General features: G+C 66.0%; 47 protein-coding genes and 1 pseudogene. 27 read left to right on the top strand and 21 right to left on the bottom strand.

The annotated features are described in order from the left end of the window. Positions 1 to 452: 452 nt before the first annotated feature. The gene (locus F1735_RS17675; protein WP_167238156.1) at positions 453 to 1,538 is read right to left on the bottom strand and encodes an aldo/keto reductase; all 1,086 of its coding nucleotides are present in this window, start codon (positions 1,536 to 1,538) and stop codon (positions 453 to 455) included. Positions 1,539 to 1,617: 79 nt separating this feature from the next. On the opposite strand from F1735_RS17675, the gene F1735_RS17670 reads away from it, so the two are divergent. After that, a complete protein-coding gene (locus F1735_RS17670) occupies positions 1,618 to 2,232 on the top strand; it encodes a TetR/AcrR family transcriptional regulator (RefSeq protein ID WP_167238155.1) in 615 nt (204 codons plus the stop codon). Between the two features lie 100 nt (positions 2,233 to 2,332). Here F1735_RS17670 and F1735_RS17665 read toward each other — a convergent pair whose 3' ends face one another. The 4 genes from F1735_RS17665 to F1735_RS17650 form a co-directional block, all read right to left on the bottom strand. Then, entirely contained in the window at positions 2,333 to 2,764 is a 432-nt protein-coding gene (locus F1735_RS17665) for an STY0301 family protein (protein WP_167238154.1), read from the bottom strand. Then, positions 2,761 to 3,216, bottom strand: a complete 456-nt coding sequence (locus tag F1735_RS17660; protein ID WP_167238153.1) for a BPSL0067 family protein — start codon at positions 3,214 to 3,216, stop codon at positions 2,761 to 2,763. The genes F1735_RS17665 and F1735_RS17660 overlap by 4 nt, the downstream gene beginning before the upstream one ends. Positions 3,217 to 3,228: 12 nt before the next feature. Then, on the bottom strand, positions 3,229 to 3,720 hold the full coding sequence (locus F1735_RS17655) for an Hcp family type VI secretion system effector (RefSeq protein ID WP_167238152.1): 492 nt from the start codon (positions 3,718 to 3,720) through the stop codon (positions 3,229 to 3,231). A gap of 157 nt (positions 3,721 to 3,877) precedes the next feature. Beyond that, complete coding sequence (locus F1735_RS17650; protein WP_167238151.1) at positions 3,878 to 4,345, bottom strand: STY0301 family protein; 468 nt, start codon at positions 4,343 to 4,345, stop codon at positions 3,878 to 3,880. A 150-nt stretch (positions 4,346 to 4,495) separates the two neighbouring features. On the opposite strand from F1735_RS17650, the gene F1735_RS17645 reads away from it, so the two are divergent. Continuing rightward, positions 4,496 to 4,903, top strand: coding sequence for an iron chaperone (locus tag F1735_RS17645; protein WP_167238150.1), 408 nt, complete (start codon positions 4,496 to 4,498; stop codon positions 4,901 to 4,903). Here the strand turns inward: F1735_RS17645 and F1735_RS17640 are convergent. Then, the gene (locus F1735_RS17640; RefSeq protein ID WP_167238149.1) at positions 4,900 to 5,817 is read right to left on the bottom strand and encodes a LysR family transcriptional regulator; all 918 of its coding nucleotides are present in this window, start codon (positions 5,815 to 5,817) and stop codon (positions 4,900 to 4,902) included. The genes F1735_RS17645 and F1735_RS17640 overlap by 4 nt on opposite strands. A 187-nt stretch (positions 5,818 to 6,004) precedes the next feature. Here F1735_RS17640 and F1735_RS17635 point away from each other — a divergent pair, with 187 nt between their 5' ends. Together F1735_RS17635 and F1735_RS17630 are read left to right on the top strand one after the other, a co-directional pair. Further along, on the top strand, positions 6,005 to 6,640 hold the full coding sequence (locus F1735_RS17635; RefSeq protein WP_167238148.1) for an ankyrin repeat domain-containing protein: 636 nt from the start codon (positions 6,005 to 6,007) through the stop codon (positions 6,638 to 6,640). A 231-nt stretch (positions 6,641 to 6,871) separates the two neighbouring features. Further along, entirely contained in the window at positions 6,872 to 9,382 is a 2,511-nt protein-coding gene (locus tag F1735_RS17630; protein ID WP_167238147.1) for a TonB-dependent receptor plug domain-containing protein, read from the top strand. A gap of 229 nt (positions 9,383 to 9,611) precedes the next feature. Here the strand turns inward: F1735_RS17630 and F1735_RS17625 are convergent, their stop codons facing one another. Beyond that, complete coding sequence (locus F1735_RS17625; RefSeq protein ID WP_167238146.1) at positions 9,612 to 10,055, bottom strand: hypothetical protein; 444 nt, start codon at positions 10,053 to 10,055, stop codon at positions 9,612 to 9,614. A gap of 26 nt (positions 10,056 to 10,081) precedes the next feature. After that, a complete protein-coding gene (locus F1735_RS17620; protein WP_167238145.1) occupies positions 10,082 to 10,738 on the bottom strand; it encodes a TetR/AcrR family transcriptional regulator in 657 nt (218 codons plus the stop codon). A 163-nt stretch (positions 10,739 to 10,901) separates the two neighbouring features. Between F1735_RS17620 and F1735_RS17615 the strand changes: the two genes are divergently transcribed. Then, positions 10,902 to 12,110, top strand: coding sequence for an epoxide hydrolase family protein (locus F1735_RS17615; protein ID WP_167238144.1), 1,209 nt, complete (start codon positions 10,902 to 10,904; stop codon positions 12,108 to 12,110). A gap of 125 nt (positions 12,111 to 12,235) precedes the next feature. Here the strand turns inward: F1735_RS17615 and F1735_RS35725 are convergent, their stop codons facing one another. The 3 genes from F1735_RS35725 to F1735_RS17600 all read right to left on the bottom strand — a co-directional run bounded on the left by F1735_RS35725 (position 12,236) and on the right by F1735_RS17600 (position 16,308). After that, positions 12,236 to 12,799 (bottom strand): cohesin domain-containing protein, encoded by a 564-nt coding sequence (locus F1735_RS35725; RefSeq protein ID WP_222853009.1) that lies wholly within the window; start codon positions 12,797 to 12,799, stop codon positions 12,236 to 12,238. An 83-nt stretch (positions 12,800 to 12,882) separates the two neighbouring features. Continuing rightward, complete coding sequence (locus F1735_RS17605) at positions 12,883 to 15,891, bottom strand: M12 family metallo-peptidase (protein ID WP_229505832.1); 3,009 nt, start codon at positions 15,889 to 15,891, stop codon at positions 12,883 to 12,885. Positions 15,892 to 16,062: 171 nt separating this feature from the next. After that, positions 16,063 to 16,308 (bottom strand): hypothetical protein, encoded by a 246-nt coding sequence (locus F1735_RS17600; protein WP_167238143.1) that lies wholly within the window; start codon positions 16,306 to 16,308, stop codon positions 16,063 to 16,065. Positions 16,309 to 16,443: 135 nt separating this feature from the next. Here F1735_RS17600 and F1735_RS17595 point away from each other — a divergent pair, with 135 nt between their 5' ends. Next, the gene (locus tag F1735_RS17595; RefSeq protein ID WP_167238142.1) at positions 16,444 to 16,716 is read left to right on the top strand and encodes a hypothetical protein; all 273 of its coding nucleotides are present in this window, start codon (positions 16,444 to 16,446) and stop codon (positions 16,714 to 16,716) included. 54 nt (positions 16,717 to 16,770) lie between these two features. Here F1735_RS17595 and F1735_RS17590 read toward each other — a convergent pair whose 3' ends face one another. Genes F1735_RS17590 through F1735_RS17580 form a run of 3 tightly spaced genes read right to left on the bottom strand, consistent with a single transcriptional unit; the run spans position 16,771 to position 24,365 of the window. Then, on the bottom strand, positions 16,771 to 19,746 hold the full coding sequence (locus F1735_RS17590) for an ATP-binding protein (protein WP_167238141.1): 2,976 nt from the start codon (positions 19,744 to 19,746) through the stop codon (positions 16,771 to 16,773). Beyond that, on the bottom strand, positions 19,743 to 21,542 hold the full coding sequence (locus F1735_RS17585; RefSeq protein WP_167238140.1) for a serine protease: 1,800 nt from the start codon (positions 21,540 to 21,542) through the stop codon (positions 19,743 to 19,745). The genes F1735_RS17590 and F1735_RS17585 overlap by 4 nt, the downstream gene beginning before the upstream one ends. A gap of 9 nt (positions 21,543 to 21,551) precedes the next feature. Beyond that, positions 21,552 to 24,365, bottom strand: coding sequence for a S8 family serine peptidase (locus F1735_RS17580; RefSeq protein ID WP_167238139.1), 2,814 nt, complete (start codon positions 24,363 to 24,365; stop codon positions 21,552 to 21,554). 919 nt (positions 24,366 to 25,284) lie between these two features. Here F1735_RS17580 and F1735_RS17575 point away from each other — a divergent pair. From F1735_RS17575 to F1735_RS17525, 11 genes are all read left to right on the top strand, one after another. Further along, entirely contained in the window at positions 25,285 to 25,617 is a 333-nt protein-coding gene (locus tag F1735_RS17575) for a hypothetical protein (RefSeq protein WP_167238138.1), read from the top strand. 204 nt (positions 25,618 to 25,821) lie between these two features. After that, the gene (locus F1735_RS17570; RefSeq protein WP_167238137.1) at positions 25,822 to 26,649 is read left to right on the top strand and encodes a hypothetical protein; all 828 of its coding nucleotides are present in this window, start codon (positions 25,822 to 25,824) and stop codon (positions 26,647 to 26,649) included. Between the two features lie 62 nt (positions 26,650 to 26,711). Continuing rightward, entirely contained in the window at positions 26,712 to 27,746 is a 1,035-nt protein-coding gene (locus F1735_RS17565; protein WP_167238136.1) for a DUF4214 domain-containing protein, read from the top strand. Between the two features lie 2 nt (positions 27,747 to 27,748). Next, positions 27,749 to 29,719 (top strand): glycosyltransferase, encoded by a 1,971-nt coding sequence (locus F1735_RS17560; protein ID WP_167238135.1) that lies wholly within the window; start codon positions 27,749 to 27,751, stop codon positions 29,717 to 29,719. After that, entirely contained in the window at positions 29,716 to 30,366 is a 651-nt protein-coding gene (locus tag F1735_RS17555; RefSeq protein ID WP_167238134.1) for a class I SAM-dependent methyltransferase, read from the top strand. The genes F1735_RS17560 and F1735_RS17555 overlap by 4 nt, the downstream gene beginning before the upstream one ends. Continuing rightward, positions 30,363 to 31,613, top strand: a complete 1,251-nt coding sequence (locus F1735_RS17550) for a glycosyltransferase (protein ID WP_167238133.1) — start codon at positions 30,363 to 30,365, stop codon at positions 31,611 to 31,613. Before F1735_RS17555 ends, F1735_RS17550 begins: the two co-directional genes overlap by 4 nt. Before the next feature lie 44 nt (positions 31,614 to 31,657). Further along, positions 31,658 to 36,037: a glycosyltransferase family protein gene (locus F1735_RS17545; RefSeq protein ID WP_167238132.1), complete on the top strand. Its 4,380-nt coding sequence runs from the start codon at positions 31,658 to 31,660 to the stop codon at positions 36,035 to 36,037. Beyond that, positions 36,034 to 37,548 carry a class I SAM-dependent methyltransferase gene (locus tag F1735_RS17540; RefSeq protein WP_167238131.1) on the top strand — a complete coding sequence of 505 codons (1,515 nt, stop codon included), beginning with the start codon at positions 36,034 to 36,036 and terminating at the stop codon, positions 37,546 to 37,548. Before F1735_RS17545 ends, F1735_RS17540 begins: the two co-directional genes overlap by 4 nt. Then, positions 37,548 to 38,858, top strand: coding sequence for a hypothetical protein (locus F1735_RS17535; protein ID WP_167238130.1), 1,311 nt, complete (start codon positions 37,548 to 37,550; stop codon positions 38,856 to 38,858). Before F1735_RS17540 ends, F1735_RS17535 begins: the two co-directional genes overlap by 1 nt. Further along, positions 38,846 to 40,858 (top strand): hypothetical protein, encoded by a 2,013-nt coding sequence (locus tag F1735_RS17530; protein ID WP_167238129.1) that lies wholly within the window; start codon positions 38,846 to 38,848, stop codon positions 40,856 to 40,858. Before F1735_RS17535 ends, F1735_RS17530 begins: the two co-directional genes overlap by 13 nt. Beyond that, positions 40,851 to 41,780, top strand: a complete 930-nt coding sequence (locus tag F1735_RS17525) for a class I SAM-dependent methyltransferase (protein ID WP_167238128.1) — start codon at positions 40,851 to 40,853, stop codon at positions 41,778 to 41,780. The genes F1735_RS17530 and F1735_RS17525 overlap by 8 nt, the downstream gene beginning before the upstream one ends. On the opposite strand, the gene cysC is transcribed toward F1735_RS17525, so the two are convergent. Continuing rightward, on the bottom strand, positions 41,771 to 42,370 hold the full coding sequence (gene cysC, locus F1735_RS17520) for an adenylyl-sulfate kinase (protein ID WP_167238127.1): 600 nt from the start codon (positions 42,368 to 42,370) through the stop codon (positions 41,771 to 41,773). The two genes, F1735_RS17525 and cysC, sit on opposite strands and share 10 nt — an antisense overlap. Positions 42,371 to 42,485: 115 nt before the next feature. Between cysC and F1735_RS17515 the strand changes: the two genes are divergently transcribed. From F1735_RS17515 to F1735_RS17480, 8 genes are all read left to right on the top strand, one after another. Then, positions 42,486 to 43,121, top strand: a complete 636-nt coding sequence (locus tag F1735_RS17515) for a class I SAM-dependent methyltransferase (RefSeq protein ID WP_167238126.1) — start codon at positions 42,486 to 42,488, stop codon at positions 43,119 to 43,121. Between the two features lie 13 nt (positions 43,122 to 43,134). Continuing rightward, positions 43,135 to 43,875 (top strand): methyltransferase domain-containing protein, encoded by a 741-nt coding sequence (locus F1735_RS17510; RefSeq protein WP_167238125.1) that lies wholly within the window; start codon positions 43,135 to 43,137, stop codon positions 43,873 to 43,875. Between the two features lie 89 nt (positions 43,876 to 43,964). Beyond that, positions 43,965 to 45,020, top strand: a complete 1,056-nt coding sequence (gene rfbB / locus F1735_RS17505; protein WP_167238124.1) for a dTDP-glucose 4,6-dehydratase — start codon at positions 43,965 to 43,967, stop codon at positions 45,018 to 45,020. After that, the gene (rfbA, locus tag F1735_RS17500; RefSeq protein ID WP_167238123.1) at positions 45,017 to 45,904 is read left to right on the top strand and encodes a glucose-1-phosphate thymidylyltransferase RfbA; all 888 of its coding nucleotides are present in this window, start codon (positions 45,017 to 45,019) and stop codon (positions 45,902 to 45,904) included. The genes rfbB and rfbA overlap by 4 nt, the downstream gene beginning before the upstream one ends. A gap of 141 nt (positions 45,905 to 46,045) precedes the next feature. Next, on the top strand, positions 46,046 to 47,245 hold the full coding sequence (locus F1735_RS17495) for a response regulator (protein WP_167238122.1): 1,200 nt from the start codon (positions 46,046 to 46,048) through the stop codon (positions 47,243 to 47,245). Between the two features lie 58 nt (positions 47,246 to 47,303). After that, a complete protein-coding gene (locus F1735_RS17490) occupies positions 47,304 to 47,678 on the top strand; it encodes a DUF2946 domain-containing protein (RefSeq protein ID WP_167238121.1) in 375 nt (124 codons plus the stop codon). Between the two features lie 85 nt (positions 47,679 to 47,763). Then, a complete protein-coding gene (locus F1735_RS17485) occupies positions 47,764 to 47,976 on the top strand; it encodes a hypothetical protein (RefSeq protein ID WP_167238120.1) in 213 nt (70 codons plus the stop codon). Continuing rightward, complete coding sequence (locus tag F1735_RS17480; RefSeq protein ID WP_167238119.1) at positions 47,973 to 50,066, top strand: TonB-dependent receptor; 2,094 nt, start codon at positions 47,973 to 47,975, stop codon at positions 50,064 to 50,066. Before F1735_RS17485 ends, F1735_RS17480 begins: the two co-directional genes overlap by 4 nt. Before the next feature lie 29 nt (positions 50,067 to 50,095). Here the strand turns inward: F1735_RS17480 and F1735_RS17475 are convergent, their stop codons facing one another. The 3 genes from F1735_RS17475 to F1735_RS17465 all read right to left on the bottom strand — a co-directional run bounded on the left by F1735_RS17475 (position 50,096) and on the right by F1735_RS17465 (position 51,304). Further along, entirely contained in the window at positions 50,096 to 50,422 is a 327-nt protein-coding gene (locus F1735_RS17475) for a hypothetical protein (protein ID WP_167238118.1), read from the bottom strand. Positions 50,423 to 50,430: 8 nt separating this feature from the next. Beyond that, on the bottom strand, positions 50,431 to 50,871 hold the full coding sequence (locus F1735_RS17470; protein ID WP_167238117.1) for an acyl-CoA thioesterase: 441 nt from the start codon (positions 50,869 to 50,871) through the stop codon (positions 50,431 to 50,433). A 121-nt stretch (positions 50,872 to 50,992) separates the two neighbouring features. Continuing rightward, the gene (locus tag F1735_RS17465) at positions 50,993 to 51,304 is read right to left on the bottom strand and encodes a helix-turn-helix domain-containing protein (protein WP_373888540.1); all 312 of its coding nucleotides are present in this window, start codon (positions 51,302 to 51,304) and stop codon (positions 50,993 to 50,995) included. Between the two features lie 59 nt (positions 51,305 to 51,363). Here F1735_RS17465 and F1735_RS17460 point away from each other — a divergent pair, with 59 nt between their 5' ends. Both F1735_RS17460 and F1735_RS17455 read left to right on the top strand, forming a co-directional pair. Next, positions 51,364 to 51,834, top strand: coding sequence for a DJ-1/PfpI family protein (locus F1735_RS17460; RefSeq protein WP_373888539.1), 471 nt, complete (start codon positions 51,364 to 51,366; stop codon positions 51,832 to 51,834). Positions 51,835 to 51,844: 10 nt separating this feature from the next. After that, positions 51,845 to 52,156: a cupin gene (locus tag F1735_RS17455; protein ID WP_167238115.1), complete on the top strand. Its 312-nt coding sequence runs from the start codon at positions 51,845 to 51,847 to the stop codon at positions 52,154 to 52,156. Positions 52,157 to 52,188: 32 nt separating this feature from the next. On the opposite strand, the gene F1735_RS17450 is transcribed toward F1735_RS17455, so the two are convergent. From F1735_RS17450 to F1735_RS35720, 3 genes and pseudogenes are all read right to left on the bottom strand, one after another. Continuing rightward, positions 52,189 to 52,866: a type 1 glutamine amidotransferase domain-containing protein gene (locus F1735_RS17450; RefSeq protein WP_167238114.1), complete on the bottom strand. Its 678-nt coding sequence runs from the start codon at positions 52,864 to 52,866 to the stop codon at positions 52,189 to 52,191. Between the two features lie 101 nt (positions 52,867 to 52,967). After that, a complete protein-coding gene (locus tag F1735_RS17445; protein ID WP_167238113.1) occupies positions 52,968 to 53,576 on the bottom strand; it encodes a TetR/AcrR family transcriptional regulator in 609 nt (202 codons plus the stop codon). A gap of 122 nt (positions 53,577 to 53,698) precedes the next feature. Continuing rightward, positions 53,699 to 54,309, bottom strand: a pseudogene (locus tag F1735_RS35720) (hypothetical protein); the annotation flags it as partial.

The raw sequence follows: 54,309 nt of genomic DNA, 5'->3' as shown, positions 1-54,309 counted from the left end.
ACATCGGTCCGTGTGTCATTCTCGCGTCCAAATATCAAGAGTAAACGCCTTTCTCGGCGAGTTTACAAGCAATATTTACAATCTTTGCTCACCGCGACGTCCCAGCCTTCATGCAATCGCCCTACATGCTGATGCAGGCGGCCGCCGGCCTCGTCGCGGCAGGCCAGCCCGGCGCAAGCAGCACCGCCGCAACGCCAGCGGCGGCAAGCCGGGCGACGTCAATTTTTTGTCGGGCGAGTGGAAAATCAGGCACAGGCAGTTCAAGGACAAACAATGGTGGAAGACGGACAGGCGCTCATCGTGCGCGGGGTCTGGGACCGAATCGGCGCCGCTTCGTGCCGCTGGCGCAAGGCCGTGTGGCGCGATGGCGGCCACAGCTGGGCGGAAAACTGGATCATGGACTGCGCGCCAGCTGATTGGCGCGCAATAAACCGCACTCCAGCCAGGGGCGGCTAAGACGCTCGCTCGCCCCAGCCGCGCACGTCGTGGCCGCCAAACACCATGCGCCGGATGGCCGGGCTGGCCAGACTGTCGGTAAACCCGGGCGCCATGGCGCTGACCGCGTCGAGGCGCGCGCGCTGGCCGGGCGTGAGCGTGCAGCCGAGCGCGGCCAGGTTATCGTGTAATTGCGCCGGCGTGCTGGCCCCGACCAGCACCGTGGCCACACCCGGGCGGCCCAGCACCCACGCCAGCGCCACCTGGGCCGGCGCGCGTTCCTGTTCGGCCGCCACCTCGGTCAGCACGTCCAGGATCGCCCAGTTCTTTTCGGTGAACTTGCTGTCGCCAAATGGATTGGCGCCACCCAGGCGCCCCGCGCCGGCGCCCTGGCCACGCTGGTATTTCCCTGACAAAAACCCACCCGCCAGCGGGCTCCACGGCATGACCGCCATGCCGGCCTCGAGCGCGGCCGGTACATGCTCGCGCTCGATATCGCGCGCCACCAGCGAGTATTCCAGCTGCATCGCCACCGGTCCCGGCACGCGCCGCTCGGCGGCGATGGTGGCCGCCTTCATCGCCAGCCAGGCGGGCATGTCGGAAAAGCCGACATAGCGGATTTTGCCGACCCGTACCAGGTCGCCGAGCGTTTGCATGATTTCCTCGACCGGGGTGACGCCGTCCCAGATGTGCATCCAGTACAGGTCGATGTAATCGGTGCCCAAGCGCTTGAGCGAGGCGTCCAGCGCGCGGTGGATGTTCTTGGCGCCCGCGCCGCCGGCGTTCGGATTGCCCGCTTGCACCGCGTGCGCCGCCAACGGGCTGGCCGAAGCGTTAAAGCCGAACTTGGTCGACAGCACCACCCGCTCGCGCACCCCGGCGTCGGCGATGAAGCGGCCGACCATCTCTTCGCTGGCGCCGCCCGAATAGATGTCGGCGGTGTCGATGAGATTGCCGCCCTGGCCGAGGTAGGTATCGAACAGCGTCCGCGCCCCGGCTTCATCGACGCCCCAGCGCGGCGTGCCGAACGTCATGGTGCCCAGCGCCAGCGGACTGACAACCAGGCCGGAGCGGCCGACGGTGCGATAAGCGGTAAGGTCCATGTCTTTATCTTTCATAGTGATCGTTATTAAAGTCTGGCATGCTTGCGCAGCATGGTCAATCTTTTTTATAATGATCGCTATGAAACAACCTCGAGCGAAGAAAACCGGTCGTCCCCTGTCGTTCGAACGCGACGTGGCGCTGGAACGCGCCATGCATGCATTCTGGCGGCACGGCTACGAAACCACCTCGGTGGCGGAGCTGACGGTGGCGATGGGCGTGACCGCCCCCAGCCTGTACGCGGCGTTCGGCGACAAAAAGAGCTTGTTCCTGGAGGCGGTGCGGCTGTATGCGGGCGACCCGGCGGCGATCGGCGCCGCCCTCGATGCCGCGCCAAGCGCGCGCGCTGCAGTGCTGGGCATGCTGGAGGGGGCCGCCGCAGGATTTACCGGCGAATCGACGCCGCCCGGCTGCCTGCTGGCCAGCGCCACGGCCAGCGGGTCGGCGGCCAGCGCGGATGTGCAGGCGACGGTGGCCGGCGTGCGGCGCGAGATTGCGGCGCTGGTGCGGCGCAGGATCGAACGCGACGTCGCGCTGGGCCTGCTGGCTGCGGACACGGATGCGCCGGCCCTGGCGCATCTGGCGATCGGCGTGATCCAGGGCATGTCGGTGCTGGCGCGCGACGGGCTCGGGCGCGATGTCTTGCTGGGCGTAGCGGCGCAGGCGATGCATGCGTTTCGTGCAGGGCCTGCTTGATTACCTGCAGGTGGCGTACACGGTGTACCCGCTTGGGTACATCCGCGACGTGACCTCTCCGACATGCAATCTGCAGGACTTGATCGGCGGGCTCAACTTCTCACTTGCAAACGGCCCAGGCGGTCCAGATGTAAGGGTTCTGCCGCACCTTGGTCTGCTTGACGTGCAATATACACGTCGTGAGTGTGCGGTCGATCCGTTGCCAACGCTCCAGACGTCCAACGCCCCACGTTTCGCCGCCATACACGCACACCAGCCAGTTGTCCATCTCCGTAGCAAGGCCGAACTCGGTTTTCCATCCCCCTTTTACCTTCACGGGGGCAGGTGGAACCAGGGTCTGCTCGCTGTACAGCTCGCCCTCTTGCATGTACGTATAGCTCAGATGCGCCCGCTTCATCAGGCCGTGGCCTTCCGGATCGGACGAATCCGGCGCCAATGTCAGCGTCTTGGGCGGATAGACATCCGGGCATTTCACCTCGACGGCGTGGGCCGCCGAGGACAGGATCATCGCTGTCAGCAACAGCGTTTTCATTGCACGACCACTACGTAAAATTCCGTGGCGTCGTTTGATGCCTCTCGCAGTTTGATATTGCTTTTCTTTTCCGCAGCTGTCCAGGTCTTTACTCCGCGCTTCCCCGGAGCTTTGCTTACCCACTGATCAACCATAAAAAAAGCAGTAGGCTTCCCTTTAGCATCTCTCTCGATGTCGGCGAAACTATGAAATAGTGCGGCATGCCACCCTTTTTCGTTTGGAAACCGCCATTTGTTATTCACGAGTTTGAAGTTGGCGATGACCGTGCCAGGCGCCAGGGTAGTCAAATCGAGCACCCTGGCCCCGCGTTGCCATCTGCTTGTATGGCCAACACTGGTGTATTCTTGAGGCAAGCGCACGCACTGCCCATTATCGATCTTTTTCGTGTCAGTGCGCTTCCACTCCGCCATCAAGTCATCCAGGTCGCCACGATAAACAACGGGGTGAGGCATTGCGACCTCCCCTTACGCGCAGCGGTTCGATGCGCAATCCCAGCCGCCGGCGGAGTTGCCTTCTGGTCCGCCCTTGATGCCCTGGCGGGTGTATTTCCATTTCATTTTCGAATACGCCAGATGCACGTATTCAATCACGATACCACTGTCGCCGCTGTCTGGCGTGACGCTCGAGACGATCACGTTTTCAAGATCCACGGTGTAGTAATTGACCGGCTTGCCATCGCCATCGGCGCGCATGAACTGGAACGACGCTTTGGGAATGGTTTTGCCCATTGCGCAGTGCTGCTGCAGGATCGGAGACGCCATGTCAGCAAATTTTTTGAAAGACAGGTCCGACAGTTCCGCCCTGCCGGTGGTCATCCCGCCGGCCGTCGACGCTGTCGATGCGCCCGGCTGGAACACGCTCCAGGTCACGCGCGATACTTCAATCCAGTCCTTGTGGCCCGCATCCGTGGATTCGCCCTTGATACCGTCGAGTTGCATGTAGACATCTGTTGCCATGTTGACTCCAAAAATATTAACTAATCAGTATTATCGCTGCAACGCGGCAGTATTGCCAATAAATTAATGTTAAATCGCAGACTTCGGATTGATACAATTCGGACAATCATGAGACTTGTGTCGGGAAGCTGATTTGATCCGGACCGCATCAGGATGATTACTTGCAGCTCGCCCGGGCCTTCCAAACCGTTTGGCTGCGCGGCTCCTTGGTCTGCGTGACGCGCAATACACACGAGCTCAGCTTGCTGTCGAGCCGTTGCCAACGCTCCAGACTCCCATCGCCCCACGTCTGGCCGCCATATCCGCAGACCAGCCAGTTGTCCGTCTCCGGAACGACGCTGAACTCGGTTTGCCACCCCCCCTTCACCTTCGTGGAAGCGGGAGGAACCAGGGTCTGCTCGCTGTACAGATCACCGTCGTGAATATACGTATAGCTCAGATGCGCCGGTTTCAGCAGTCCATGCCCTTCCGGATCGGACGAATCCGGCGCCAGCGTCAGCGTCTTGCTCCGATAGAAGTCAGGACACGTCACCTCGACGGCCTGCGCTGCCGAGGACAGGAAAATCGCTGCCAGCAAAAGCGCTTCCACGGCGCCGCGACCTGAAGATAGAGATTGTCTGATCATGTTAATTCCCAAAAAGTTCGACTGGATAATATTATCGCGGCAACATCATGCGATTGCCAATGAATGTCGACACTACGGGCCCGGCATGTCGTCAATGCTGAGGTAACATCGTAGGCCTGCGCAAAATCAACGTCATTCCTGAGGTACACCATGAACGTTTTTTCGGACTACCTGGCACAGATGGACGAGCCGTCCCAGCGCGCGCGAACGAGCGAGGTACTCGATTGGGTCAGCCAGGCATTCCCCGCGCTCGAACGCAGGATTGCCTGGAACCAGCCCATGTTCACCGATCACGGCACCTTTATCGTTGCTTTCAGCACGGCCCGCCATCATCTCGCGCTCGCCCCCGAAGCGGCCGCCATCGCGCACTTCTCCAGCCAGATCGAGCAGGCCGGCTACGAGCACACCAAACTGTTGATCCGCATTCCCTGGCGCGCCGAGCTCGCTTTTTCCCTGCTCGGGAACATCATCGGCTTCAATATTGCCGACAAAGCCGGTTGTGCGACCTTCTGGCGCAAGCAGGCCAAGCCCGCCGCAAGCGCCAAAAGTGAAGGCTAGCGCGCCAGCGCCATGCGGATATGCGCGATCTTGTCCAGCACCGCCGGGCGCGTTTCGTGCGCGCGCGCGACCACCTGCACGTCGATCGACAACAAGCGGGCCACCGCCGGCGGCAGCGCGCGGTAAGCCACGCCCAGGCGCGAGGTCGCCCGCATCGATTGCGGGCACAGCGCCACGCCCTCGCCCGCCGCCACCGCGGCCAGCAGCAGCGTGAAGTCTTTCGGTTCGGGCCGGCGCGGGGCTGCATAGCCGAGGCGCCTGAAAGCGCGCTCGCACTTGTCGTAAAAAGCCGGATTGTCGGCGCGCGCAAACCAGAACAGCGGCAAGTCGACGACGTCGGCCAGGTCGGCCTGCGCGTTCGCCGCCGCCGGATGCGACTCGGGCAAGACCAGGATCATCGGCTCGCAAGCGAGCAGCTCGACCGTCAGGTCCGCCCCCGACGCGGCGATATCGCCGACGATCGCCAGATCGAGCGCGCCGCTGCTCACGCGCTCGGCCAACTGGCGCGACCATGCCCGTTCCAAGGCCCGCCCGCCGGTAAAGGCCGCATCGGTCACGAGCGCATGCAAGGCCGGCATCAGCGCGTGATTGATCACGCTGGTCAGGCCCATGCGTACCGCACCGGCGTCCTCCACGCTCGCCCGCACGGCGCCAACGGCGGCGTCCAGCGCCAGCAGCAGCTTGTGCGCCTCTACCCTGAACGCGACGCCGGCCGGGGTCAGGCTCACGCGCTGCGTGTCGCGCTCGATCAGGCGCACCCGCAGCATCTCTTCCAGGCCCTGGATCTGGCGCGACAGCGGCGGCTGCGACATGTTCATCAGCTCGGCGGCGCGGCGAAAATTGAGCTCTTGCGCCACCGCCAGGAAGCACTGCAAGGCCCTGGTGCTGGGTAAATGTTTCGACAGCATCAGCATAAGTAGGCTCCAGAACCGGTTTTCGCGAGGATGCGGCGCAACAGGGACAGGCGCATGGCCGATTATCCCATCCTTGCGCCTCGCCTGGCGGGCCGGTTTAGAATGCGCACACCGAGCATATTGCTGTTATCGAGGACGCGGCATGGTCTAGCCTAGAAGGAAACGACTGCCCAAGGATTTCGAGGCGATGCTCGACAAGGGCGATCTCGATGAACTGAAAGCCGTGTTCGACACGCGCCTGATCGACGCCCGCGGCGGCGACGACAAGCGCAGCGCGCTGGCCTTCGACCTGTGCCCGGACCCGCTGGCGCGCTGGCTGCTTGCGCAAGGGGCCGATCTGTACGCGACCAACACCGCCGGCGACACGCCCCTGCACCTGCGCGCATGCAGCTGGCGCGGCCGCATCGAGGTGTTGCTGGAACTGGGCGCGGACGTCAACCGCCCCAGCGCGTCCGGCGCCACGCCGCTGCACGACGCCGTGCGCTGCCACCGCGCCGGCAGCACCGGCGTGCTGCTCGCGCATGGGGCGCGGGTCGACGCCGTCGACGCACAGGGCCTGACGCCGCTGGAACTGGCGCTCAAGACCTGCCGCAACGCGCAGCTGACCGAGATGATCGTCATCGCCGGCAAGCTGCTGGCGGCCGGCGCCCGGATCAGCGCGCCGATGAAGGAGCATGTGAGGATGATCGGCACGCGGTTCGAGCAATCCCGCGCCGTCTTCAGCGCGGAGCATGTCGCCGCCGCCAGCGCAGCGCTCGACGCGCTGTTCGCGCTGTTCGAGGTGACGCCGGTGGCGATGAAGGCACCGCTCCACCGGCGTTAGCATGCGGCCATGGACCAGCGACGTGGTCACCGACCGGGAATTGATCACCGGCCAGAATCCGCCTCCCCCTGCAAGTCGGGCAAGCGCTGCTCGATCGCCTGAAAAAAACAGCACCCGGCCGGCCCTTCTAAGCTTATGTGAAATGCGTCGTTCTGTTAACACCGAACAGACTTTATAGTGGCAGCCCGTTCGGCCGCAGTGCCGGCGCCCCATCACTGAGGAGTCTACAGAATGAAGCAACACGGTTATCAAAGCGCGCCCCCAGGTCTGCGTCTCAGCATCCTGGCCATGTCGATGGCGTCGCTGTGGGTTCCGGCCCTGGCCCAGACCGGCGACGCCGGCGCCGGCGCCGAGACGCCGCCGCCGGCCGTGGTGGTGACCGGCACCCGCGTGTCGAACCGCTCCGTGCTCGATACGGCCTCGCCGGTCGATGTGGTGTCGGCCGACCTGATCAACAACAATGGCGTGACCGAAGTCAGCCAGGCATTGTCGGCCGCCCTGCCGGCGCTGAACTTCCCGCGTCCGGGCCTGACCGACGGCACCGACACCGTGCGCCCGGTCACCCTGCGCGGGCTGGCGCCGGACCAGGCGCTGGTGCTGGTCAACTCCAAGCGCCGCCATGCGTCGGCGCTGGTCAACGTCAACGGCACCGTGGGGCGCGGTTCGGCCTCGGCCGACCTGAACACCATCCCGGCGGGCATCATCCAGACAGTCGAAGTGCTGCGTGACGGCGCCGCCGCCCAGTACGGCTCGGACGCGATTGCCGGCGTGATCAACTTGCGCCTGCGCGAAAACCGCAGCGGCGGGGAAGTTGGCGTGAGCACCGGCGCACGCATGTCGGAATACGATTACAACACCGGCGCCGTGCCGGCCGGGCTGGCGCTCGACGTGCCGAACAAGCGCAAGCGCACCGACGGCCAGACCACCACCGTCAGCGGCTGGAAAGGCTTTACCCTGGGCGAGGACGGTTTCCTGACCGTGGCGGCCGAATACAAGAAGCAATCGCATACCGAGCGCAGCGCGTACGACGTGCGCCAGCAGTATCCCCTTATCAACGGCAAGTTCGACCCGCGCGAGCAAACCATCAACCGTTACAACACCTGGGGCGGCGAGCCGGAACTGACCCAATCGACCATCTTCGCCAACGCCGGCATGCCCTTATCGGGCGAGGCCAAACTGTACGGCTCGACCAGCTACCAGAAGCGCGATTCGCGCGCCGCCGGCTTCTTCCGCCGTCCGCTGCAAGATGAAAACATCGTCGCGGTCTATGCGGATGGCTACCTGCCCGTCATCGCGCCGACGGTGGACGACTTCAGCGCCACCGGCGGGCTGGCCTGGAGCGCGCAGGGCTGGGACTTCGACGCCTCGCTCGGTTTCGGCCGCAACAAAATGGCGTTCACGGTCGAAAACTCGCTCAACCGCTCGCTCGGCGCGACCAGCAAGACCGCCTTCGACGCCGGCGGTTTTGCCTACGACCAGCTGACCCTGAATTTTTCGGCCGTCAAACCGGTCAGCGTGGCCATCTTGCCGGCGCCGCTGAACGTGGCCGTGGGCGCCGAAGCGCGCCGCGAAAACTATGAACTGTGGGCCGGCGAGCCCGATTCTTACCGTTACGGCGGCGTGACCCTGGCCGACGGACGTCCGAGCGCGGCCGGCTCGCAAGTGTTCCCCGGCTACACCCCGGCCAACGCCATCGACAGCGGGCGTCACTCGATCGGCGCCTTCCTCGATCTGGAAACCAAGCTGACGCCGGAGTTGCTGACCTCGCTGGCGGTGCGGGCCGAGCGCTATTCGGACTTCGGCAGCAACGTCACCGGCAAGCTGGCCGCGCGCTACGACTTCACGCCGGCGTTCGGCCTGCGCGGCTCCCTGCAAAACGGCTTCCGCGCACCTTCTCCGCAGCAGCAGTTCTACACATCGACGGCGATGACCTTCATCGACGGCGCGGCGTTCAATATCGCCACCTTCCGTCCCGACGACCCGGTGGCCGTCGCGCTCGGCGCCAAGCCGCTGGAAGCGGAAAAATCGGTCAACCTGGCGCTTGGCGCGGTGGCCCGCATCGGCCCGGTGAGCCTGACGGTCGACGCCTACCGCATCAAGATCCGCGACCGCATCGTGCTCAGTGAAAACCTGACGCAAGCGAATGTGCGCCAATTCCTCAGCGCCAACGGCTACAGCGGCGTGGGCGGCAGCCGTTTCTTCATCAACGGCGTGAACTCGACCACGACGGGTGTCGACGTGGTGGCGAACTGGCCGCTGCGCAGCACTGCGGGCCTGATCGACCTGACCCTGGCCGGCAACTTCAACAGCACCGAGGTGACGCGCGTACCGGTCACGGAGCAGCTCGCGGCGCTGAGCCCGGCGCCTTCCCTGTTCGGGCGCGCAAACGTGCTCGGTATCGAAGAAGGCCAGCCGAAGAACAAGATCAGCGCCAGCGCGCGCTGGAAGCTGGCCCAATGGGGCGCGACCTTCAACGCCACGCGTTACGGCAAGGTGCTGTCGGCGGGCAGCACGCAAGCGAGCGATTTCTGGCTGACGCCGAAGACCGTGGTCAACCTGGAAGCGCGCTACACGCTGGCGGGCGGCGCAACGCTGGCGCTGGGTGCGGACAACCTGTTCGACGTGTATTCGGACCCAGTGCCGGCCTCGCTCAACACCACGGCGGCGGTGCCGTACGCCAACCGCGCGCCGTTCGGCCGCTCGGGACGCTTCGTGTACGCGCGGGCCAGCTACAAGTTCTGACGTTCATCTGGCGCCGTAGCGCGCGACGATCTCGTCGTAGCCATGCAACCGGGTGTCGCAACCGGGTGTCAGGTCTGACAAACGGACACGAGCTCGAGCGTAAAGCAAACGGCTGGCCGCCTTATGCTGAGTTCGTGTCCGAATGTCAGACCTGACACCGGATTTGAAAAGCAAACGGCTGGCCGCCTTATGCTGAGTTCGTGTCCGAATGTCAGACCTGACACCGGATTTAGGCAGGATACGTCTCATCGAAGTGTTTTATGGATGCCTCAATTGCGCTTAACTCCTTCGTGGTCCGGCTTGCGAGCGCGCGGCGCAGTAGCGGAACCGCCTTCGCCACAAGGGCCTGATGTTCGATATAGCCCGAATCGACGGCAATCTCGGTAAGCATCCTACCCAGGATATAGGGATCGACGGTCGTGGCGCCTGCCTCCATATACCGAACCGCATCTGGCGCAGAAATACCATAAAGAACATCAAACGCGGAGGCCTGATAATACACGTCGCCGATCTCCTCGCGCAGGATCCTCAATGCCACCTCCCGCGCACGCGCTTTATCCAACTTCGCCAGCGCTTGCAGGGCGTCACCACCTTCATCAAAATCCTCGACGACAATTGCCTGCTCCTCCAGCCGGGATAGTTCATTCAATACGGACGCGTCAGTTTTTGTCATTTGTAGAAAATATTCGGGGAGGCAGCTTAATCCCAGCTGTCCAAGGCTCCGCCCGCAGCCAGGAAGTCGATGGCCGCGCCGATGCACTGTTTCGCGCTCTGCATGAGCCCACCCCCATCCTCACCCAGCAGCGCGCGCAGCAATGCCGGCGCGAGCACGATGTCGATCAACTGCGTAGCGGGCACGGTCGCCCTGGCGATCGCGCCGGGTTCGGACGAGCGCGCGGCGATGGCGCCGGCAACCCGCCCCACGCCCATGCGCCAGCGCAGCTGGTCGGCGCTCAGTGCCATGTCGCGCAAGCGCGGCGCTTCCGCGACGAGCAGGCGCAGCAACGCGACCGCATCCGGCTGCAAGGCCTGCTCCACCACGCTCATGGTGGCCGCTGTGATGCGCTCGCGCAAGGGGCTGTCGTCAACGTCGAGCGCGTCGGGCGCCGCAAACAGGCGCGCAAGATTGCTTTCGATGACTGCGGCAAACAGCGCCCCCTTGTTGGCATAGCGCGCATAGATGCTGGCCTTGCCGGCGCGCGCATCCAAGGCCACCTGGTCGCAACTGGTGGCGTCGAATCCCAAGGCCAGGAACAGCCGCGTCGCCGCGTCGAGCAGCCGGGCATCGACCTCGCCCTTGCGCCCCGCCGCCGGCCGCCCTCCGGCGCCGCGCTTGTCGTGTTCTACCGCGTCCATACTGTCCTTCCCCACGCCGTCGTTCCTCATCTCGAATTGAATCTGTGTTAATCTAGACTGAACCGTTCAGTTCAGTTTAAATCCAGCAAACCCGCTGATTGTACCCGCGTCCCACCTGCCCTGCCGCCGCCGGCCAGGCGATGCACACCGTGAGGGAAACACCATGTCCGACGCAGTCCATCCATTCCATCTGTCCATTCCCCAGGCCGAGCTGGACGACCTGCTGCGGCGCCTCGCGCAAACCCGCTGGCCCGATGCCGAGACCGTGCCCGACACCAGCCAGGGACCGCAACTGGCCAAGCTGCGCGCGCTGGTGGCCCGCTGGCAGGACGGCTACGACTGGCGCCGCTGCGAAACCATGCTTAACGGGCTCGGCCAGTACCGCACCGAGATCGACGGGCTCGACATGCATTTCCTGCACGTGCGCTCGCCCGAGCCGGACGCGGTCCCGCTGCTGCTCACGCATGGCTGGCCGGGATCGGTGCTGGAGTTTCGCAAGGTGATCGGCGCGCTGACCGACCCGGTCGCGCATGGCGGCCAGGCCAGCGACGCCTTTCACCTGATCATTCCTTCGCTGCCGGGCTTCGGCTTTTCGGGCAAGCCGACCACCGGCGGTTGGAACATCGGCCGCATCGCGCAGGCCTGGACGAGCTTGATGGCGCGCCTCGGCTATGCGACCTGGGCGGCGCAGGGAGGCGACTGGGGCGCGGCCGTCACCACCACGCTGGGCTACATGGCGCCGCCGGGCTTGATCGGCATTCACCTGAACATGGTCATGTTCCAGCCGACCGAACAGGAGCGGGACGACGCCACGCCGGCCGAACAGGCGATGCTGGACGACGCCCGGCGCTACGATCAGGAGTTCTCCGGCTACTACAAGCTGCAAAGTTCGCGCCCGCAATCGGTCGGCTTCGGCCTGGCGGACTCGCCGGCGGGACTGGCCGCGTGGATCTATGCGCTGTTCCAGGACGTGTCCGACAGCGGCGGCAACGCCGACAACGCATTCGAACCGGACGACATGATCGACGACATCATGCTGTACTGGCTGCCCAACACCGGCGCCAGTTCGGCCCGCCTGTACTGGGAAGCCATGCAGGCGATGCGGGAAGGCGGCATGCCGTCCGGGCCGATGGCGACCCCGGCCGGCATCAGCATGTTTCCGCGCGAGCAGATCAGGCTGTCGAAGCGCTGGGCCGAACGCCGTTTTTCCAGGCTGGCCCACTTTAACGAGCTTGAACGCGGCGGCCACTTCGCGGCGCTGGAGCAGCCGGCGGACTTTATCGACGAGGTCCGGGCAACGTTCCGGTTCGCCCGACAGAGCGGCGTTCATATCGACGCCGGTCGATCACTGCAGGGCAGCGCCGCCCGGTAAGCACGACGGGGGTGGCTGCCAACCCATCGGACGCCATTGTTGTTCAGTCCATCTCTCTGCCTTGACACTGGCGCGACGGCGGCGCTTCCTTTGCAGGCTGCGCTGTCGCGCGCCAGTGCGATCAATCAGCCCTGGGCACTGCGTTGGCGTCGCCGCACCACGCCCGCCGCCGCCAGCCCGATCCCGATCAGCAAGAAGCTCCCCGGCTCGGGCACAACCCGCACCGAGCCGCCATCGGCCACGACGGCAATCTCGTTCAGCTTGGCGTCCAGGAACAGCACGTCGGAAAACGTCAGCGCCGCATTGCCGTTGCCGAAGGTATCGAAACTGAACAGCCCCAACTGGCCGCTGCCAGACGCGCCCGGCCCCGCGCCAACGAGCGTGTTGAACACGAACGAAATCGTGCCGCTCGCGTTGTCGATCGTGCCGCCGTCGCTGAAGGTCGTGCCTGCACCGCTCAAGAACGTCCCCTCCTTGACACCGCTCGCCTTGAGCAGCGCCGCGTCGAAGCTGAGCGTGAATTGGTAGCCGTACAGGTCGGTAATATCCGAAATGTTCACCGCCAGGTCGACCTTGCCGCCCGATACCACCGGGGCCGGCACGGCGTGTACCGACAGCGTCGGAATGGCAAACGCCTGCGTACACGCGGCCAGCATCATGGCGGCGAAGAGTTTCTTGAATGTCGTCATCTGATTCATCCTCATGCCCCGTAGGGCTCAATATGCGGTAACGGCCAGCCCGATGCGCATGCACCCGGCCGGCCGTGCTTCGGTCAGTTGCAGGCGGCGCCCTTGGCCAGGCGCTGCGCTACGTAAGTGAGGTCGCGTGCGTTGACGACACCATCGGCCAGCACATCGGCGCGCGCGTCAAAACCGTCCTGGCCCGTGCGCTTGCCGAAAGCGGCCTTGACCAGCGCCAGGTCGGCGCAGTCGACATTGCCGTCAACGTTCTGGTCGCCCGCCAGGTGGATGCCGAAGTCGGCGTTGGAAATGTCGAAGAACACATTGCCCACCGCTTCCACCTTGATCCGCGCCGCCGACGCCGGCGTTGCCGGCAGGGTGACCTGGGCGCTGCCGTTGTTGGGTACGCCTTCGGCCAGCAACACCGGCCAGGTCTTGCCGCCGTCGGTCGAGAGCGCGATGTTCACGCTGGCCGCGCCGACCGGGGCCACGTCGGTGTTGGCGACGTTCCAGGTGACGGTCTGCAGCGAGCCCGGATCGAGCGTTTGCGCCGTATTCGGTGACGTGACCAGGAACGGGCCGGCCTCGGGCGCGAGCACCAGCGCGGTGCTGGCGCTGTTGACGCCGCCCCGGCCGTCGCGCGCCGTCAGCTTGAAGTTGAGCGAGGCCGGCGCCGCGTTGGTGCCGGCCAGGCCGACGTAGGATGCGGTCGGAAGATATTCCGAGTAGCACTCGATGTCGGCCAGGCTCGGCGGCGTGGCCGCGACCGCGCACGCGCCCGTCACCGCGTTGGTGTTGTTCGACAGGATCTGCGCCAGGTCCGGGAACACCCGCGTCGGATCGCTTGTGGTGTGGTTTTCGCCCGGCGAGTTGTACTCGAGCGTGGCGGCGGCGCTCACGGTGGCGCGCGTGCCGAACTGGCGGAACAGCGGGCCATTGAGCTTGGCGTTGCTGGTCAGCCCGGTGCCGCCGGCGGCGCCCCGGTCGTTCTGCTCCCACATGTAGGTGATCGGGTCGCCATCGGCGTCGGTGGCGCTGCCGGTCAGGGCGAACGGCGTGCGCACCGGAATCGTGTAGCTGGCCGCCACCGTCACCACCGGCGCGTTGTTGCCCGTCGCGGCGACGCTGCCGCCACGCGTGGTCGGCCCGCCCACGGCGACTTCGCCGACGAAGCCACTCGATCCCGCCGTGAAGTCGACCAGTTGCAGCGGCGCGACATTGAGGCCGGCCAGCTTGCCGTTGAAGGTCACGGTAAACGCCGCGTCGCTCAGGGCGCTGACGGTCACCGTGCCGCCCGCCGGCCAGCCCGGACTGCCTTCCAGCGCGGCCTTGACCCCGGCCGTGGTGTAGTTGGTGCCGCGGACGATCGGCGCCGACAGATTGCCATTGACCTTGATGCGGAATTGCTGGCCGGCCGTATTGAAACCGCGCAGCGCGGCGACCTGCACTTCGTTGAGGATCGATTCGGCGCTCGAGGTATAGGCGACGACTTCGTCGAAGCTGCGCTGCGACCAGTACGGATCGCTGTGCGGCTGCAGGTTGTCGGCCCCGCAAATGCCGGCGTAGGCCATGATCGACGAGCCGCTGCCCACTTCGACCGAGGTGCCGGGATTGCGGTTGCCGCCGCTGCAATTGGAGATGACGCCGTTGAAGGTATGGTTGCCGGCGAACTGGTGCCCGAGTTCGTGCGCCACATAGTCGACCGCGAACGAGTCGCCGATCGGTTTCGGCAGGCCGGTGCAGCCCTGCGCCTTGCCGTTCGCGCCGACCACGCCCAGGCTGGCGACGCCGCCGCCGTTCAGGCCGAGCGCGATGTGGCCGACGTCGAAGTTGCCGGCGCCGGCCAGCAAGCCGGTCACGACGCGGTTGCGCGACAAGGTGCCGCTGCCGCAGCCTTCGGCCTGGGTCGGCGTAAAGCACGCCGCCGCACCGCACGGGCCGTTCGGCTCGGTCATCTGGGCGGCGCTGTCCAGGTTCAGGGCGTCGGTGGCGTCGATCAGCACCAGGCGGATCGAGGTCTCGTCTTCATACACGTGCGACACGCGATTGATCAGCGTGACCTTGGCGGCGGTGACGTTGGCCGCGCCGCCGAAAAAGGTGGCGTAGGTCGGGTCGGTGACCAGCGCCAGCCGGTAGGTGCGCAGCTGCTCGCTGACGGCCACGTTCGGCGCCATGGCGCCATCCATCACGCGGAACGGCACGGCGCTGGTGTTCTGGCCATCGGTGGCGCTCAGGTCGAACGCGCCGGCCCGGCCTGCCGGCAGGGTCACGCGGATCGTGCCCCGGGCATCGGCCGTGGCGGCGGCGCTGTGCAGGGTGGCCGTGTCGCCTTCGCCACGCACGCTCAGGTTGACAGTGGCGCCCGGCGCGAAGCCGGTGCCGAGCACCTCGACCGGGACCCCTTCTTTATAGAAGGAATGCGACAGCGCCAGTTGCGCTTCGGGCAGCGCGCCTTCGACCAGCGGGCCGTGCTGGTTGATCAGGTCGCTGCGCTTGTAGCTGGCGTACAGGCTGGTATCGAGATGGTAGTACGGGTCCACATACCAGCCGCCATTGGCCGAGCGTACCGAGGCGTGCAAGCCGAGCGGGGTGATATCCATGCGCAAGGTGGCGCTCGGGTCGTCGATGCCCCTGCCCTTGTAGGTCTTGATGCCGGGGTGTTTGGCGGCGAGCGCGGCTTCCATGATGGGCGACTCGACCAGGGTGAAGCGCTGGTAGCCGCCATCCGGGTGCGGCAACGACATGATCTGGATGCTGGCCATCATGCTGCTGTCGCGTTCCAGCGGGGCGCTGGCGGTGAGCGAAGCCATGCCGGCCGCGTCCAGGGTGGCGCCGCGGAAGCGCTTGAGCGACAGGGCCGGCGTCTTGGCGCTGGCGATGCCCATGCGCCCGCTCGAGACGGTCGCATCCTGCCAGTACGGGGCGGCGCGCTGGCTCGAGACCGGCGCGCCGGCCGGTGCGGCCACGGCAGCCTGCGCCAAGGGCGCGGCGGCGGCGAAGGCCAGGGCAATACACAGGGCAAGGGAGGATTTCTTGCATGCGGCGTTACGCGGATGTTGCAACCCGCCGTTGTACAGCGGATTCCAAGGCTTCATTGTCATGCGGTGCCCTTTCGCGGCTCGGTGAATATGTTGGTCGTGGTGAGATGTCTTCCTGCGCATTGTTCCGATTCAACGGGCATGTTTTTGGTCAAAAAAGCCGCCCTGGCCTGGCTGCAAATAAAGCAACTAAACCGAGCTCATAGTATTGCTGGATTGGCATTTGACACAAGATTAATTTTGAATATTTGCAACAACCGGCTTGGGACATGCCGGGTGGGTATCAAGGAGGGATTCCACGCTCAAGGCGTGGTCAGGAATCGCCAATGATCGACCCTGGAAATGCATGATTTCCTGCCCTTCATGGTCTGCAGCAACGTTCAACTTCAGCGAAGGCATGCCAACTGCGCTGGTGAAGTAGGCCCAGCAGCAATACATCGCCAGCGCACCCCGAACCCGTGTTGCTGGCTTACGTGTCAAATGCAAGCTCGCAGTGGCTGTCCCGCGCCGTACCAAGTGAGCGGAGCGTGTCGTTGGCCGCGATATGAAGCCAGTGCAGTTGGCCAGCCACACGCAGGCCTGATTCGTCGGCGTTGACCAGCGCGGCGACGGGGCATGGAAACACAGCGGCAATGGTCCGACCGTGCCATCGCATGCAGCACCCCAGTCATCCTCGCACTGTATTCGCTTGTGGCATTGGCAGCGAAGCAGTTACTGGAACATGACATACTGATGACACGGCATGCCGCCTGGCGTGCCAAGGACAGCCCGACCTTCTCCGACACCATCGCATTCGTGCGCCGCTCGCTGTGGAGTGAAGAGAATTACAAAGGGTCGGGGAGCCATTGCGATAGGGTGAAAATCCCGCGTGCCCTATTCGGGGCCTGACAGAAGCCGTCTGCTACGCAAGATAGTTGGACAAAGTCGGGCTTAGGACGTCCCCTATCGTTGAAGGCGCCGCTCTAACTGTATGACGATCGTTTGCAGTTGGCTGTTGCCTCGAAACATATCCCATAGTCTGAGCGAGTCGAGAACAATGCCTTCCAGCTTGCCGTATCGATCTGCAGTCTCGATTAAAACCATCGTCCACTTTTCGCGGTCATGTGCCAGGTTTGCAGCAAATTCCTTTTCTCCAAGCTCTACAGGCCACGATGGCCCCGTCAGCAACTGCGCCCTGGCAGCCATCTGCGCAAGGCGCCGGTCATCGGCCTGGTGGAGCGCGCCACGAATGGCAGGGTATAACTCAGGAATGATGCCTAGTGCAAGTTTGCGTCCGAGTGCTGTCGCCGGCTTGGAGGCAAGCCGCATCGACCCTGCGCCAGAAACTCCCTGCGCAATATCGCCCAGAGTCAGCGGAGCGTCAGGCGACTCCGGCAGTGCCCATGTGTCATGATCAAACGAGAATCCTGATGGGCCGTCGCCGCCACTGGCGAAGCGCCGGAACGATTTCTGCATGTAGCGGAGCAGATAAGTCGAGATCGCCACGCTTCCTGAGCCGCCTATTTCGTAACCTAGCAGTTGGTAGGCACGCAATTCATCGGTAGTCCGGATTAGACCAGGAATGTCCGCTGGGGGGCGTTCGGGTAACGCAATCGTTGCCGATAGCAGCCTGACCACTGTATCGAGCGCGCGCGAATAAGCGATCGAATGGCGCACGTCCCTGATCCAGGGCTCGCTATCGGCATGAAGGTAGAGGGGGTGGGCACAAATATAGCGCGCCAGTTTCTTCGCGTCGCCATTGCGAATAGCAGCGAGCGCGACGAACCACAGGGGGGAATCGACCAGATCGCGCTGTTCCCCGGACAGTCGATGGTCATTACGGGAGGCGAGTGCGGTCTCGACTACTTCTTCGGACACCGAGCCGATCAAATCGAAGTCGCCCTGTATGAAGGCCTGCAGCACTTGGAAGCGTCCAACTCGTGATCCCGTAACGTTCGATTGATGGGTCGAACTGCCAGCAATAGTATGCGTCTCGACGCCGGCGTCGTAGGCGCTGTGGAGCCGCTCGTCGTGATAGGAATGAGCAATATCCGCCGAGAGGGTACCCTGTTCCACTTCTGACAATTGAAGCGACGCAGCGTACTTCAGACCAGCGCGCGCCTCAGGCGGCGCGCAGCCGATGTCCGTGCCGACCCAATTGAGAAGTCTTGCAGCATGGTCAGACGGCAGTTGGGGCAGCTCTCCCAGAAAAAGCTGATGGTATAGCGCTTCCATGTGCTGCGACGCCCGATCGAGCACCGGATCCTTGCCTTCGCTGTAGTAAGCAGCGGCAGCACGGTGGATGGCGCGAGCTTTGTGGAGCATGTCGCCTTCCATCAGTTTTAGCATCAGGTTTCGCAAGTCCTTGCGATGGATCAGAACGCCCGAACTCTCCTTGTCGACCAGCCAGACTTGTTCGGCCAGCGCCACAAACAATTCGTCGGCCCGGGCCTGCGCGATCGGCCCTAGACCGCACGGATCGGCCAGTACTGCGGCGATCAACTGCGGCGTCACCCGTCGCAGCACGAGCCCGGGATGTGCTAATCTTTTCAGGTCAGGATCCTTCGAGCGCAGGCGCCCAAGAATACGTGTATAGAGCACACCTTGTGCAAGCGGATCGTTCGTTCCCGGCCGGTAGTCATCAGCGAGCAGATCTACCGCGGCTTGAAGCCCGGAAACGGACAGGTGCCGACCTATGATCTTAAGAACAAGCGGATTGCCGCCGAATTTCTCGACTAGGAGTTCGCCATTCATCCATGTGCCATCGACCCTGGCATGCTGCTTGAGCAGCTCGATCGCCCAAACCCGTGACAAGTCGCCCAACAACAACGACGGCGCAAAACGTAAGGAACTTCCGCGCGGCAGGTCAGCGATCTCGCGACCGCTAAAGACCACTCGGAGGCTGTGAAGTTGGAATTCGCTGCGCAGCGAGTCGAGCCATTTGGCGATCGTTTCTAGCACGTCTCGCCCTTGCATGACCATTTCTTCGTAGGTGTCGAGTACCAGGACGAGGTGGCGCCCCGCCGCCAGAGTGGGCTCGACATACTGCCGCCATAGCGACTGCGCATTGGTGGACTCATACGCGCGTGTGCGGAAGCTGCGCTTCTTTGCGGACGACGATGAGCTTTCCATTTTTCCTAGGGCAACTCGGAATGCGTGTACGCCTTCGCTGTCGCGCAAGGACAGCCCGATTTGCCGGGCCAATTCTGCCATCATGACTGTCTCATCAAAACGCGAGAACAATGCGCGGTCGAAGTCGATCCAAGCCACCATCGGGCCGCTCCAATCCGTGCCACGGACGCGGCGTACACATTCGGCCAGCAAAGCGGACTTGCCGCTGCCGCCGACGCCGCCGAGCATCAGGGCGTTTGACTGCATGCGCGATGGGCCGCGTGCGAGCATAAATTCGCGCAGCGCAGCAAGTTCAGTGTCGCGGCCGAGCAGGCGCGATGAGCGTACCAAGTCGAGCGCGTTGTCAGCTACCTTGCGTTCCAACACCATGTCGAGATCCGGCATGCGGTGTTCCAGGTAGTTACTGACCATTCCCTTAGCAATGCGAGCCTGGCTGATTTCATTGAGCGCCAGGCCCGGCAGATCGATCGGCTCATCCAGCACGAGCTTGACGATCCACTTTCCTAGTAGATCGTTCTCATCGACCTGGTGTTCTTTGGCCAGGGTCGCCGCCTCGTGAAGACGTTCCTCACTATACAGCCGCTCGAAGACCGCAGTGCGCGCATCGGGGGTGAGCGTCCACGCCAGGTTTCCCTCGTTGAGGACTTCGTCGCAGCACTCGGACAGCGAAACCAGCAAGTGCATGTTGGAATCTGCGGCTGGCGTTGACGCCATTGTCATGGGGTTGAAATGGCCGAGAAAGGCGGCACGTTCTTCCATGCGTGCCAGGTCCTGTCGATCAACGTCGGTAAGGGCAAACGTGTTCATCCACCCTCCGGCAAATCGTGATAGGCGTTGATCAAGGCGTCAATATAGCGTCCCGGGCCTCGCTGAGCGGCGCTTACAATGAGCGAGGCAAGGCGCTCGGAGTCAGACGTGTCGTGATCGTGCAGGGCGACTGAGCGCAGCCGGATGGTTGCGGCCACCTCTTGCACGCCAATCATGCCGGTATCGTCTGTGGCGAGATAACGCTGGGGACACAAAGCCGCATAGCGCGCGCCACCGATCAGGACAAACTTCAGCAAATCGTCGTCAGCCACGCCGTCCAGCAGGCGCTCGATGAAAAACAGCGTATCGGTCTCGGGCAAGGGACAGTCATCCAGGTTGTCAATGACAATCCAGATCTTGCGCTGGCCCGCGAATTGCGCCAGCAGGGACTTGAATTCCTTGATCAGGACGTCGCGCACCCACGCGTCCACCGCCGTATCGGCCTCATTGAGGGCCGGCAGCCGGTTGCCGATGGCAGGACCCAATCCTGCCTGGTCCAGGATCATTGCCGCCATGTCCCTGGCGCCGGCGGGCGCCACCTTCGCCGACACCTCGACGATCACGTGCTCAGCGGGAGGCAATTGCTCGCGCAGGATGGCTGTCGAAAACGACTTGCCGCTCTTGGGTTCACCGCGCACAATGACGACCCTCGCGTCCTCTATGGCGCTGCTGTGAGTCTTGCCGCTCAGTATGAAGCGCTGAAACGGCATGCGCCCGAATACCGGCCGGCCGTCGCGCCGCAGGCGCCAGATCGGATCGACGCCATCGACCGTATCGAAAGGAATCTCCGGACGCGCGATGCAGGCGATCGGAATGGCCGAGTTCAAGATCGTCCGGTCGGCCAGGGTAATGCCGGCCTGGTGCAGGGCCACCGGCTCGTAGAACTGGTCAAGTACCAGGCCGCCTGAGGTTCCACCCATGGTATTGGCATCATGGTGCAAGCGCGTCTCAACACCTGCCGGCCACAACGATTTTGACGCGCCCAGCGCGCTTTGCAGTGGGCTGCCGTTGGGATGCTGGTACACCGTCACCGGTTCGGGCACGACCGGCTTGGCCAGCTTGTCGAGCCGGTAATAGCCGCGTTCACGGCCCACCGCGTCGGCCAGGCGGATCACTGCGTAATCGAGGAATCCGGCGAAACCGGCAGGAATCTGGTCGATGTCGTAGTCCATTGCCTGAAAGCGTTCGCTTTCATGCGACGGGCTCGAGTCCACCAGCCAGTTCTTGGCCACGGCGACGGTGCATGCTGTCGCTCCGGTGCAGTGATCGAACTGGACGGAGAGCTTCTTGTGACTGTCCGCCGCAGCCTTGCCGGGATCAGTCTCATCGAGCAAACAGGCAATGACATGCCATGAGGTCAGTATCATCTGCGGACCGACCAGAAATCCTGATCCGTGCACCGACTTTCCCTGTCCGGCTACCGTGACCATGCACACCCTGCGCCGGGCTTTCGCGCCACCGGCGTTCTGCAAGCCGACATCCTGGAATCCCAAATCCGCGCGTGCGACGGCCTGCGGTTCAAAGCGCTGGCGAACCGGCTCGGGCAATGCCTTCATGGCGCCGCCGATGAGCAATTCCGCAATCAGCTCGTCAATCCATCCAGCTTCGTTGGCGCACTGTAGCGCGAGCAGAAACGGCGGCGATCCTTGCGGCGGCGCAGGATAGAGGTAGGGCAGCATCATGAGCTTCTGGCCGCCATGGTGTACCGACAAGGGATCATGGATCTCGGCGAAACGGCGACGCTCGGCCACTACCATGCCGGCTAAGTGTGCCAGGTCGTAGTCTTTCTTTGGCATCAACTGTCCTTATTTCCAGGTGACCCCCGCCGCGTCCAATCCCGGCCAAGACGATCGGACCGCAGCGAGGGCATGGGCAAAGTTGGCGCGCATCCACGAGCCGCCGAAATGCAGGCCGACCACACCTAGCCCCGGAGCCAGCGCCACGACGCACGATCCGGAGGAGCCGCCAAGCGTGGTGGCGTCATAGCGCATTGTCCACATGTGTTCATCGCCTGCAGTAAACGTGGGAGCGACCATGATCTCGCCGGGCGAAACATACTTGACGCTGTATTCATCAAACAACTCGGCGAGGCGATCGGCGACAGCGGTATCAACCTCACCGGCGGGCGTGCGCGGCAGGCTGCCGGGTCGCGCCGGGTACCCGATCGTGACGACTTCGGCATAGCGGCCGACCCGGTTCCGGTTATCTGACAGAACGAGCGGGGCGGGAAGCTCTGCGCCTGCCGCATTCACGCGCTCCACCTCCAGGATCGCGGCATCAAGCCGGGTGAGTTCCAGGCCGAGCTCTTCAATGTAGCGCTCGCCCCATGCGACAACCGACTTGATGCGGAAGCTAGACGCCTCCGTCGCCGCGCCCGGCGCGTCGGCAAAATTGATGGTGATGTCGTCTCCTTCCAGCAGCCAGCCGGTAGGGAAATTCCTGCTCGGTACCGATACGGCGATTTCCTGCAGCACGTGACGGTTCGTCAGAATCAGGCCCGGGGCAATCACAAAACCGGTGCCGACATGCCGTCCTCCATCGTCGATCCGCCCCACGGCGGCGATCGCCTTAGCCAGGGTCCGGTCTTTTAACGGCATGTACAGGCGGTCATGCCACTCGCTGGCGCGCGGGTCGTCCAGATTGATGGCGCCACCCACGGCGCGCAGCGCGGGCCGGCCGGTCAAGGCGACCAGCGCTTCAAGACCAAAGATCGCGCGCGCAGTCAGGTGCGTGCCCCCCAAGGTCGACTTGATCGCTTCGTCGGCGCCATCGAGCACCTTGCTGCGCAGCGCATGGCTCACCGTTCCCATCGTTGACAGGATGCCCTCTACGCGTGTCAGCTGCTCCTGGACGCCTCCGCCTTGCAGGTACGCGCCGGTGCGCACGCCATCGTAGGCGCCAGCGCTCGATTCCAGTCCCGCTCCCGGGACGGCGGCAATGGCGTGACGAAGCACCTCCGGCCAGGATGGCCGCACCAGGTTCACCAAGGGTCGCGACACGGCAGTCATGCCGCCCAGGCTCATGCCGAATTTGCGCAGCGAAGGCAGGCCGGCGTCATCGACCGCACGCGCCAGTTGCGCCGATGGCCGGGTGCGGGTGGTCTTCGATTCCCGGGTCAGCTCAGCCAGACTGGCGCCCGCTTTGGCTTGTGCCAGACTGATGGCGGCCAGTTCGCTGCCATAGCGGTTCCAGTCGAACCTGTCCGCTGCACCAGGAACACCGTATTCATCGGCCAGCATGGCGCGGGTGCTGCGTGCCGGATCGTATGCCAGCTCGTGCTGCAGCGGTACGGGAATATCGGCCAGCGCGAGGTTGACGACCGCTTCCGCATCGACAATGCCCGGCCCGAAATTGTCCGAGTCCCAGCCCTTGATGCGGCGCGCCGTCGTTTGCAGTACGATTTTGAACAGCTCCTGGACGGGAATGCCGCGACTTTTCGCTTCCTTGCGCACGGCTTCCGGCGTGTGTGTGCCAAGCCACAGTGCGGCGACACCCGCAATGGTCGCGACGGCATAGGAGGTGCCCTGGCCGGCCTTGACGCCCGTCGTATCTTCGTCAGGTTGCGAGCGTTTGGCACACCACACTTGTTCGCCTGGGGCGCAAATATCGACCGCGGCCCCGCGGCAGCTGCCGCGCCAGGGGATATCGTTGATGTTGCTGCCGGCAACAGCGATGACCTCGGAGTAGCGTGCCGGCCAGACTACCGTGCGCACGCAGTTTCCCGCTGCGGCCAGGACGATGACGCCATCGGAAATAGCGGCCGTTACTGCGGCATGCATGGCGCGGCTTGGCACTCCGCCCAGGCTCATCGAAATCACATGGCAGCCGACCTTGTGAGCATGGGCGATGGCGGCGGCGACAGGCGCCTGGTTAAACACCTTGACGTCTTCGATACAGCGAATCGGCACGATGGTTGCCAAGGGCGCGACACCGTCGATGTTTCCTTCATGCCGGCTGGCGATCACACTCGACGTCGCGGTTCCATGGCCCGGATTGGCCATGCCTGAACGCAGCGAATCCTCGGGAGGATTGCTGCCGTCAATGAGGTCAAGTCCGCGCGCCAGGTCAAACATGTCGCCTTCGAGTTCGCGGTGCTTGGCAATGCCTGTATCGGGGTGGCCGATCAAAATGCCAGCGCCTTGTGACTTCTTCCATGCCGCCTGGGCGAAAATGGTGCGCAGTGACCATAGACGGTCCTCCGGCGCGACGGTCGACACTTGGCACAAAGGTTCGACAAACGCGGTTTCCCTGAGGGCCCCGATAGGATCCTCCGGGTCGACATAGAAGTCGGTTCCGAGATCCGGTTCCACCGAAACCAGATGCAAGGCATCGCACAGTGCATACGACAGCTCGAACAGGTCGTGGTTGTTGAGCGTCCGTTCCAGGCCCGCAAAACGTAACACGGTAAAACGCTCCACCACGCATCCATCTGCGAGCGGCGCCAAGGTAAATGCCTGGGTGTGCAGCAGTGCAGCCACGGCAGCCGACTGCGCGTGCAAGTCCGGGAGCATGGTGGACTCCAGGACAAACCGCAATTCTTCCGGTGGGAAAAGGTCTGGATTTGCAGCCGACTCGGACGGTACCATGGCCAGCAAGGCGCGAAATTGATTCAGTTGCATAATCTTTTCCTTTCACAAAGAAAACACAAATTATGCGCCGTCTCCAAACCAACAAAATCACACTTTGTCACAATTGGAATTTGTTGTAAATTTGGTACTTGTGTTGGTGAACCAAGGCCATATGGATGGTGCCCGGAAGCGCAATGTGCCGCAAGCTCCGCCCGCTGCGCGCGCGGGCTGGGTATCACCTTGTCCACTCGCAGACAGGAACGGCTGGAATCAATACGAAGGCAGTACGCAATCCGCTTGCGGCACCGCTTGTCAGCAATGCCCATCCCTTCCAGACGATCGTCCGGGAGGCGTGGCATTGTTAAAATGCGTCAGTGCTGTGGGCAGCCTGGGGATAGAATCGCGCACGCCTGCAAGCCGCGCGAGCCAGCTCGGGTCGCAGGGGGCTGCATGCCACCGTCCTGCCCTCTCGTACACCTCGGACAGGACATGCGGGGCTAGCTTTAGCGGGCGAGTCAGGTCGAGCAGCAAACCGGTCGTCAACCGGTACCCAGCTACCCGACCCATCATTCGCATTATTGAAAAATTCCTCGAAAACAGTCTTGCGATGGTGTCGACACCTCGCAAAGCGAGCATGTACACATGGAACAGAGCTGAGGTGACGCTGACGATTTCGTACTGGACCCTGGCACTCGGCAGCGACTCCGGGCCGCACAAATAAAGGATCATCATTGTCGGGAAGGCGCGTGCGATTTTCAGCGGTATGACTCCTTCCGCGAGCGCTTCCTGGCTATGTGGCATACCGTGCCGTCGTATATCCCATCCACCATGGAAGAGTCGGCGCTGCAAGTCGAAGCGCTCATAGAAATCGGGTTTGACGGGCGCGATGTCCTCCCATGGCGATGCGCGTCGAGGTTCGCGCCGTACCTGCTTGACAAATGATGAACGCATGAATGATTTGGGGCATCCAGTGAGAAAGAAAGTGCGCCTGCTCGCCGACGACATCCTGATCAAGACCGGGAAGGATCGCGCCGCCCGGCCCTTCATCGTGGAAACCGCCGAAGGCGAACTGCAAGCGCTCGGCACCGACGCCAGCTACAGCTACACCGACGCCAGGGTCACGCGCGATACCAATCCCAAGCTGGTCGGGCGCAAGAACGGCCAGGTGCCGGCCCACAAGGCGGCGCTGTGGCTCAACGCGCGCAACCTGTTCGACAAGAAACATCTGGGCAATTGCAGCGATGGCGATTGCTATCCGGGCGACCGGCGCGACGTACACGCCACAGCCAACTATCGCTGGTAGTTCGCGGGCGGCGCGCTAGCTCAGCAGTACGCGCCGCATCCTCCCCCGTTTTACAACACCCGAAAAAAATAGCTAGCAGTCGGAACGTGCGCGCCCTTGCTTTGCGCTATAGTTTTTGCATAAGAAACTTAGCCAATCAACTAATTCTTCTGGGTGGCGTACCGTATGGAAATTACTGGTTCCACAGTTTTACTTCAGCCTGGCATGTATATCCTGCGCCATCCCAAGCAGGGCATGGCGCCGCTCTCCATCGCACGCGCTCCCGGCGCGCCTGGCGACGGCACGCTGGAAACGCTCGGCACGGCCGGCACCCACAACGCGGTGCTGCGCGACGGCAGCGACTGCATCGTCGTGCATGTCAGCGGCGGGCCGGTCAGCCTGCTCGTGACCGCATTTCTTGAACAAAAGGGCGATCCGATCCCCGCGCTGCGCGTCGACCAGATCGGCCTCGACCGTCCCGGCGCGAGCGCCGCGGTCCCGTCCGCGCGGGCGATCATGCACGCGCCGCCAGCGGCCGGCGGCATCCAGATCGGCGCCCAGGGCATCACCCTGATCGGCCATGTGGAGCGCGACGGCGACGTCATCGCCGCGCCCGGCGAGTTGCTCGGCGACCCGCGCAGCCTGCTGCGCCTGGAAGGCTTCCAGGTCGTGTGGCCGGACCGCCCCGACGGCGTCGACCTGGCCTACAACATCGTGGTCGAAGGCGGCGGCGCACTGCCGATGGTCAAGAGCGGAAAATTTTGCGGTACCCGCGGCGAAGCGCGCCGCATCATCGCTGTCACCTTCGCCCTGATCGGCCCGCGCGCCAGTCAATGGCGGCTCGATGGTACAGCGTACTTCAGCGGCGGCTATCAGGTGCCGCTGCAATCTGCCGTACCGCTGAGCGGGCCATCCGGGCTCGAACATCTGACGGCAGTCACCCTGAGCGCAACATTGGACGAGCAGGTCGGCGCCCAGCGCAATCCCTGGCAGGAATCGGCCAGCACCAAGGTGTTCAAGTCCAACGGTACCGCACAGCAACTCGCTTCCTGAGCGGCGTGCGGTCGCCAGGACCGGCTTGAGCAGGCGTCTCAACGACAAGAGGAGAATTACTTATGTATGAATTACCGAGCGCGAGTGCCACCACTACCCTGCGTGGCATCAATCCCCTCATCTTCACCCAGGGCACCATCGACCGCATCTTGCAGCTGACCGCCGCCGTCGACAACTCCGTGCGCTTCGACACCGTCGCGCCCGACACCAACGGCAAGATTACAGCCCCGTTCGGCGCCGAAGTGGTGCTGGTCAACTCGTCCGACAATTTCGTCGCGGCCATGACGCCACCGACCAATGCTCCGGTGATCGTGTTCCAGGGCAAGGGCGGCGTCAACGTCAGGTTCGAGGAGAGCACCGGTTCCGTGCCGGACAACAAGGTCGACCGCGTCATCGTCGGCACCAACGGCCCCGACAAGTTCGTGCTCGCCGATACGCGCGACACCCAGCTCAACCTGGGGAGCGGTAACAGCGTGGTGCAGACCGGCGGCGGCAACGACACCGTTGTGGCCGGACTGGGCAACAGCACCGTGGTCGGCGGGACCGGCAACGCCATCGTCCAGCTCAGCGGCAACGCCGCCGATTACAAGGTCACGGTCAAGGATGGCCACGCCATCGTCACCAACCTCAAGGACCTCAAGACCACCGACATCACCAACCTGCAGTTCGTCCAGCTCGACGGCACCCAGGCGCTGGTGTTCGCCGAGGATTTCAAGGAAGCCGGGGTGGCCACCATCTACGAAGCCGCGCTCGGTCGCACGCCGGACGCCGGCGGTCTCGATTTCTGGCTCGACGCCGCGCGCGCCGGGGTGTCGCTGGAAAGCATTGCCCAGAGCTTCCTCAACTCGGCCGAGTACAAGGCCCTGCCGGCTCAGGACAACCAGCAATTCCTCACTACCCTGTACCGCAACACCTTCGACCGCGCGCCCGATGCCGAAGGCCTTGCATGGTGGACCAAAGTGCTCGACAGCGGCGTCTCGCGCGCATCGGTGCTGGCCGGCTTCGTCTCCGACGCCGGGCAAAGCCTGGAAGGCACCGCCGCCCACGTCGAGCCGGTCGTGGTCGGATCGGTGACCGTCGTTCACAATATCGTCTGAGCGTGGTGGCGAGCGCGCCGGCGACGGCGCTGCCCTCGGCCTGGCGCTCGCCACGCCTGCGCGACGACTTTTTGCTGTCGCGCGCGGTCGGGGCCTTCCAGGCCGGCTTCCCGGCCGACGCCCTGCTCGGCGCGGAAGCGCTGTGCCGGCGCCATGCCGACCTGGTGGCGCCGGCATTGCTGCGCGCCGTCATCCTGCAATCGCTCGGCTCGAGCCTGAGCGCGGCGGCGTGGCTGCGCGCCTGGCGCCGCGATCCGCAAGACCCCAACATGCAAGACAAGCTGCTGGCTGCCTGGCTGGCCGCCGGCGAGCCGGCCCGGGTGGCGTCGCTGGCGCCGGCCCTGCTGCCGCGCCGCTGCCGGGCCGGCAACCACGCCAGCCTGCTGGCGCACGCGCAGTCGGCCGGCCTGGCCCCGGCCGGGGCCTGCTGGCGCAACGGCGCCGACATCGAAGGCATGCTGTTCGACGCCACGCCAGCGACCAGCCTGCTGTTGCACGACGAGCATAGCGGGCAGCACTACGAGGTACGCCTGGAGGGCGCGCGCTTCCGCTTCGCGCCGCCGCATCCGCACGGGGTCTGGTCGCTGGCCTTGCCCGGCGCTGGTGCCTGCCTGCCCGGCTCGCCCCTGGTGTTCGCCGCGCCGCGCCCGGCCAGCGCTGCACCGGCGCCGGCGCCGGCAGCGCCGCTGACCGTACTGGTGCCCCTGTATCGCGGCCTGGAACAGGCGCAGGCCTGCGTGGCCAGCGTGCTGGCCAGCCTGCCCGCCAACCGCATCGAGGCGCGCCTGCTGCTGATCGACGACGCCAGCGGCGAGAGCGCGCTGTCGGCCTGGCTCGACACCCTGGAAGCGCATCCGCGCGTGAGCGTGCTGCGCAACCGTTACAACCTCGGCTTCATCGAAAGCGTCAATCGCGGCCTGCGCCATTGCGCCGGGCACGACGTGCTGCTGCTCAACGCCGACACCCTGGTCCACGGCGACTGGCTCGAGCGCCTGCGCGCCGCGCTCTACCGCGCCCCCGACATCGGGTCGGTGACGCCCTGGTCGAACAATGGCGAAATCAGCAGTTTTCCCGACATCGCGCGCGCCGCGCCGGTGCCCGACCCGGCCCGCCTGCGCCAGCTCGACGAGGCCGCCGCCGCGCTGCAGCGCGAGGGCGCCACGGTCGATGTCGAGGTGCCGGCCTGCTGCGGCTTCGCCATGCTGATGCGCGCCGGCGCGCTGGCCGCCATCGGCACGCTCGACGGCGCCGCGCTCGAACGCGGCTACGGCGAGGAGGTCGACTGGTGCCTGCGCGCGCGCGCCGCCGGCTACCGCCATGTCGTGGCCACCGGCGTGTTCGTGGCGCACGCCGGCGGCGTCTCGTTCGGCGCCGAAAAACACTTGCGGGTGCAGCAGAACCGCGCCGTGCTGGTGGCGCGCTATCCCGACTACTACCCCCAGTACCAGCGCTTCCTGCGCACCGATCCGCTGGCTGCGGCGCGCGCCGCCCTGGCCGTGCGCGCGGGCGGCGCCGAGGCGCCCATGCCCGCCGCGCAGCCAGCGGCCCCCGCCTGCGCCCCAGGCACGAGCGCGGCCTCGTCCTGCACCCGCATCGCGCTCTGGCGCCATCGCATCGGCTCGCCGCAGGCGGCGCAGGTGCTGGCCCTGGCGCGCCTGGTCGCCGCGCGCAAGGACGACAGCGTGCGCCTGCTGGTCATCGGCGAGGTCAGCGAACTGCTGTGGGGCACCGGCGTGGTCGACGCCCTGCCGGCGGCGACCCGCCACGGCGAAGCGCTGCTGGGCGACACCGAGCTGCTGAGCATCGGCGCCTGCGCCGTGGTGCTCGTATGCGAAGGCGACGACGTCCCGGCCGGGATCGACACGGTGCGCCTCGGTCCCGCCTTCGACGCCCGGTACTGGTTCAGCGCCTGGCTCGGTGTGCCGCCGGCCGCCGCCGCGCCGTTCCGCTTCGCCCAGGCCGGCGCCCGATGAGCGACGGCGCGGCGGCCCGCCCGACTCCCCCGCCAAACCCGTGCGCCGGCGCGCGCGTGCGCCGCCTGCTGCACGTCGGCTGCGGTGCGCGCAACGGGCGCGCCTTGCCGGCCTGCTGGCTCGGCCCCGCATGGCACGAAATCCGCCTCGACATCGACCCCGGCGTCGCGCCCGACATCGTGGCCAGCATCTGCGACCTGTCGATGCTGGCCGACGCCAGCGTCGACGCGCTCTACTCGGCCCACAACCTGGAGCACCTCGACGCCTTCGAGGTGCCGCGCGCGCTGGCCGAGTTCCGGCGCGTGCTGCGCCCGGACGGCTACGCGCTCATCACCCTGCCCGACCTGCGCGCCATCGCCCTGCATATCGCCGCCGGCCAGCTCGACGCGCCGCTGTACCAGTCGGCCGCCGGCGCGATCAGCCCGCTCGACATGCTGTTCGGCCACCAGGCCGCGCTGGCCGCCGGCCACCGCCACATGGCGCACCGCACCGGTTTTACCGCCGCCAGCCTGGGCCGCAAGCTGCTCGGCGCCGGCTTTGCCGAAGTGCGCGTACACGAGGGAAGGCGCTGGGACCTGTGGGCGCTGGCCTGCATGCCCGCCACCGGCGCCGCCGTGTGGGACGAGCTGGCCGGGGTGATGCAATGAAGATCCTGTTCATCCACCAGAATTTTCCGGCCCAGTTCCTGCACCTGGCGGCCGACCTGGCGCGAGATCCCGCCATGCAGGTGGTGGCGCTCGGCCTGCACGGCGGGGCGGCGACGCCCGGCGTGGCGACGCCCGGCGTGGCGACGCCCGGCGTGACGACGCCCGGCGTGACCCTGCGCCGCTACCAGCTGCTGCGCGCGGCCGGCGCCGACACCCATCCACTGCTGGCCGAGCAGGAAACCCATGTGCGCTACGCCGAAGCCTGCGCCGCTTGCGCCATGCAGCTCCAGCGCGACGGTTTTACGCCGGACGTCATCTATGCCCATCCCGGCTGGGGCGAGGCCTTGTTCATCAAGGACGTGTTCCCGCACGCCAGGCTGCTGATCTACTGCGAATATTATTATGCGCTGGAAGGCCAGGATGTCGGCTTCGACCCCTCGCTGCCGCCGCTGAGCCTGCCCGAGCGCTGGCGCCTGCGCCTGCGTAACAGCACCAACCTGCTCAGCATGGAACTGGCCGACGCCGCCCTCTCGCCGACGCACTGGCAGCGCAGCACCTATCCGGCCTGGGCGCAGGACAAGATCAGCGTGATCCACGACGGCGTCGACAGCGAACGGCTGCGCTTCAATCCCGCTGCGCGCCTGGCCCTGCCGCTCGCGCAGGGCGCCATGCGCACCTTCCAGCCCGGCGACGAAGTGGTCAGCTACGTGGCGCGCCACCTCGAGCCGATGCGCGGCTTCCAGGTGTTCATGCGCGCCCTGCCCGACCTGCTGCAACGGCGCCCGCAGGCGCACGTGATCGTGGCCGGCGGCGAGGCCGGCGGCTACGGCCACGCGGCCCCCGGCGGCGCCAGCTGGAAACAGCACATGCTGGCCGAGGTGGGCGACCATATCGACCTGGCGCGCGTGCATTTCACCGGCCAGCTGGCGCCGGCGCAGTACCTGGACCTGCTCAGCATCAGCCGCATGCACGCCTACTGGAGCGTGCCGTTCGTGCTGTCATGGTCCTTCCTCGAAGCGGCCTTGTCCGGCTTGCCGGTGATCGCCTCGGCCACCGCGCCCGTGCTCGAATTCGCCGCGCGCCTGGACGTACACACCGTACCCTTCTTCGACGCCGCCGCCTTTGCCGACGCCCTGGCCGAACGCTGCGCGGCCGGCCCGCAAGATCCGCGCCAGCCGCGCCACCTGCCCGACACCGACCTGGCGCAGTGCCTGGCGCGCCAGCGCCAATGGCTGGGGGCCAGCTAGCCGCAACCGTCTTTCCAACTCCCTTTATCGATTCAGGAGACAGCATGGATGTCAGCAGCAACGCGGTACCGAACGATCGCGCCGGCAACGGCACACTGGCCGGGCGCGCCATCCGTGGCCTGATCGAGCGCATCGGCCCTGACGGCGTCAGCGGCTGGTGCCTGGACCTCAATTGCCCGCAGGAGCAACTGGCGCTGGAGTTTCGCGCCGGCGGCAAGCCGATCGGCTTTACCACCTGCAGCGTGGAGCGCGACGATGCCGGCGGCTTCGGCTTCCACTGGCCGCTGCCGCGCCACATGCCCCAGGTCGCGCTCGACACGCTCGAAGCCTGGGTCTTCGACACCACCATCAAGCTGGAGCGCGCCCCCGCGCAGGACGGCGGCGCGCAGCCGGCGCGCCACGCCAGCGGCGCCATCGTGCTCGCACAGGTGGAAGCGGCCGGCATCGGCGGCGCCATCCTCGGCGCCGGGCCGGGCCAGGCGCTGACCATCGAACTGCATGCCGACGGCGTGCTGCTGGCGGCGCAGGCGAGCGGCCCGGATTTCCTGCTGCCGGTGCCGGATGCGCTGTTCGACGGCCAGTTGCACCAGCTGACCCTGCGCGTGCCGGAACTGGGCGCCCAACTGGCGCTGCCGCGCGAACTGAGCGTGTTTGCCGCTGTCGACGCCGGCAACTACCACGTCCGCAACGGCATCCTGTACGGCTGGATCGATCCGCGCGGGGCGCCCGGCGGCGCGGCCGAGCTGCGCGTGGACGACGGCCAGCGCAGCCTGGGCAAAATGCCGGTGGACGCCGGCGCCGAGCCGGGCGCGGCCTTCAACTTCAAGTTCGAGCTGCCGTTCACCCTGTACGACGGCGCACAGCACGCCATCGCCATCAACCTGCACGGCACCCGCTGCCGCCTGCGCGCCCAGGGCGGCGCGCTCTCGCTGGCGTGGCGCCACCCGGTGGTGGGCCGGGTCGACCGGGTCGACTCCAACGGCCTGCACGGCTGGGCGCTCGACACGCGCGACACCAACCAGGTGCTCACGGTCGGCCTGTACGAGGGCGAGCAGTTGCTGTGCCAGAACCAGACCCAGATTCTCCGGCTCGACGTCAACAAACAGCTCCAGACCGAGGGCAATCACGGCTTCGAACTGCTGTTCCCGGCCGCGCTGTACGACGGCCAGGCGCGCCGGATCAGCGTGCGAGTGGATGGCATGCCGCTCAATTTCCGGCTCGAACACGACGTGCCGCTTGTTCTCAAGCCCGAGCAACTGGCCAAGATCGACCCGGCCGAGCGCTACCAGGGGTTTGTCGAACAGCTCAATACCGGCATGATCATGGGCTGGGCGTGGGACCGCAAGAACCCGGCAGTGCCGGTCCACGTCGCGATCTATGTCGACGACACCTTGCTGGCGGTGGCCGAGGCCAACCGCTTCAGCGCGCGCCTGCGCAACGACCACCGGCACGGCCACCATGCCTTCCTGCTCAGGTTCCCGACCCACCTGATGAACGGCGCCCAGCGCAAGATCCGGGCCGTGATCGTCGAAGGCGCCCTGGCCCTCAAGATCGAGAACGACAGCCTGCGCTTCCCGCTGGTCGACTTTTTCGCTCGCCAGATCGCGCCCCTGCCGGACGGCCACTACAGCCACCGCGCGCCGCCGCAACTGTGGCAGGGCCGGCGCGCGCGCCTGCCGGCGCCGCTGGCGGAACCCGGCACGCCGCTGATCTCGATCATCGTCCTGAACTGGAACGGCGCCACCATCCTGCGCGACCTGCTCGAATCGATGCTGCGCATCGACTGGCTGCACGACTACGAACTGCTGCTGATCGACCACGGCTCGGTCGACGCCAGCATGGCCGTGGCGGCCGAATATGCCGACCGGCTGCCCTTGCGCATCCTGGCGCGCGGCGTCAATTTTTCGTTCGCGGCCTCCAACAACTATGGCGCCGCCCTGGCGCGCGGGCGCTACCTGGTATTCGCCAACAACGACCTGGTAATGCTGCACGACTGCCTGGCGGTCATGCGCGAACACCTGGACGACCCGCAGGTCGGCGCGGTCGGCCTCAAGCTGCTCGAGCCGCTCGCCAGCGGGGCCGATGCCTGGCGCTACGTCACCCATCACCAGGGCGTGCAGTTCAAGGTCGACACCCTGGCCGGCAAGGGCCAGCGCTATTACGCGCCGATGGAAATCGGCGAACAGCCGCACGCCGACCTGGCCGGCTGCTACGACCTGCCGGTGGCCACCGCCGCCCTGCTGATGTGCCGCGCCGAGCAATTCAAGGCCATCGGCGGCTTTTACGAAGGCTATGTCTACGGCATGGAAGACGTGGACCTGTGCCTGGCCCTGCGCCTGAACCTGGGCAAGGCCGTACTGTGCGATACCGCCGCCGTGGCGCTGCACAACCGCAGCGCCACGCGCGACTCCAAGATCCGCGCCGGCGCGCACCAGAAAATGTACTCGGCCAAGCTGCACGCGAACAACCGCAAGCTGTACATCGAACGCTACGGACGCCGGCTGACCCGCACCATCCTGCGCTCGCTGGTCGAGGGCGAAACCATGTGGCGACCGGCCCCGCTGCGGGTCACCATTGCGGTGACCGCCACCGCCATCAGCACCCCGGCCGGCGACTTTTTCACGGCGCTGGAACTGGGCGAGGCGCTGCACCGCCTGTACGGCTGGGAAGTCATGTTCGCGTCCATGCCAACCCACCAGTTACCCGGCACCGACGTGCTGGTGGTGATGCGCCACGATTACGCCATCGACAAGATCAGCGAAGCCAATCCGGGCCTGGTCACGGTGGCCTGGGTGCGCAACCGGGTCGACCAGTGGATCGACGCCCCGCACCTGCAAGCCTACCAGCTGGTGTTTGCGTCGTCGCAGAAAGCGATCGCGCATCTGCGCGAGGCCACCGCCATCGAAGCGACCCTGCTGCCGATCGCGGCCAACGCCGCCCGCTTCAAGCCGCTGCCGGCGGCGCCCGAACACGCCAGCGACGTCACGTTTACCGGCAGCTACTGGGGCGCCGAGCGCGAAGCGATCGGCCTGCAAGACCTGGCGCGCGAGCGCTACCGCTTCGCCATCTACGGCCACGGCTGGCAAGACCGGCCCGACTGGAAGGCCCACTGGCGCGGCGCGGTGCCGTACGCGGCGCTGCCGGAGATCTACAACTCCGCCAAGATCGTGCTCGACGACAGCCACCCGGTCACGCGCAACTGGAACTCGCTCAATTCGCGCGTGTTCGACGCCTTGGCTACCGGCAAGCTGGTGCTGACCAACTGCCGTGGCGGCGCCGAGGAACTGTTCCCCGGCCTGCTGCCGGCCTTCGACGACGAGCAGCAACTCCAGGCCCTGCTGCGCCACTACCTCGACAACGACGAGGAGCGCGAGGCGCTCGCCGCCAGGCTGCAGCGGGAGGTGCTGGAAAAGCACACCTACGACGTGCGCGCCGCCACCTTCCGCGACGGCCTGCGCGGCCTGCTTCGGCACACCTTGCGCTTTGCGATCAAGATCGGGGTGCCGTCCATGGACCAGCGCGAGCAATGGGGCGACTGGCACTTCGCGCTGGGCATCAAGCGCGCCCTGGAAAAACGCGGGCACGTGGCCCGGATCGACATCCTGCCCGACTGGTACTGCGGCCTGACCGCCGCCGACGACGTGGTGATCGTGCTGCGCGGGCTGTCCCAGTACCAGCCGCAGCCGACCGCCATCAACCTGGCGTGGCTGATCAGCCATCCGGACGATGTGACCGTGAGCGAACTGCAGCAGTACGAGCACACGTTCGTGGCCTCGAACAGCTTTGCGGCCTGGCTGGGCGAGCGCATGGGCGACCAGGTCAGCCCGCTGCTGCAATGCACCGACCCGGCGCTGTTCTATCCGGAGCATGACGAGGAACTCGATGTACCGGAGGTGATTTTCGTCGGCAATTCGCGCGGCCAGCTGCGCGAGGTGGTGCAGTACGCGCTGGCCGGCGGGGTCGATCTGGCCGTGTACGGCGGCCTGTGGGAAGGCATCCTGCCGCCGCAGATGGTGCGCCAGACCTACATTCCCAACGCGCGCCTGCGGCATTACTATTCGGCCGCCAAAGTGGTGCTCAACGACCACTGGAGCGACATGCGCGACCAGGGATTCGTGTCGAACCGCCTGTTCGACGCCGGCGCCTGCGGCGCGACCATCGTCAGCGATGACATGCAAGCGTGCCGCGCGCTGTTCGGCGATGCTGTACATTACTACAACACGCCGGAAAATCTGGCGGCCGGGGTCGCCAGGCTACAGCGCGGCAAAGCAAAAACTGACAGGGGAGGCAAACGCTTGCGTGAACTGATCATCGCCAATCATACTTTCCAGCACCGCGTCGACGACATCTTGCAGGTCGTCGCACGGCTGGCCCCGGACACCGTCGCCGCCAGCGCGCCAGTTATCAGCGTGGAGGCCGCATGAGCGCCGTCCTGAACGCCGTCCCGCACGCCGAAACGGCGCCCCAGCCGCCGCTGCCGCCGGTCAAGCTGCGCTTCATGGCCGAGACCGACGAGACATTCTTGCCGATCTGCGAGCACCTGTGCCGCACCGTGCTCAGTCACGATGTCGCCCTGGACTGCGACCTGCTCGACGTCGGCTGCGGCTACGGCCGCCTGGCGTACGGATTGCGGCGCGCCGGATTTCGCGGCAGCTACCGCGGCTTTGATATTTTGTCCACGCAAGTCGACTGGCTCAAGCGCAACTTCGCGCAAGCCCACGACGCCGCCCGCTACGACTTCGACTTCGCCAACGTACACAACGCCCGCTACAATCCGGGCGGCCTGCCGTTCGAAGACATCAAGTTGCCTTATGCCGAGGCCAGCTTCGACTGCGTCACCTCGTTTTCGGTGTTTACGCACATGTACGAGGACGACATCCGCCACTACCTGCGCCGCATCGGCCCGCTGGTGCGCCCGGACGGCAAGTGGCTGGCCACCTTTTTCCGCCTGCCCGACGATTTTTCGCTGCTTGCCCAGCACCCGGCGATGCGCTACCGGCTGACCGAGCAGATTTCCCCGCACGCCTTCATCCACAACCCGGCAGAGCCGCTGCATGTGATCGCCTACAAGGAATCCTTCCTGCGCCAGGTATTCGCCGAGGAAGGCTGGAGCGTCGCATCGCACCACCCGGGCAGCTGGCTGGGCGACCCCAACGACGGCGAGTTCCAGGACTGGTTCGTGCTGCGCCGCCAGGGCGCGCCCGCGCAGGAACCGGAGCCGCCCGCACCAGCGGAAACGCTGGCGCCGCCTACGCCGGCTGCGCCCGCCTGCAACATCTGCGGCGGCAGCGCCTTCGGCCCCGGCCCGGCCGGGCGCCTGGCCAGCACCGGCGCGCCTCCCTGCTGCCAAAGCTGCGGCTCGCTGGAGCGCCAGCGCGTGGTACGCCACATGTTCCAGGCAATCCCGGTCGGCTTTCTCGACTGGCGCCGCAGCCTTCAGTTCAGCCCGGACCAGGCGCACAACCCGGCCTGGTTCCGCAGCCATGAAGTGTCGGTGTACGACGGCCCCGGCAGCCTCGACATCCAGGCCATCGCGCGCCCGGACGGCAGCTACGACTACCTCACCGTCAGCCACGTGCTCGAATGCATTGCGCGCGACCTGGCCGCCTTCGACGAGCTGCACCGCGTCCTGTCGCCGCGCGGGCTGCTGCACATCGGTTTCGGCGGCAGCGAGCTGCGCGCCGTGACCGAAGACTTCGACGTGCCGGTCGACCGCTACGCCAATGTACACCGCTACGGGCGCGACGTGTACCAGCGCTTCGGCTGCGCCGCCAAGGGGATCGGCATGCTGGCCGTGCAAGGCATCGACCCGGTCACCGGCGCTTCCGACGTGGCCCACCTGTTCGCCAAGGATGCGGCCGATATCGCGCGCGTGCGCGCCTGGCTGCTGGCCTGGGACCCGGCCCTGGTCATCGTCGATCAACAACTGCCATGATGCGCGAGCCGACGCCGGCCTGCCGACTCGCCGACGCGCACTGCAATCTGTGCGGGGCCGGCATGCGCGAGGCGCACGACGCGCTGTGCCCGGTGTGCGCCAGCAGCGCGCGCCAGAGGGTGATGCGCAGCGTCTTCCAGGCGCTCCCGCATGGCTTGCTGGCCTGGCGCACGCTGGCGCCCGCGCCCGCCCCGCACGGCCTCGATGAACGCTGGTTCGGCGGGCGCGCCACGAAGGCCGACCTGGCCCTCGCCGAGCCGGCGGACGTGGCCGACGCGTTCGACACGCTGCCGGCGCGCGGCGTCGTGTACGTTGGTGGCGATGGCGCCGTCCTGGCTGGGTTGCTGGCCTTGCACTGCGCACCCTGTTCGGTGATCGCCATGGACGTGGCCGACCCGGGCAGCCCGGCGCGCCTGGCCGCCAGCCTGCTGCTGCGCGATGGCGCCGACGCGGCGCGCTGGCTGCCGTATCTGCAGGCGCGCCACGGACAAGCCGCCGTGGCGGCGCGCGTGGTCGAGGACCCGTTCGCCCCGCTGCGCGCCGAACTGGCCTGCTGGGAAGCTGAACAACGCGCGTGCGGTTTGTGGTGGCGCGACGACGACCTGGTCGCCGACAGCCCCGCCCTGCGCCGCCTGGCCGCGCTCTCGCAGCGCCACGCCGCGCCGGTGCTGGTGGCGGTCATTCCCGCCCAGGCCGACGCCAGCCTGGCGCGCGCCACCGAAGACGGCATGCCGACCCTGGCGTTTTGCCAGCACGGCTGGAATCACACCAACCATGCGGCGCCGGACCAGCCCAACGGCGAATTCGGGGCGGCGCGCGAAGCGGCGGAGGCCGAAGCGGACCTGGTGCGCGGCAGCGAACGCATGCGCGAGCTGTTCGGCGAACGCTTCATGCCGGTCATGGTGCCGCCCTGGAACAAGCTGGCGCCGGCGCTGGCGGCGCGCCTGCCGGCGCTCGGCCTCTACGGCGTGTCGCAATACCTGTCCGAGCCGTACACCCCGGTCGATGGGCTGGTGCGCGTCGATACCCACCTCGACATCGTCGACTGGCGCAACGGCGCCGGCGTGCGCGAGCCGGCCGCGCTGGTCGAGCGCCTGGTGGCGATTTTGCAAATGCGCCGCACCGGCCAGTTGAGCGAGCCGGTCGGCATCCTCAGCCACCACCGCGTCATGCTTGATGGCACCTGGCGCTTCCTCGAGCGGCTGCTGGCCGTCACGGCCGACTTTTCCTGCGCGCGCTGGCTGCACCCGCGCGACGTATTTGACGAGACGACATCCATGATCCAAAAAGAAGCGCCATGCGCTGCCTGATCGTCGGCGCCGCCAAGACCGGCACCACGGCGCTGCTGTACGCGGTGGCGCAAGCGATGGGCGGCGAGCCGGTGATCCATTTCGAGGAGCGCATCGCCACCCTGCCGCCGCTGGCACCGCACACGGCGGCCAAGCTGCTGTTCGAACAGGAGCGCCCCGACGACATCGCCGCCTTCGGCGCCAGGTTCGAGCGCCGCATCCTGCTGGTGCGCGACCCGCGCGATAACCTCATCAGCCGGCTGCTGTACATGGTGGCGTCGTTCCGCGTCCAGATGGACGATGCCCCCTGGCTGCGCACCATCGCCGCGCTGCTGCAACGCAAACAGCAAGACCCGGCCTCGGTGGCCCTGCAAGCGTTTCCGCAACTGCGACCGCCATCGGTCTTGCTGGAACGCACCTGCGCCGCCAACCAGGCGCTGGCGGCGTTCGCCGCCGCCCACGGCGGCGACTGGTTCATCCTGCGCTACGAAGACCTGGTGGCGGGCCGGCTGGACGCCCTGTCGGCCTACCTCGGCCTTGCCGTGCGGGCCGACCCCAAGGTCGATCCGACTTACCAGCGCGTCACGCGCACCAAGGGCGCCGGCGACTGGCGCCACTGGTTTACCCGCGACGACGTGGCGCTTTACCGGCCGCTGCTGGAGCCCCTGATGGCCGCCCTCGGCTACGCCGACGACTGGACCCTGGCCGATCCGCCGCTGATCACCCCCGGGCACAGCTGGGTGTATTTCGAGCGCCTGGTGCGCGAACGACGCCAGTTCTTCGATTTAGCGCCGCTCACGCTGCCTACGCCCGGCCAGCATGGGCCGGCTATGCCTGTGCGCCTGGGCAAGGCGGACGTCGTCAACCGGCTGATCCGCCAATTCGGCTTCAAGCGCTATCTTGAATACCAAAAGTTCGACGCTTCCGGCTGTTTCGAGCAAGTCGCCTGCGACAGCAAGACCCAGGCCTATATTCCCGAACATAACTACCTCGACGGGGCCAACACCGAGCGCCTGCTGCGCACGGCGGCCACGGTGCCGCCGCACGACATCCTGGACCTGGCGCAACTGCTGGAACGGCACGCCGGGCAGCGCTTCGACATCATTTTCTACGACCCGGTGCATCTGCGTCCGGCGGTGGACGAGGCGCTACGCGCCTTGCCGGCGCTGCTCAATCCCGGCGGCGTGCTGGTGGTGCATGACTGCAATCCCGAACAGGAAGCCTGGACCAGCGCACAACGCAGCCCCGGCACCTGGTGCGGCGAAACCTACAAGGCCTTCGCCCTGCTGCGCCACCACAATCCGGGCTTGACCGCAACGGTGGACGAGGATTACGGGGTCGGCCTGATCTGGAACAATGGGCTGGCGCTCGCTTATCCGCTCGCCGATCTCAACTACCAGCAATTCGCGGCCCAGCGCACCTCCTACGCCGGCTTGATCAGCTACCATCAATTCCTGGCCAAAACGGCAGAGGGGAACATCGCCACCCTGTTCGCCGCGCCGGCCGTGCCCGCGCCGCTGCGCTTCCAGCCACGGCCCGCACCCGCGCCGCGCATGGCGAGCCAGCTGTTCTGGCGCGGGCCTGACGAGGATTTCAGCGAAGAGCAGGCGCTCAGCCTGCCGATCGTGCTCGATGGCAGCGAGCAGGTGCTGCACTTTACCTTTCCGCACGGCGTGGCCGGCATCGAGCGCCTGCGCTTCGACCCGGCCGACGGCATCCTGGCGCTGCGCCTGGCGTCGATCGAACTGATCAGCCCCAAGGGCGCGCTGATGTGGCGCTGGGACGCCGATGGGCATGCCGGCCAGGACTGGCGCGCCGTGCATTTTTGTGAGGTCGATGGCGCCAGCTTGCTGCTCACCACAGGCAGCGATCCGCAATTTCATCCGGCCTTGCCGGGCAGCGTGCGGAGCCAGCTTTGCGCCGGCTGCAGCCTGTCGGTGGTGATGGCGCCGCAACCGCCGCTGGTCGTCACGCTGCTGGCGGCGCTGGACGCAGCGCGCCAGGGAGCACGCGATGAGTGAGGCGTTGGCTGACGCGCTGCAAACCGCCGCGCACTGGAACGCGCCGCGGTCTCTGCCGCAGCGCACGCGCTGGTGGCAATCGAAGGCCATCGTGCGCCACATCAACCGCCGCATCGCCGGCGAGGAAAGCGACGGCACCGCTGGCGGCGACCTGGCGCTGCTGCGCGCGCAAAATGACGCAGCCCCCTTCGGGCGCGCCATCTCGGTCGGCTGCGGGACCGGCTACCACGAGCTGCAATTGCTCAAGGCCGGCGTGGTCGAGCACTTCGACCTGGTCGAAATCGCCGCCAGCCGGGTCGCGGCAATCCACGCCAGCGCCGCCGCCATGGGCTTGAGCGCGCGCATCTCGGTCAGCAGCGCCGATCCGTTCGCCGGCGCGGCGTCCGGGCAATACGACCTGGTGTACTGGCGCGACGCCTTGCACCACATGAATCCCACCCTCGACGCCGTCGCCTGGAGCCGGCGCGTGCTCCACACCGGCGGCCTGTTCTACATGCACGAATGCGTGGCGCCGAGCTACATGCAATGGAGCGATCACCAGCTCGACCTGGTTGAACGCGTGCGCCGGATGCTGCCGGCGCGCTACCTGGACGATCCGCACCAGCCGGGGCGCCTGATACCGTTGCGCAGGAGCCGCCCGACCGTGGCCGGCATGCGCGCGGCCGATCCGAGCGAGTGCGTCGACAGCGCCAACATCCTGCCCAGCGTGCGGGCGGTGTTTCCGAATGCGGCGCTGGTGCCGGCCGGCGGCATTGTCTACATGCTCGCGCTGAACGATATCCTGGCCAACCTGGACGAAGAGCGCGACGACGGCCTGCTGGCCGCCTTGCTGGCGATTGACGATCTCTACAGCGATGCGGGCGACTTCGTGTATGCGGTGGCGCATGCGCGCAAGCTCGATCCGGCCGCTGCCTACGCCTGATGGGTAACGTGGCGCTCGCGCAGCAGAAGCAGCAGCGACGCCAGCGCGTCCTCGACCGAGCCCCCGGCGGTGTCGAGCACCAGGTCGGGCGCGTCCGGCGCCTCGTAGGGCGAGGAGATACCGGTGAACTCGGCCAGCTGGCCGTCGCGCGCGCGCCGGTACAGGCCCTTGACGTCGCGCTCTTCGCACAGCGCGAGCGGGCACTGGCAAAAGACTTCGAGAAAAGCGCCGTCGGGAACCAGCGCCCGGACCCGTGCGCGGTCAGCGGCGAAGGGCGAGATAAAGGCGCCGATGACGATCATGCCGGCATCGGCGAACAAGGCCGCCAGTTCGCCGGCGCGGCGGATGTTTTCGCTGCGGGCGGCATCCGAAAAGCCAAGGTCGGCGCACAGGCCGCTGCGCAGCTGGTCGCCGTCGAGCACGTAGCTGCGGCAGTCCATCTCGAACAGGCGCCGCGCCAGCGCCTGGGCCACGGTCGACTTGCCGGCGCCGGACAGGCCGGTCAGCCACAACACGGCGCCACGGTGGCGGTTCTGGACGGCGCGTTCGGCGCGGGTGATGCTGGCGGCAGGTGTTGGAGGTGTTGGCATGGCGGGACTCGGCAAGAGGGGGTGAGCGAACTGGCGCGACGATATATTCACATAAACCGTGGCTGCGCGGCGGGTTTTCCTGACGCGCGCTGCGAATTTTTTCAGATGGGGGCGCATGGACACGCAATTGGCGCTTGAACGCATGCAAGCCCAGTCCACACCCGTGTGCAAGCTGTGCGGCGGCAAGGAGTTCGGCCCCGGCCCGGGCGGACGCCTCGGCAAAGACCAGCGCGGCCCGCACTGCCTCGCCTGCGGTTCGCTGGAACGGCAGCGCGTCGGCGCACGCGTGCTGCAAGAGCTGCACGGGGGCGACCTGGAGTGGCGGCGCGCCCTGCTGCTGGGAACCGAACATGGCGCCGATCCGCGCTGGTTCGCCCATTGCGACGCGGCGCCATCGGTTCGCGCCGGCAGCTTGCCGGACGCGCTGGCCGGCTACGGCGCCGGCAGTATCGATTTCATCGGCATGATCCACATGTTCGAATACCTGGACCGGGACCGCGAGGCCTTTGCCCGCTTGCTGCGCCTGCTATCGCCACGCGGCGTGCTGCAGGTCGGCTTCGCCGATCCGCACGCGCGGCCGTGGACCGCGATCCAGGTGGGGCCGCCGGGCAGCGTGCGGCGCTGGTACGGACGCGACCTGGGCCGGCATTTTCGCTGCGACGAACTGGGCGTCGAGATGCGCGTGCATGAAGCGGCCGACCCCGTCACCGGAATGGTGCTGCCGGTGCACATGTTCCACCACCAGCCATGAAAGCCTCGCCTCGATGACCGCCGACGACATCGCCAGCAAGAAAGACTACATCCGCCAGCGCGTCGAGGGCCTGGACAAGGCGCTGCTGCCGCTGGGCGACCCGGCCGGCAAGGACGTGCTGGTGTTTGGCTGCGGCCTGGGTAACGAAGTGCTGTGGAGCGCGCGGCGCGGGGCGCGCTCCGTGCTCGGCATCGACCTCGGCATCAGGACCCATGCGCCGCTCGACGAGCTGATGGCGGAAGAGGGCTTCGGCGATGTCTGTTACGCCATGCACGAATGCAATGTGCATGACCTGGCGCTCGACCATCCGGGCCGCTACGACCTGATCGTGTCGAACGGCGTGTTCGAGCATGTAAGCGACCTGAAAGGCGTGTTGAACGCGCTGCGCCCATTGCTGCGGCCCGGCGGGCGGATGGCGATCTACGCTGACGGGCTGTGGTTTTCGGCCATCGGCGGCCATCTGGGCAAATGCAACTGGGAGCACCTGTGGATGGCGCCGCACGAGATCAAGGAGCAGTTCCCGGAGCGCTGGGCCGCGTATACCCGCAACCTGAACCGCATGACGGCGGTGGACTTTTTGCAGGCGCTGCGCGACGTGGGCGCGCTGGTGCTGCAGTTCAACGTGCGCAGCGACCCCTATTTGCGCAATGCGGCGCCGCTGATGGAGGCGATCCGCGCGCGCCAGCAAGTCTCGCCGACCGACATGTCGATTACCTCGGTCGGCTGCGAGATCTGCTTTCTCGAGCATCTGTGATCGTGCAAATGTTAAACAATTCCATTCCCGTCGCGCCGCATTTCACATAAAATCGGCATGTCGACTTGCCGACCTTTGAGGGACACTCCATGATTCTTGTCACCGGTGGCGCCGGCTTTATCGGATCCAATTTCATCCTCGACTGGCTGGCCCACAGCGACGAGCCGGTGATCAATCTCGACCAACTGACCTATGCGGGCAACCTGGATAACCTGGCGCCGCTCAGGGACGATGCGCGCCATGTATTCGTGCGCGGCGATATCGGCGAGCGCGCGCTGGTATCGGGACTGCTCGCCAGGCACCGCCCGCGCGCCATCATCCATTTTGCCGCCGAAAGCCATGTGGACCGCTCGATCGACGCGCCCGGCCAATTCATCGCCACCAATATCAACGGCACGTTTGCGCTGCTGGAGGCGGCGCGCGCGTATTGGCAGGAACTCGATGGCGTCGACAAAAGCGCGTTTCGCTTCCTGCACGTCTCGACCGATGAAGTGTACGGCACCCTGGGGCCGTTGGAGCCGGCATTTACCGAGCAATCGGCCTACGCGCCGAACAGCCCGTATGCGGCGTCCAAGGCGGCCTCGGACCATCTGGTGCGGGCCTGTTATCACACCTACGGCTTGCCGACCCTGACCAGCAATTGCTCGAACAATTACGGGCCGCGCCAGTTCCCCGAAAAGCTCATTCCGCTGATGATCGCCAATGCGCTGGCCGGCAAAGCGCTGCCCGTGTACGGCGACGGCCGCCAGATCCGCGACTGGCTGTACGTGGGCGACCATTGCGCGGCGCTGCGCCGCATTCTCGACGCCGGCCGTCCGGGCCAGGTCTATAACGTGGGGGGACAAAACGAAATGAGCAATATCGACGTGGTGCATACGCTGTGCGACCTGCTCGACGCCGCGGCGCCGGCGGCCGGGTCGTACCGCGGCCAGATTGCGCATGTGACCGACCGCGCCGGCCATGACCGCCGTTATGCGGTCGATGCGGGCAAGCTGCAGCGCGAACTGGGCTGGGCGCCGGCCGAGGATTTTGCCAGCGGGCTGGCGCGCACGGTGCGCTGGTACCTGGCCAACCGCGACTGGGCGGCGGCGATAGCCTCGGGCGCGTATCGGGATGTGCATTGGACGGCGGGAGTGGCGCCATGAGCGCCGCACGCAAGGGCATCATCCTGGCCGGTGGTTCCGGCTCGCGCCTGTACCCGGTCACCACCAGCATCTCCAAGCAATTGCTGCCGGTGTACGACAAGCCGATGATTTACTACCCGCTCACCACGCTGATGCTGGCCGGGATCCGCGATATCCTGATCATTTCGACCCCGCAGGACACGCCGCGTTTTCGCGAATTGCTGGGCGACGGCAGCGCCTGGGGCATCAACCTTCAATATGCAGTGCAGCCTTCGCCGGATGGCCTGGCGCAGGCTTTCATCATCGGGCGCGAGTTTGTGGGCAACCGGCCGTCGGCGCTGATTTTGGGCGACAATATCTATTATGGGCACGAACTCGATAACAAGCTGAAAAAGGCCGACGACCATCACGACGGCGCCACCGTGTTCGCCTATCACGTGCTCGACCCGGAACGCTACGGCGTGGTCGAATTCGGCGACGGGCAGAATGCGCTGTCGATCGAAGAAAAACCCAAGGTGCCGAAGTCGAATTACGCGGTGACCGGGCTGTATTTCTACGACCGCCAGGTGTGCGACATCGCGGCCGACATCCGCCCGTCGGCGCGCGGCGAGCTCGAAATCACCGACGTCAATCGCGCCTACCTGGCCGCCGGCCAGTTGCACGTGGAAGTGATGGGACGCGGCATGGCCTGGCTCGACACGGGAACGCATGAATCGCTGCTCGACGCCTCGCAATTCATCGCCACCATCGAAAAGCGCCAGGGCTTGAAAATCGCGGTACCGGAAGAAGTCGCGTACCGCAAGGGCTTCATCGGCGCCGAAGAACTGGAAGCGCTGGCGCGGCCGATCAAGGATAACGCCTACGGCAAATACCTGCTGCGGGTCTTGTACGACCAGATTTTCTGAGGCAGGCCCCGGTTTTGTCGACCAAGGAAGGTCCATTCAACGCTACTGTTACTTTTTCGACGTCTTAAAAATTCAATCTTTCAAGGGCCCTTGCTTGCGGCAGAATGGACCCCAACAGCCAAGCCATAGCGAGGATTAACCATGCGAGATCAGGGCAAAGCACAGGCGCGCAATCCGGTGGACTCCGCCATGGAAGCGTGGCGCGATGATCTCCTCCCCCTGGTGCTGCTGGCGGCACTGGGAAGCGGCTTGCTGGTCGTGCTGGGAGGCTCGATATTGAATCCCCACTACCACCTGGCGCCGGCGCTCATGTGGAGCCTCGGCTTCTGCGCCAGTGGCATGCTGCTGGGTTTTTTGTTCGGCATTCCGCGCACCCTGCCAGCGGGCGCGGTCAAGCTGGCGGCCGAAACGATGGCTACCGGCGATGGTTCCGGCGCCGGCAAACCGGGTTCCCGCCGCGACACAGGTACACCGAGCCCGCCCGCTCCCAATGAAATCAATTCAAACCTGGTCGAGGTATCGGACTGGCTTACCAAAATTATCGTTGGCGTCGGCCTGGTGGAACTGAAAAATCTTCCGCGCGCCGCGTACAGCGTGGCGGAATTCATCGCTCCGGGCCTGGCAATCGCCAACGATGTCGCGCTCCCTATTGCGGGCGGCATCATGATGTATTTCTCGGTGCTCGGCTTCCTGATCGGCTATCTGCTCACGCGCATTTACCTCGCCATTATCATCAAGCGCGCCGACAATCTGGTCATCATTCAAAACGACCAGGTCCGCCTGGCTGCGGGAACGGAAATCGAGGTTCATTTCCTGAGCAAGCTGCAGCAAACCGCCATCGACGACCTACAGGAGATCGTCGGCAAACTGGTCCTGGCCACGCCCAAAAATCTCGCCGTGGCCACCACGGTGCCTCCCGCCCCGAGTCCATTCAATAAATCAAGACAGCGGCGCATTTTATGGGTCGACGATGTACCGACCAACAATACCCTGCTCGTGGAGCAATTCAAGCTGATCGAGACCGAGGTCGAGCAGGTCACCACCACTGACGCTGCCCTGGCCCGAATCAGCCAGGAAAAATTCGATCTCGTGATCACGGATATGGCGCGACTCGAAGATGGACGGCGCGTGCAGGATGCCGGCCTGATTCTGATACGGGAAGCCATGAAGCTGCGTCCCGAACTGCAAATCGTGGTGTATTGCAGCAGGGGCATGGCGGCCATGCACGGCAAGGCCGCCGAGCAGGCCGGGGCGCGCTTGGTCACCAGCTCCGGCACTGCCTTGCTGGCGGTGGTCCGGCCCATCCTGGACGCGGCCACGCTCGCCGAACCGCCGCGCTAGGAGTCAGCGCGGCAGAAGCCATCTGGGCAAACGGCACTTGCCCGTCTATAATGCCCGCATGAGCACCCTGGCAAAGCGACAAACACTGCACCTCTGGATCGCCTTCCTGGCCATCCTGTTCAGTGCCTTCGCGCCCGCCATCGGCAGCGCCGCCATGGCGTCTGTAACGATGGAAGTGTGTACCAGCGAGGGCGTCAGGCTGATCGACGTCGCCGCCAGCGACGGCGACACCTCCGGCCCGGGCCATCACGCCATGCAGCACTGCGCGTTCTGCACCACCCACGCCGGCTCGTACCTGCCGCCGGCGCCGCCCACGGGCATGCTGATCGTCGCGACCGGCCGCACTTCCTACCCATCGCTGTTCTACCGTGCGCCGGCACCGCTGCACGCCTGGTCGTCGGCCAACCCGCGCGCCCCTCCCCTCCTCGCCTGACCGTCCGTACCAGTCTGGCCACCGGCTTGCCGGGGCCTTGTGCCGCCATCCGCGCGGCTGCGAACCTGTTTGACGAGGATGTATCTTGACACCGACCCCTGTCGCTTCAGCGACCACGCTCGCCATCGCGCTGCGCACGCTGCGCTGCTTTAACGCCGCCGCCTTCAGCGCGCTGGCCTTTTTCTACTTCGCATCGTATTGCCTGCCTGCGGCCCCCTTCTTCGCACTGCAACTCGTGCCGGCCGCCGCCACGCACTTGAACACAGCATCACTTTCCGCCAGCAAGGACGCACCATGAACCACCTCCACATTCCCGTCTTCCTGGCCCTGGCCGGCGCCGCCGCTGGCAACGCCGGCGCCCAGAACACGCTTGAAAACACCACCGAACCGCGCATGCGGGTGATCGTCTCGGCCATCGGCGAAGGCTGGCGCGCACCGCAGAACGGCTCCGGCGACGCCGCCTCGCTGCTGGGCGCCACCCCCGGCTATAGCGTGGCCCAGGGCGGCGGCGTGTCCGGCCTGCCCTTTGTCAATGGCCTGGGCGACGACCGCCTGAAAATCCGCATCGACGGCATGGAAATCACTTCCGCCTGCGCCAACCACATGAATGCGCCGCTGTCGTACATCGACCCCACCCAGGTCGGCCATATCGAGGTGCTGGCGGGGGTCACGCCGGTCAGCGCCGGCGGCGACAGCATCGGCGGCACCCTGACCGTCAAGTCGGCCGCGCCGGTGTTCGGCGCCGATGGCGAGCGCCTCGTCACCAGCGGCAAACTGTCCCTGAGCGGGCGCAGCAACGGCGCGGCAGTCAACGCCGGCGTCTCGGCCAACGTGGCGAACGAGCGCATGAGCTTCGGCTACAGCGTTGCGCAAGCGCGCGGGCACAGCTACGACGATGGCGACGGCCAGCGCGTCCTTGGCAGCATGTACCGCAGCACCAACCAGTCGGCCGTGCTGGCCCTGCGCGGCGACGGCCAGCGCCTGACGCTGCGCGCCGGCGTGCAGCGCATTCCCTACCAGGGCTTCCCCAACCAGTACATGGACATGACCGGCAACGACGCCACCTTCGCCAACCTGAACTGGCTGTCGACCTTCGGCTGGGGCGAGCTCGACGCCAGCGCTTACTGGCAATCGACCAGGCACGAGATGGGCTTCTTCACACCCGAGCGGCCCGGCACCATGCCGATGCTGACCGATGGCCGCAATGCCGGCTATGCACTCAAGATCACGCTCCCGGCGGGCGACGCCAGCACCGTGCGCCTGGGGCAGGAACTGCACACGTTCAGGCTGGACGACTTCTGGCCCGCCGTTCCCGGTTCGATGATGATGGGACCGCAAACCTATGTGAACATCAACGATGGCCGGCGCGACCGCATCGCGCTGTACGGCGAAGCCGAAACCCGCCATGGCGGGCGCTGGACCTCGCTCTTCGGCGCGCGCTGGGAATCGGTGCGCATGGACGCCGGCGCGGTCCAGCCGTATGCGAGCAACATGATGAACGCGGCCGACGCGGCGGCGGCGCAAGCATTCAACGCGCGCGCGCGGCGCCAGCGCGACGGCAACCTGGACCTGACCGCGCTGGCGCGCTTCGCGGCCGACGCCAACACCACCTACGAGCTGGCGGCGGCGCGCAAGACGCGCTCGCCCAACCTGTACGAGCGCTATTCGTGGGGACGCGGCACGATGGCGATGACCATGACCAACTGGTTCGGCGATGGCAACGGCTATGTCGGCAACATCGACCTCAAGCCGGAAACCGCCACCACCCTGGCCTTGACCGCGCACTGGCACGGCGGCGGGGCGGACGGCTGGTTCGTCAAGCTCAACCCGTACTACAACCGGGTCAGCGACTATATCGATGTCGATACGCTGGGCCAGTTCAACCCGTACAGGAGCAAGATCGCGCAAGGCGCCCTGCTGCGCTTCGCCAATCATGACGCCAGGCTGTATGGCGCCAACCTGTCGTGGCGCATGCCGCTGCCGGCCTCGCTGGCGTTCACGGGCAATGCGGCCTACACGCGCGGCAAGCGCGCCGATGGCGGCGACCTGTATCACATCTCGCCGCCCAACGCCCTGCTGGCGCTCGACTACAGCCACGGTCCGTGGAGCGGCCAGGTCGAGACCAGGCTGGTGGCGCACAAGGACCATGCCGATGCCCGCCGGCTGGAGCCGCACACGGCGGGCTACGCGCTGCTCAACGCCCGCGCCGTCTACCAGTTGCGCAAGAACGTGCGCCTGTCGGCCGGCGTGAGCAACCTGCTGGACAAGCAGTATGCCGACCCGCTGGGCGGCGTGTACCTGTCGGGCCTGGCCGCGCAGCGCGGGGCCTTGCAAGCCTTGCCCGGTTACGGCCGCTCGGTGGAACTGGGGCTGACCATCGGTTTCTGATCCGATGCCGGTGCCGCAGCGCGGGCTGCTCAGGCAAGGTCCGCGTACCACTGCGCGTAAGGCGTGTTGGCGGCCATGCACCGGTTGAAATCGGGTGTACCGTCGGTCCACCACACCGGCCCCCGCTCGCCCAGGGCGCGCTTGGCCGTGTCGACCGCCGCGCGGGCGTAGCGTTCGGCGTCGGCATCGCCCGATTTTTTGGCGGCGCCGACCTGCCTGCGCGCCGTCATGAGCTGGTCGACCAGTGCTTGCCGTTCATCCGGCGCAAGAGCGGGATTACTGGTGCGCCACAGGCGGCCAGACACGACAGAATAGCGCCCGTCGGGCGTGGTGGGATATTTTTCAGCGGCCGGCATGGATTGGCTCACCCACCGGCTGGCGCCACGCCGGGAAGGTAGGCGGTCAAGAACTCGGCCGGCATGCGGCGCACCTTGCCGCTGCTGATTTCAATGCAGACCAGGTCCCAGCGCCCTCGCAGCACGGTGACGCCATCGCGCGCGCGGATCAGTTGAAAACGGCGTTCCATCGCGATCTTGCCGTCGCCACCGCTCAGCCACGTGGCCAGGCTCAGGGACTCGCCCACCACGGTCGGCAGCAGATAGTCGTACTCGCCGCGCCGGATCGCCATGCCCCGGTCGAGGCGGCGGTAGTCGTCCAGGTTCAGGCCAAGCTGCTCCGAGTGCGCCCAGCCGATCTGTTCGCACCATTGCACATACACGGCATTGTTGGTGTGATCGAGTCCGTCGATATCGCCCGGCTGCGGCGTGATCGCCTGCACAAACGGGTTTGCATAGTCCCAGTCCAAAACAGTCCCTTTTCAAAAGGGGACCTCAAAAAACCTACTGCGCAGCGCTTCTCGAACGAAGCTTGCGCCGCTCGCGACGGTTTTTCGAGGTCCCCAAAAAATGTGCGCGCTGTGGCGTGAATCAGCCGAAGCGCGCCTGGTAGTCGCTCGGCACCACGCCCAGTTGCGCGGCGAAGGCCCGTCGCAGATTGTACTCGCTGCCGAAGCCGCTCTGGCTGGCGGCGCGCTTGACTGTCATGCCGGGGCGTTCGAGCAGGCCGCAGGCGGCCTCCATGCGCAGCCGCAGCAGCAGCTGGGCCGGCGACAGGCCGGCCGCCTGGCGCAGTTGGCGGTGCAAGGTGCGCACCGACAGCGCACACGCCGCCGCCATCTGTTCGACGTCGATCCGCTGGCGCAGGCGCGGGCGCAGCCAGTCGGTCAGCTGGGCATGCACGTCTTGCGGATCGGCCTGCGCCAGCAGTTGGGAGCTGAACTGGCGCGGCGCCGTTCCGGGTGTACACCATCGGCGCCACGACTGCGATGCTGCGCGCCCGGGCCGGCCTGAGCGTGCTGCCGGAAGCCGATTTTGCCGGCGCCGGCGACATCGATGTGCTGATCGTGCCGGGCGGCGTGGTGACCAAGGAACTGGCCAAGCCCGACGTCATCGCCTGGATCGCCGCCACCGCCGGCAAGGCGGAATTGACGGCGTCGGTCTGCACCGGCGCCATCCTGCTGGCGCAGGCGGGGCTGCTCGACGGGCAGGAGGCAAGCACCCATTGGGCGGACGTGGAGGAGTTGCGCACGTCCTTCCCGCTGGTGCGGGTGCGCGAACAGCGGCGCTGGATCGACAATGGCGCCATCGTCACCTCGGGCGGCATTTCGGCCGGCATCGACATGTCGCTGCATCTGGTCGAACGGCTGGCGGGGCGCGAACTGGCGCTGCGCACCGCGCACCTGATGGAATACGAGTGGAACGAGCGATGAGGGGGCGAAAATGCGTATCGTGCGCAGCAAGGATTACCTCGGCGCGCGCGCCTGGGACGCGCAGCTGATCGCCGCCATGGACAAGGCCACCGTGCGCCTGCACTGGAGCGACCAGCCCTACCCCTGGCACGTCAACGACGGCCAGGAGGTATTCGCGGTGCTCGACGGCGAAGTGGCGATGCACTACCGCGACGACGGGCGCGAGCTGGTGGCGCATTTGTGCGCCGGCGACATCTTCTACGCCGCCGAGGGCGACGCCCACAGCGCGCATCCGCTGGGACAGGCGCGCATCCTGGTCATCGAGCGCGCCGGCAGCGTGTAGCGTCCACGCTCGGCACGTCCGGGCGGCGCCGCTCAGGCCAGTCGCTTGACCAGCACGGCGGCCGCTTCGGCCGACGAGGCCGGGTTCTGGCCGGTAATCAGCAGGCCGTCGGTGAGCACGTACGAGCCCCAGTCGGCGCCCTTGGAATACACGCCGCCGTTAGCCTTGAGCATGTCTTCAACCAGGAACGGCACCACCTCGGTCAATCCCACGCCGTCTTCTTCCGTATTGGTGAAGCCGGTGACCTGCTTGCCTTCGACCAGCGGACGGCCGGCCGCGGTTTTGACGTCGCGCAGCACGCCCGGCGCATGGCAGACCAGCGCGACCGGCTTGTTGGCCGCGATGAAGGCGTCGATCAGGGCGATCGAGTGCTGGTCGTTCGCCAGGTCCCACAGCGGGCCGTGGCCGCCTGGATAAAACACCGCGTCGAAGTCGGCTTGCTGCACACTGTCGAGACGCACGGTGGCGGCCAGTTGGGCCGTCGCTTCCACGTCGGCCTCGAAACGGTGCGTCGCTTCGGTCTGGGAAGCCGGTTCGTTGCTCTTCGGGTCGAGCGGCGGCTGGCCGCCTGCCGGCGACGCGAGCACCATCTCGACGCCGGCATCCTTGAAGATGTAATACGGGGCGGCCAATTCTTCCAGCCAGAAGCCGGTTTTGCGGCCAGTGTTGCCAAGTTCGCTATGCGAGGTCAGTACGATCAGAACTTTCATGGTATTTCTCCTAAATAGATCATCAATGAAAACGAGTAGACCAGTCGTCTATTCGCAGGGCAAAAAATTGGCGGGCGAACCGCCGGCAAGGCAAACTCCCCTTACTCCGGGGAGAGATGTAATAGTTGACGCGTGCTCGACAGCGCCCAGTCGAACGGCTGGGTGTCGCGGCCAATTTTCACCATGATGCTCGCGCCCAGCCACAGCTGGTACAGGCTGTGGGCGGTGGTCTCGACATCGCTGTCGATCGCCAGCGACCCTTCGGCCACGCCGGCCTCGATGGCGCCGGCCAGCCTGGCGACGATGCCGGCCGTGCCGCGCTTGAGGGACAGGCGCATTGCCTCGGACAAGTCGGCCACTTCGGCGCCCAGCTTCACGGCCAGGCATTTTCCCTGGCATTCGAAGGACGTTTGCGCCGCCTGCCAGCTTTTCCAGTAATTCATCAGGCGTTGGGCCATGTCGAGGCCGGGCTGGCTGAAGGTGGCGTCGATTTGCGCCAGGTAGTCTTCAAAATAGGCTTCGAGCATGGCTTCCCCGAACGCATCCTTGGAACCGAAGTAATGGTAAAAGGAGCCTTTCGGCACCCCGGCAGCGAGCAGGATCTCGTTCAGGCCGACCGCCGAAAACCCTTTCGCGGCCATGATGCGCTGGCCGGTGGAAAGGATGTTTCCGCGAACATCGGCGCTGTCGGATGGTGTTCTTGTGTTCATGGGTGTACTATAACCTAGATTAGACCGGTCGTCTAGGACCCTGTAACCCGATGCGGGGCAGCGCGTCATGCTCCTGCCTGCTCTGGCGACAGGAGCATGAGCGCAAGCGGTCGCGGCGCGCTCTACTGGCCGGTCTGGGTCAGCACCATGGTCCAGCGCTGGCCGTCAACAACAATCAAGACCTCGAACGGCAGCGCGCCAGCCGGTGCGGCGGACACATCGAAGCTCTGGGTCTGCGCGTTGTAAGCCAGCCAGCCCGGCAACGGCGAGGCGTCGGTGCGGGTGACCTGCACCGACACGCCGCCGACCGCCATCGCAGCGCTCAACTGTTTCGGCAAGGCGATGCTGAAGCGTTCGCCGCTGGCGATGATTTCCTTGGGAATACCTACCGCCACCAGGCCGGCGACCTGCTTCGAGGAGGCCCGCACCAGCGACACGGTGATGGCTTCTTTCGCTTGCGCACCGAGGCCCCGCTGCGCACCCGTCCCAGGCACGGGCGGCGGGATGGTCAGTTGCAACGGCGACGCTGCCCTGGTAACGACCGGGGGGACGGGCGCAATCACGGGCAACTGCGGCAACACGAGTTCGGCAACTTCCACTGGCGGCGTTGGCGTTGGCGTTGGCGTTGGCGTTGGCGGCGGCGGGGGATGGGGAGCCGGCGGCGCCGGCGGGGGCGGAGGGGGGGGGGGCGGGGGCGGGGTGGGCGCCGGCGTGGGGCGCGGGGCATAGTGGG

Origin of the sequence: Massilia genomosp. 1 (assembly GCF_011682185.1) — a bacterium.
Lineage (GTDB): Bacteria > Pseudomonadota > Gammaproteobacteria > Burkholderiales > Burkholderiaceae_D > Telluria_A > Telluria_A rubra.
Note: the sequence above shows the minus strand (reverse complement) of the source record. Positions and strands in the feature narration are given on the sequence as shown.

Bases quoted from the DNA above. Each gene is read 5' to 3' on its own strand.
- F1735_RS17615 (WP_167238144.1), top strand. From the start codon at position 10,902: ATGTCCGACGCAGTCCATCCATTCCATCTGTCCATTCCCCAGGCCGAG.
- F1735_RS17605 (WP_229505832.1), bottom strand. From the start codon at position 15,891: ATGACAATGAAGCCTTGGAATCCGCTGTACAACGGCGGGTTGCAACAT.
- F1735_RS17630 (WP_167238147.1), top strand. From the start codon at position 6,872: ATGAAGCAACACGGTTATCAAAGCGCGCCCCCAGGTCTGCGTCTCAGC.
- F1735_RS17660 (WP_167238153.1), bottom strand. From the start codon at position 3,216: ATGCCTCACCCCGTTGTTTATCGTGGCGACCTGGATGACTTGATGGCG.
- F1735_RS17590 (WP_167238141.1), bottom strand. From the start codon at position 19,746: ATGAACACGTTTGCCCTTACCGACGTTGATCGACAGGACCTGGCACGC.
- F1735_RS17525 (WP_167238128.1), top strand. From the start codon at position 40,851: ATGAGTGAGGCGTTGGCTGACGCGCTGCAAACCGCCGCGCACTGGAAC.
- F1735_RS17665 (WP_167238154.1), bottom strand. From the start codon at position 2,764: ATGAAAACGCTGTTGCTGACAGCGATGATCCTGTCCTCGGCGGCCCAC.
- F1735_RS17515 (WP_167238126.1), top strand. From the start codon at position 42,486: ATGGACACGCAATTGGCGCTTGAACGCATGCAAGCCCAGTCCACACCC.
- F1735_RS35725 (WP_222853009.1), bottom strand. From the start codon at position 12,799: ATGACGACATTCAAGAAACTCTTCGCCGCCATGATGCTGGCCGCGTGT.
- F1735_RS17640 (WP_167238149.1), bottom strand. From the start codon at position 5,817: ATGCTGATGCTGTCGAAACATTTACCCAGCACCAGGGCCTTGCAGTGC.
- F1735_RS17510 (WP_167238125.1), top strand. From the start codon at position 43,135: ATGACCGCCGACGACATCGCCAGCAAGAAAGACTACATCCGCCAGCGC.
- F1735_RS17635 (WP_167238148.1), top strand. From the start codon at position 6,005: ATGCTCGACAAGGGCGATCTCGATGAACTGAAAGCCGTGTTCGACACG.
- F1735_RS17545 (WP_167238132.1), top strand. From the start codon at position 31,658: ATGGATGTCAGCAGCAACGCGGTACCGAACGATCGCGCCGGCAACGGC.
- F1735_RS17620 (WP_167238145.1), bottom strand. From the start codon at position 10,738: ATGGACGCGGTAGAACACGACAAGCGCGGCGCCGGAGGGCGGCCGGCG.
- F1735_RS17445 (WP_167238113.1), bottom strand. From the start codon at position 53,576: ATGAACACAAGAACACCATCCGACAGCGCCGATGTTCGCGGAAACATC.
- F1735_RS17655 (WP_167238152.1), bottom strand. From the start codon at position 3,720: ATGGCAACAGATGTCTACATGCAACTCGACGGTATCAAGGGCGAATCC.
- F1735_RS17495 (WP_167238122.1), top strand. From the start codon at position 46,046: ATGCGAGATCAGGGCAAAGCACAGGCGCGCAATCCGGTGGACTCCGCC.
- F1735_RS17595 (WP_167238142.1), top strand. From the start codon at position 16,444: ATGGAAACACAGCGGCAATGGTCCGACCGTGCCATCGCATGCAGCACC.
- F1735_RS17650 (WP_167238151.1), bottom strand. From the start codon at position 4,345: ATGATCAGACAATCTCTATCTTCAGGTCGCGGCGCCGTGGAAGCGCTT.
- F1735_RS17580 (WP_167238139.1), bottom strand. From the start codon at position 24,365: ATGCAACTGAATCAATTTCGCGCCTTGCTGGCCATGGTACCGTCCGAG.
- F1735_RS17530 (WP_167238129.1), top strand. From the start codon at position 38,846: ATGCGCTGCCTGATCGTCGGCGCCGCCAAGACCGGCACCACGGCGCTG.
- F1735_RS17675 (WP_167238156.1), bottom strand. From the start codon at position 1,538: ATGGACCTTACCGCTTATCGCACCGTCGGCCGCTCCGGCCTGGTTGTC.
- F1735_RS17535 (WP_167238130.1), top strand. From the start codon at position 37,548: ATGCGCGAGCCGACGCCGGCCTGCCGACTCGCCGACGCGCACTGCAAT.
- F1735_RS17565 (WP_167238136.1), top strand. From the start codon at position 26,712: ATGTATGAATTACCGAGCGCGAGTGCCACCACTACCCTGCGTGGCATC.
- rfbB (WP_167238124.1), top strand. From the start codon at position 43,965: ATGATTCTTGTCACCGGTGGCGCCGGCTTTATCGGATCCAATTTCATC.
- cysC (WP_167238127.1), bottom strand. From the start codon at position 42,370: ATGCCAACACCTCCAACACCTGCCGCCAGCATCACCCGCGCCGAACGC.
- F1735_RS17555 (WP_167238134.1), top strand. From the start codon at position 29,716: ATGAGCGACGGCGCGGCGGCCCGCCCGACTCCCCCGCCAAACCCGTGC.
- F1735_RS17570 (WP_167238137.1), top strand. From the start codon at position 25,822: ATGTATATCCTGCGCCATCCCAAGCAGGGCATGGCGCCGCTCTCCATC.
- F1735_RS17450 (WP_167238114.1), bottom strand. From the start codon at position 52,866: ATGAAAGTTCTGATCGTACTGACCTCGCATAGCGAACTTGGCAACACT.
- F1735_RS17490 (WP_167238121.1), top strand. From the start codon at position 47,304: ATGAGCACCCTGGCAAAGCGACAAACACTGCACCTCTGGATCGCCTTC.
- rfbA (WP_167238123.1), top strand. From the start codon at position 45,017: ATGAGCGCCGCACGCAAGGGCATCATCCTGGCCGGTGGTTCCGGCTCG.
- F1735_RS17585 (WP_167238140.1), bottom strand. From the start codon at position 21,542: ATGCCAAAGAAAGACTACGACCTGGCACACTTAGCCGGCATGGTAGTG.
- F1735_RS17480 (WP_167238119.1), top strand. From the start codon at position 47,973: ATGAACCACCTCCACATTCCCGTCTTCCTGGCCCTGGCCGGCGCCGCC.
- F1735_RS17625 (WP_167238146.1), bottom strand. From the start codon at position 10,055: ATGACAAAAACTGACGCGTCCGTATTGAATGAACTATCCCGGCTGGAG.
- F1735_RS17550 (WP_167238133.1), top strand. From the start codon at position 30,363: ATGAAGATCCTGTTCATCCACCAGAATTTTCCGGCCCAGTTCCTGCAC.
- F1735_RS17540 (WP_167238131.1), top strand. From the start codon at position 36,034: ATGAGCGCCGTCCTGAACGCCGTCCCGCACGCCGAAACGGCGCCCCAG.
- F1735_RS17670 (WP_167238155.1), top strand. From the start codon at position 1,618: ATGAAACAACCTCGAGCGAAGAAAACCGGTCGTCCCCTGTCGTTCGAA.
- F1735_RS17455 (WP_167238115.1), top strand. From the start codon at position 51,845: ATGCGTATCGTGCGCAGCAAGGATTACCTCGGCGCGCGCGCCTGGGAC.
- F1735_RS17645 (WP_167238150.1), top strand. From the start codon at position 4,496: ATGAACGTTTTTTCGGACTACCTGGCACAGATGGACGAGCCGTCCCAG.
- F1735_RS17475 (WP_167238118.1), bottom strand. From the start codon at position 50,422: ATGCCGGCCGCTGAAAAATATCCCACCACGCCCGACGGGCGCTATTCT.